We start from the raw sequence: 57671 nt of genomic DNA, 5'->3' as shown, positions 1-57671 counted from the left end.
CAATAGTTCATTCATGGTAGAAGGTGCTTCCACCACATAGTTGGATACTTCTGCATCAAAAAAGCTCTGATTTTGTCCGCAAAGCCGGAAATGCCCTGCATGACCGAGTTCATGTGCCAGAGTAAATACATCACTCATGCGCTCATTCCATGAAAGCAGGATAAACGATCCCTTTTGATACGGCGATGCACAAAATCCACCGGTTGACTTTCCTTCATTTTGTGCAAAGTCCACCCAGCGTTTTTCATATGCTTCCTTGAGCATTTTGCCATAATCTTCACCCAGAACGGAAAGTCCCTCAAGAATATATTCCTTGGACTGTTCGATGGTAACATGCGGATCGTATTCCGGATCCAGTGCAATCTTTAAATCTGCATAGGTCATCTTGTCCAAATGGTTGGTTCTCTGCAGCAATTTCGCATATTTGCGCATATGCACAGACAGTTTCTCCATAATCAGATCAATCTGACGGTCATACATTTCACGTGTTACTTTTTGTGAAAACAGCAGATAATCAAATACATTATCAAAATGGCGCAAATCCGCCATATGCTTTTCCTGCTTTACGCACATCTGATACTCAGCAGCCGTCGTATACATATAATCACGCAATTTTGCCGAAAATGCAGAAAATGCAGCGCGACGTACCGCGGTGTCCTTTTCGTATTCATAATTATCCTCAAACAGAGAATAGCCGAGCGGATACTTCTTGCCATCCACTTCAAAATCCGGGAATTTCATGTCAGCAAGCTTGGTCTGCTCATATAAACCATAGCTTGCATTCAAAGTATCATCCAGTGTCGACAATACAAATTCTGTCTCCGGGCTCAGGCGATGTGGCTGTGCACGCAGAATATCACGCAGATAATTCTTTGCGATTGCAGTCTTCTCAATTGCCTCTTCAATGACTTTCGCATCGGCCTCTCCAATCTCGCCTTCGATGAAAGACAGCTTGCTGATTGCCTTGCGATATTCATTGCTGACCTTTTCATCCCTCTTCAGAGCTTTTGCATCGGTATAATCCACCGATACCGCAAGCATCGTATACTCCCCAATCCATGATACCGTGCAATGAAATTCTGCCAGCTGATCCATACATTTACAGATTGCATCTGCCGTGTTCAGGTGTCCCTTAAACTCCTGCTCAATCTCATCGGCCATCTTTACGACCTTTTCAAGATCACGGTACATCGCATCATCATTCTCATAAATCAAAGAAAGATCCCACTTCAGGTTCTCCGGAATCTCACTTCTTTTTTTCAAAGTTTCTGCCATAATCCTCACCATCCTATTTTTATTCAGGTTTCATAAAACCATTCCCTATTATACAAAATTTTTTTGCAATCGAAAAGCTGTTTTTCAGGTACAAGAAAGCATGTTGCTTGCAACATGCTCGCGCCGAGTGCGGTTGCTGAAGGCAACATATTCCTATCGCACGAGTGCGCATCCATAGCGGAGCGCTTTTTATGATATAGGAATTTCGGAGAAATTTCCTGTATCATAAAAAACCTCTCGCATAAAGCGAGAGGTTTTTGAATTCATGTTTCTTATGCCTGTGGAATGATTTCTTTCTTGTTGTATGATCCACAGTTCTTGCAAACACGATGAGGCATCATAAGCTCACCACACTTGCTGCACTTAACTAAAGTAGGAGCGCTCATCTTCCAGTTTGCTCTTCTCTTATCTCTTCTTCCCTTAGAAGACTTATTCTTTGGACAAATAGACATCTGTTTACACCTCCTTAAAATTTTTAAATATATCCTGGATTGCTGCCATTCTTGGATCTGGAACAAAAGTGTCACATTTGCAGGTGCCTGCGTTTAAGTTCATTCCGCATACTTTGCAAATTCCTTTGCAATCATCCTTGCACAGAACTTTCATCGGCCAGTTCACCAAGATTTCGGCGTAGATCAATTTGTCTACATCCATTTCAAACCCAATCAGGTAGTCTGTTTCTTCCATTTCCTCATCGATTGCCTCACCGTCAACCAGCTTCAGCTTTTTGTCGATTTGAAATGAAAAATCGGTAGGAACCGGTTCCAAACAGCGATCGCATGGAATCTCCATTGTCAATTCAACCGTACCGGATACGAGCAATGCCGCATCTTCCTGGTTCTCAACAGTGAGATTCACAGGTGCTTTTTTCGTGATTGGGAAATCTCCCAAACGCGAGCTGAATGTCTCCAATTCAATCGGAGCTTCGTATGTTTTTTTCTTATTGATTGTCTTTATAACATCAGTAATATCAAAAATCATGGTCTACTCCTACCCACACTCGAACTATTATAGCGAGATGTTTGCAATTTGTCAATATCTTTTTTATTTCACAAGTGCGACTGTCTCACGGCAGATAGCAAGTTCTTCATTGGTTGGAACAACCCATGCCTGAACCTTTGAATCTGCGGTGGAAATCATTGCATCATCGCCATGTGTCTTCTTGTTTACTTCTTCGTTCAGTCCGATTCCGAGATATCCGAGATATCCCATAATCTTAGAACGAACATTGTCATCATTCTCTCCGATTCCCGCTGTGAATGCAATCACGTCCACACCGTTCATTGCTGCTGCATATGCACCGACATATTTTGCAACGCGATAGCAGAATGATTCAATTGCAAGTGCTGCCTTTTCATTGCCTGATTCAGCAGCTGCTGTCAGATCACGGAAGTCGGAAGACACCCCGGAAATTCCTTCCACACCTGACTTTTTGTTTAATACAGTCAGCATTTCGGATACTGTCAGATTCTCTTTCTGGCAGATGAATTCAAGAATGGATGGATCGAGATCTCCGGAACGGGTTCCCATCAAAAGTCCCTCGAGCGGAGTCAATCCCATGGAAGTATCTACACACTTTCCATTCTTGACTGCGGATACGGATGCACCGTTTCCGAGATGACATACAATAATCTTTAAGTCTTCGTAATTCTTTCCTACAAGCTCAGCCACTCTCTTTGATACAAAACTGTGGCTGGTTCCGTGGAATCCGTAACGACGAACTTTGTATTTCTCATAATATTCATATGGCAGACCATAGATATAAGCGGTTGCCGGCATGGTCTGATGGAAAGCGGTATCAAATACACCAACCATCGGTACATTTGGCATCAGTTCCTGACATGCACGCACACCGATTAAGTTTGCCGGGTTGTGAAGCGGTGCAAGATCATTGCACTCCTCTACGCCCTTTATGACTTCGTCGTTGATGACGCAGCTGCTTGAGAATTTCTCGCCGCCGTGTACCAGACGATGTCCGACTGCATCGATCTCTGATAATGATTTGATTGCACCGGTCTTTTCATTTACCAACGCATCCAAAACCATCTGAATCGCCTGCTTGTGTGTCGGCATCGGTGCCTCGGTGAATTCCTTGTCAAGGCCGGCTTTCTGATATACCAGACGGCCATCGATTCCGATACGCTCGCAAAGGCCCTTCGCCAATACGGATTCTGTGTCTGAATTGATCAGCTGATACTTTAATGAAGAGCTTCCACAATTTACTACTAATACATTCATTTTTCTCGTCTCCTTATGTCTATTTTAAAGTTTTTATAATAAACACTATTTACTATTATAGAACTTTCTCGCAAATCAGACAATCGAGTTTTTGGTTTTAGTCACGAACAATCATGGCTTCTCTGTCTGCACCTGTTCCGATGAATTTCACAGGAATTCCAATATAATCTTCAATAAAACGGATATAATCCTGTGCATTCTTTGGCAGATCTTCAAATTTTGTAATGCCCTCGATGTCACCGAAATTGCCATCGAGTTCCTGATATACAGGTTTCGCATGATTCAATACATTAAGATTGGTGGTAAAGTCTTCGGTGATGGTGCCGTTTACATCATATGCCGTACAAACTTTAATCTTGTCGAATTTACCGATGGTATCAAGATGGTTGACAGACAATGCGGTCAAGCCGTTGAGGCGCTTTGCATACTTCAGTGTCACCAGATCGAGCCATCCGCATCTTCTCGGGCGACCGGTGGTCGTACCATATTCATGTCCGAGTTCACGGATGCGGTCTCCTGTCTCATCGAGCAGTTCGGTTACATACGGGCCTTCTCCGACGCGGCTTGAATATGCCTTGATGATACCATATACATTTCCAATATCGGATGCACTCAGTCCGGAACCGGTCAGCGCACCTCCGATGGTCGGGTTCGAAGAAGTTACAAACGGATAAGAGCCAAAGTCGATATCCAGAAGTGTTGCCTGCGCACCCTCTACAACCACTTTCTTGTCTGCTTCAAGCGCTTTGTGAATCAATGTGAAGGTATCGCACACATAAGGTTTGAGCTGCTTCGCATATTCCACATATTCCTGATGTACTTTTTCAAAGTCGAGCAGTTTGTCATAATCTTCCTGCGGATCGTAGAATTTTAACAGAGCCAGTCTCGATTCAAACTGTTCCTGCAGCTTTTCTCTGAAATCTTCTGCATACAGATCTTCCATACGAATGCCGCAACGCTCAAATTTATCGCAATAAGATGGTCCGATTCCTTTACCTGTGGTACCGATTTTGGATTTTCTTGCCTTTTCCAAAGCCGCATCCAACAGTCTGTGATATGGGAAAATGACATGTGCTTTTTCGCTGATTTTCAAATATCGGTCGACATCAAATCCATGGTCTTTCAAATTATGGATTTCATCGAGCAATACCTGCGGATTTAAAACCACACCATTGCCAATGATACCAACGGTATGTCCGGAAAGCAGTCCGGATGGGATCAAATGCATTGCATATTTCACACCATTCACTTTGATGGTATGTCCGGCATTATCACCACCTGTTGCACGGATTGCCACATCTGCAGTGGTTCCGAGATAATCAATGACCTTGCCTTTTCCTTCATCTCCGTAAAAGCAACCAATTACCACATCTACTTTTGACATTTCTCATCCTCTTTTCTAGCGTCAAAATTAATACTTATTTTTGCAAAGAAAAAGCGCGATGTAAAAACATCACGCTTGTCCTGCCGTTTTTACTTATTGATTATAGCGGATTTGCCTGCATAAGTAAACGAAATATCTCACAAAAATTATAATACCTGAATCTTTTTTGAGCACGCAATTGCCAAAGCGCCCGGTCCGATATGACAGGATACGGACAGTGACAATGGATTCAATACGACATCTTCATCCTTGAAATTCGGGAAGGAAGCCAGCATTTCCTGCTTAAATTGTTCTGCTGCTTCACGGTCATAGGTATATGCAATCTCAAGATGCATATTTTTTCCTTCCGGATCTTTGAAACGCTCATCAAAATCATGATGCATTGTCTTAATCATGATATCTTTTGCCTGCTTGACGGTTCTTGCTTTTGCAAATGCATCAAGCTTCTCTCCCTGAATCTGCAATACCGGCTTTAATTTCAGCAATGTGCCGAGCGCTGCGGCTGCCGGTGTGATGCGTCCACCTTTTTTCAAATAATATAAGGTGTCAAGCATAATATAAATGGATGATTCAAACTTCTCATTCTCGAGAATATCTTTGATTTCTTCTGCAGATTTTCCGGCTGCAGCCAATTCTTTTGCATCCAGCACGGATTGTCTCTGGGTCACGGAGATGCGCTGGTTGTTGACCACCTGAACTCTTCCGTCATATCCCTGCGCCAGCATATATGCGGTCTCACAGGAACTGCTCAGGCCGGATGACATTGGAATATATACGATTTCATCATATTCACGGAGAATCTTGTCCCATTTATCTGTCACATTTCCCACCAGCGGCATCGAAGTCTTGATTTCGCAATCGCTTTGCAGTCTCTCATAAAACTGCTCCTGCGTAAAATCGATATCTTCGTAAAACATTTCTCCGTCAATATAAAAAGGCATCGGCATTACCACAACCCCTAATTCTTTTGCTTCTTTTTGTGTAATTCCACTATTACTGTCTGTAATTACGCAAACGTTCTTCATAATTTTGGTTTTCTCCTTAGTCGATTCCATCATGTGTTTTTTGAAACCATATCTTAATTTTTTTATTCAACATATCAGATTATACATAATACAAGACGCGTTGTAAATGTAGTGTTAAAAGCCACATTAGGTCGAAATGGTTTCCTTAAAAGTTAGAAATCATGTCCACCTTGAAACAGGCATAAAAAAAGTGCTCTCGATATCGAGAGCACTTTTTGCATCCTTGCTACGCAAGCAATCAAGCGACAGATTTCCGAGTCGCATCCTTGCTTCGCAAGCAAGCGACAGATTTCCGAGTCGCATCCTTGCTTCGCAAGCAAGCGACAGATTACATCATACCGCCCATTCCGGCTCCGGCCGGCATAGCAGGGGTATCTTCTTTGATGACTGCGACTGCAGATTCGGTTGTCAGAAGGGTGGATGCAACAGATGTTGCATTCTGCAATGCACTTCTGGTTACCTTAACCGGATCAAGAATTCCCTTCTCAACCATGTTGCCGTATTCTTCCTTGGCTGCATCAAATCCGACACCTTCTTCGGACTCGCGTACCTTATTGATGATGACTGCGCCTTCTAATCCTGCATTTGCGGAAATGTAGAATAACGGAGCCTCAAGTGCCTTTAAGATGACCTTTGCACCGGTCTTCTCATCGCCTTCAAGTGTCTCAGCAAGCTTTGCAACTTCCTTGGATGCATGGATATAAGCTGATCCGCCACCTGCGATGATTCCTTCTTCTACTGCAGCACGGGTTGCATTCAAAGCATCTTCCATACGAAGCTTTGCTTCCTTCATTTCGGTCTCGGTTGCTGCACCGACACGGATTACTGCAACACCACCGGAAAGCTTTGCAAGTCTTTCCTGTAATTTTTCTTTATCGAATTCAGATGTGGTCTCTTCAATCTGACCCTTAATCTGATTTACACGGCTTTCGATTGCAGCCTTGTCTCCTGCGCCGTCCACGATGACGGTATTCTCCTTGGAAACCTTTACGGACTTTGCACGACCAAGCTGATCCATGGTTGCATCCTTTAATTCAAGACCAAGATCTGATGTGATTACCTGTCCGCCTGTCAGGATTGCAATATCTTCAAGCATAGCCTTTCTTCTGTCACCATATCCCGGTGCCTTGACAGCTACCACATTGAAGGTTCCGCGCAATTTGTTCAAAATCAAGGTTGTCAGGGCTTCGCCTTCGACATCTTCCGCAATGATCAACAGTCTTGCACCTGCCTGTACAACCTGCTCAAGCAATGGGAGGATCTCCTGAATATTGGAAATCTTCTTGTCTGTGATTAATACATATGGATCATCCAAAACAGCTTCCATCTTGTCCATATCGGTGCACATATAAGCAGAGAGATATCCTCTGTCAAACTGCATACCTTCTACAAGGTCAAGTTCTGTCTCCATCGTCTTTGACTCTTCGATGGTGATGACACCGTTGTTCGTTACCTTTTCCATCGCGTCAGCTACCATATTACCGGTCTGCTCGTCTCCTGCGGAGATGGCTGCTACTTTTGCAATCTGATCCTTGCCGTTGACCGGTCTGCTCATCTTTGCAAGTGCTGCAACTGCGCACTCTGTTGCTTTCTTCATACCACGACGAAGCACGATTGGATTTGCACCTGCTTCGAGGTTCTTCATGCCTTCCTGAACCATAGCCTGGGTCAAAACAGTTGCGGTTGTGGTTCCGTCTCCGGCTACATCATTGGTCTTGGTTGCAACTTCTTTTACAAGCTGTGCACCCATGTTCTCGAATGCATCCTCAAGCTCAACTTCCTTTGCAATGGTCACACCGTCGTTGGTGATCAGCGGAGCGCCGTAAGACTTCTCCAATACTACGTTTCTTCCTTTCGGTCCCAATGTGACACGAACGGTATTTGCCAATTTATCAACACCTGCACCGAGTGCCTGTCTTGCTTCTGATCCGTATTTAATATCTTTTGCCATTTTTGTTTCCTTCTTTCCTATTCTACAACTGCCAAAATATCATTCTGACGAACAATAATATATTCTTCTCCGTCCAGTTTTACTTCTGTTCCGGAATACTTCGAATAGATCACCTTCTGACCTACGGTTACCTGCATGGTCACTTCTTTTCCGTCAACCACACCGCCAGGTCCGACGGCTACAACTTCAGCCTGCTGTGGCTTCTCCTGTGCTGCTGCTGCAAGAATGATACCGCTCTTTGTGGTCTCTTCTGCCTCAAGCTGCTTCAAAACAACTCTGTCTGATAATGGTACTAACTTCATTTATGTTGCCTCCTTTATCTGTTTATTAGCACTCTTTTCTTTCGAGTGCTAACCGATAATCCTATATTAGTTTTCCACCCTTCATTTGTCAAGTCACATTGTAAGGTTTTATACTTTTTTTATATTAATCCGTAATATTCCATCGCATGATAAATGCCGCCTTCGTTGATGCGTTTGGTGACATATTCGCAGATTTCTTTGATTGCTTCGACGCCGTTGCCCATTGCGATGCTGTGAGAAACATATTTGAGCATATCCAGATCGTTGACGCTGTCTCCAACCGCATAGATATCATCATGGTTTAAACCAAGATATTTGCGCACCCATTCGATTCCGGTCGCCTTTGATGTCCCCTTCGGAATCATCTCCACGACATGAAAATCACGCTCACTCGAATGCTCGATAAAATCAAACTTCTCTCCGAGTATCTCTTTTGCCTTTGCATATTCGGAATACGGGAAATTGTCAAACGAACATTTTTCAATCAAAAAGTCCTTCTGCGAATTCCGGATCGGATGTGCATTCTCGCCCAAAAGCGCAAACAGATAATCAACATACGGATCCTCTTCAAATCCTTCCGTATCGATCCAGCAGTCATACGGACCCTCCAGCACCGATGGCAGCCTGCAGTCCGCAAGTGTCTTTGCCACCCAGTTTGCGGTTTCGGTCGTCATCACATTGTCATAAATGACTTCTCCGTTCATTTCCACATAATTGCCACATGCCGCAATAATTCCGTCAAAGCCAAGCTCCAAAAGATGCTGCGCCTGAATCGAGGAGCGGCTGCGTCCACTGCACAAAAAGGCCAGATGGCCATTCTCCTTCAATTTACGAATTGCCTCTTTGGTACTCTCCTCAATATGCATCTTCTCATCCCAGAGTGTCCCATCAATATCAAAAAATACCGCTTTTTTCTTCATAAAATCTCCATCACATTCTATTGTATATCGCTTCGTATTATACACTTTTTTCTCCATTTCGCAAACAATCGCCCCTCCTGCCACCCCGCCACCATCTGCCGGTCAGGACATGATAGGCGCGCCTGTCCTATATAGACCGGTACGGAACACTGTCCATTTGCTAAGTAAAACAACGAAGCCGTTTTTGAGCGCTCGATACCGCCTCAGAGCGTCCATCCGGGACGCCATCGGCTCTCGCCGCCGTCCGTGGCGGCTCGTATCGAGCGCTTCGCAAAAGCGGCTTCTGTTTTACTAAGCGCGTTCCCAATGATGTTCCTCCACCGGTCTATATGGCCCAGGAAAGTGATCAGGAATATCGGGTGTTTGCGTGGAAAAGACAGTGCCGGAGAAGTGCAAATAGTTGAAAGAACAACCTCAATCAAAGAAGCGGTGCGCGGCTTTGCGGAGAATCTTGCTTTCGAATGCCGTGTGTCCTGACCGGCAGATGATAGTGGGGCGGTAAGAGGGGCGAACTGTCATTGTGGGAAGAAGATAAAAAGTGTATAATCGAAGCATAGAGAGAGAATGGGAAAGGAATTTTTATGAAAGCAATCGGCATTGTTGCAGAATTTAATCCGTTTCATCAGGGACATGCATATTTGATCAGCTGCGCGAAGGAGCGCACCGGGGCAGATTATGCCATCGTCACAATGAGCGGAGATTTCGTGCAGCGGGGAACGCCTGCATGCATGGACAAGTATACGCGCACACGCATGGCGCTCTCCATGGCCGATGTGGTCATCGAATTGCCGTGTCTGTATGCCACTGCGTCGGCAGAATATTTCGCGCAGTATGCAGTTCGCATGCTCGTCGATACCGGTGTTGTCGATTGCATTTGTTTTGGTACGGAGCATCCGGACTTTCCGTTTGAGACGATTGCGGATATTCTCATGCAAAAAAACGAGCAGATTGAGGAATCCATTCGTTCTGCGGTTGCATCCGGACTGACTTATCCGGCAGCAAGGGCTGCGGCTTTGTCCGATTATTGCCTTTCTCACAAAATTGCAAACGATTTTGCCATTTTGGAAGCATTATCCGAGCCCAATACCATTCTGGGAATCGAATATACCATCGCCGCACTGCGCCATCATTGCACGGTGCTTCCGATTGCGCGTATCGGGCACAGCTATCATGACAATTCCACGGAAGGAGAATATCTGTCTGCCAGTGCCATCCGTACGCAACTGCTTGCAACAGAAAGTCCGGAGCCGACCGAGCGCAAATATGTCAGCGAAACCGATATGAATGCATTGGTATTCCAGGCTTTGCTTGCCGCACAGAAGGCCGGTTACGACCAATATCTCGACTGTGACAAAGACTTGAGCAACCGCATCTGCAAATTACTGCCGCAATATACGGATTTTGTATCTTTTGCGCATTTGCTCAAAAGCAAAAATTATACCTATACCCGCATTTGTCGTGTGCTTTTGCATATCATGCTCAATATCAAAAATGAGGATATGCACTATGCGCCTTATTATCGCGTACTCGGCTTTCGAATGAGCGCACAGGAACTGCTTTCTCAAATCAAAAAAACAAGCTCTGTCCCGCTGATTACCAAACCGGCATCGGCACAAAGCTTGCTTCATGAATCTGCATATTCTGTTTTTGAATTGGATCTGTATGCTGCTGCATTATATGAACAGATGGCTTGTCAGGACTTTGCCCCGCGCATCAATGAAATGCAACAGTCACCGATTATAATTCCATAATGATTTCGCGTGCAACGCTCTCCTCAATCGGGGTGGAATACACATTTGGTCCGAATTCCACGACATCACCGATTCCTTTTTGCAATACAAAACGCAATTTGCCGTCACGTACTTTTTTGTCGGTATATAGTTTGCGCACCAGAGCTTCTCGGTCGATATATTCCGGGATTCGCGTCGGCAAACCCGCTTTTTGGCACAGTGCGATGACGCGATCTGCTTCCTCTTCCGACATATATCCAAGTCTGGCTGCCAGAAGAACTTCCGCTGCAAGTCCGATGGAAACAGCTTCTCCGTGGAGCAGACGGTAATCGCTGACGGTTTCAATTGCCCGTCCTACCGTATGTCCGAGATTTAAGATTTCACGCAAACCACTCTCAAGTTCATCTTTCATTACAACCTGATATTTGATTTGACAATTGTTCTCAGTGATATATTCACATGGGAATTTTTTTAATGCATAAATATCTTCCATGTTTTGTTCCAGAAAGAGGAACATCTCATTGCTGCGAATGCATGCATGCTTGATGGTTTCTGCCATTCCACTGTGCAATTCGCGCTGTGGAAGCGACTTCCATGTTTCGATATCGATATATACCTTGCGTGGCTGATTGAACAGACCAATCAGATTGGTTGCAAGCGGCGTATCAACCGCTGTCTTACCTCCGACCGATGCATCCGCAGCCGACAATAATGTGGTGGAATAATTGATAAACGGAACACCTCTTGCAAAAGTCCCTGCCAGAAATCCTGCCAGATCGGATACAACACCTCCGCCGATTGCAAGGATGGCACAGTCTCTGCGATAACCCTTTTCGAGCATCGCATCCTCAATCTTTGCCTTTGTCTCGCGGGTCTTGGACTTCTCTCCTGCTGCAAATACAAACAGATCGAGAGAATATCCGGCATCTACGATTGCTTCGCAGATTTCTTTTGCATAGAGATCGCGCACATTCGAATCTGTGATGACCGCAATCTTTTTGATATTACCGATCAATCCTTTTTCCAAATCGGATACCAGTTTGTTTTTCAGATCATATCCGATTTCAATTTCATAACTGTCGTCTACCACTTTTTTTAATTCCACATTAAAGGTACTCATTCTCAACTCCTATCCTTATGCCAAATGGAATATTCCAATCAGGAAAAGTCCGCTCAAACTGTAATATGTCACCACCGCAACAAGGTCGTTGATTGTGGTAATCAGCGGTCCGGACGCGACTGCCGGATCCACTTTCAATCTGTTAAACAGCAATGGAATCAACGTTCCGACCGCAGCCGAAATTACCATTGCCACAATCATGGACACCCCGATGCATCCGGATACGGCATAGCCAAATGCAATACCGCGTCTCTTCACCAGTCCGATGTACAGACCGACAAATATAAATGATATAATACCCAGCAACAATCCGTTGAAGAAACCGACACGCATTTCTTTGGTCACCAGACCGAATTTCTGCTTTGCTGTCAGATTTTCATCCATCAAAACACGAATGGTAACCGCAAGCGACTGTGTGCCGACATTACCGGACATGTCGAGAATCAGTGACTGGAATGCCATGATAATGGTCAGCTCCGCAACCACCTTTTCAAAGACGCCGACTACGGTTGATACGCCCAGGCCAAGTGCAAGCAGAATCAGCAGCCATGGCAGTCGCTTCTTCATACTCTGTCCGAGCGGCTCCTGCAAATCTTCCTCCGCGGTCAAACCAGCGAGCTTTGCATAATCGTCACCCATCGCATCATCGACAACCTGGATCATGCTTTGCGAGGTAATTACACCCAAAAGCGTATTGTCATTGTCCAGAACCGGGATGGAATCCTCATTGTAATCACGCAGGCGTTCCAAACAGTCGTCTACGGTCTCATGGCCGTATACATACGGATAAGAAGTCATAATCAACTCATCCATTTTGGTGCCCTGACGCGCGATAATCAAATCCTTTAAGTCGACTGCACCATAAAAGATGCCGTCTTCATCTACCACAAACAGAGTGGAGATATTATCATTCTCTGCTGCCTGATCCACAAGGGAATGCATTGCTTCCTTGATGGAAAGATTCTCACGGATGACCACATAATTCGTGGTCATCTTGCTACCGATCTCATCCTCGTCGAAAGATGCAATCAAAGCAATGTCTTTCTTTGCCTCGTCATTGAGCAAATCAATTAAAATCAGCCTGCGCTCTTTTCTGATTTCACGAAGGACATCCACAGCTGCATCCGGCTCCATCTTGGACAGAATTGCTGCCGCTTTGCGAAGGTCCATTTCGTCGAGATATTTGGAAGCTTCTTCTTCTTCCACGCTCTCAAGAATATCAGACAAAAAGCTCACATCTACGATTCGATATAATTTTTTTCGTTCTTGCTCGGAAATAATAGGCAGAATATCTGCGATATCCGCCTCATGATAATCGGACAATTTATCCGCAATCACTCTCGGTGCCTCATTTCCGCGGAGGATACCGATGATTTCGGTTGCATAGTCCGGTTTTTGAGAAAGAACAAGATCCTCTAATAATTCTTCTTCCATTTTCTCACCTCATAATTCATTTTTGAATGAGGCAGTAGATGGAAGCATATCGTCACTTGTCTTATGCCAAAAAAGGCAGGTAAACAAATGAATATATGTGACCATCCGCTACCTCGTTGGTACCTCGACTATGACTATCACAACTATCCATTCTGCTCACCTGCCTTTCATCAATTCAGTCTATATGTTTAAAATTTGCATGAATATTATAAACAAATTTTGATTCTCACGCAACCGACAAATCAGAATTTTTTATTCAATTTTGACAGTTCTGTTATGCGTCCTCGTTCATGTTTGCGAGTTTCTTTGCCTGATCTGCCGCAATACATGCATCAATGATTTCCTGAATGTCACCATTCATAATCTTATCGAGTTTGTAGAGAGTCAGGTTGATACGATGATCGGTCACACGTCCCTGCGGGAAATTGTAAGTACGAATCTTCTCCGCACGGTCTCCCGTTCCAATCTGGCTTCGTCTCATCTCAGATTCCGCATCCTGCTTTTTCTGCAATTCCAAATCGTATAATTTTGCACGAAGGAGTGCAAATGCTTTGTCCTTGTTCTGCAGCTGTGACTTTTCGGTCTGGCTGTAGATTACAATTCCGGTCGGATAATGTGTCAGACGAACTGCAGAGTCCGTGGTGTTGACACACTGTCCACCATTTCCGGATGCACGCATAACATCAATACGAATGTCTTTTTCGTTAATTTCAATCTCGACATCCTCTGCCTCCGGCATCACTGCGACGGAACAGGTAGAAGTCTGAATACGGCCCTGTGATTCAGTCTCCGGCACACGCTGTACACGATGAACGCCGGACTCATATTTCAATACGGAATATGCACCCTGACCGGTAACCATAAAGTCAACGGATTTCATGCCGCCGATTCCGGTTTCGTCCACTTCGAGTGTCTCAACTTTCCAATTGCGGCTCTCTGCATAATGTACATACATACGATAAATTTCTGCTGCAAAAAGTGCTGCTTCCTCACCGCCGGCACCGGCACGAATTTCAACGATGACATTCTTGTCATCATTCGGATCCTTCGGCAACAGAAGGATTTTTAATTCCTGCTCGAGTTCCTCGAGACGCTTCTTGGAATCATTCAGTTCTTCTTTCGCAAGCTCACGCATTTCTTCATCCGACTCATCTTCGAGCATCTGCAATGAATCATCGATATTCTGCTTGCACTGTTTATATTCTTTGTACGCTTCCACGATTGGGGCAAGGTCAGCCTGCTCCTTCATCAGTTTCTGAAAACGCTTGGTATCGCTTGCCACATCCGGTTCGCTCAAAATATTCATCAATTCCTCATAATGATGGATTAAATCTTCTAATTTATCAAACATGGTAATCTCCTTTATCTCAAATGGTTTTACGGCAACAACTCTTCGCTAGAGATGTCCGCAAACCACACGGTCATTGCCGGCCAGATCTTTTACTACTCTTACTTCTCGATATCCTGCATGAATCATCATATCGGATACCTCCTTTCCCTGATCATGTCCGATTTCAAACAGCAGATAGCCGTTTTCATTCAAATAATCCGACGCTTCCGCTACAATCTTACGATAAAAATCCAATCCGTCGCTTCCGCCATCCAGCGCATTGACCGGCTCAAACTGGGCCACTTCCGTCTGTAAAGTCGGAATCACCGCCGAAGGAATATATGGTGGATTGGACATAATCACATCAAATCGTTCCTCAATTTGTTCAAACAGATTTCCCCATTCAAACATTGCCTGCACATCATTCAGACGCGCATTTTCTTTGGCGACGGCCAGCGCCTGCTTTGAGACATCGCTTCCAAGTCCCATCACATCCCTGGCATGCTTTAATACAGAAATCAAAATACATCCGCTGCCTGTACACATATCCAGAATATGCATTCCCGGACGGACAATTTTCAAAGCTTCTTCCACCAAGGTCTCCGTATCCTGTCTCGGAACCAGCACATTTGAATTGACATGAAAGGTCAGTCCCATAAATTCCTGCTCGCCGGTAATATACTGCAACGGTACACGCTCTGCGCGCTTTTTAATCACAGATTTGTATTCTCTCGCCTGCTCCTCACGCAATTCTTCGTCCACATGCACATAATAAAATGTATGATCAATATGACAAACCATGGCCAGCAACAGCCATGCATCATTTTTTGCATCCTCGATTCCCGCATTGGACAAAACCAATTCTCCCGATTGAAGCGCGTCTCGATAAGTCATATCCTTATTCCCCTTGTTCTTCCTGCCATTTTTTCCAGTCGAAAACCGCCTCAACGGAAGCGATTCCAACCTCAATCATCTCATCATCCGGCTCTTTTGTTGTAATCCGCTGCAGCCACAAACCCGGTTGTGACAGAATGCGAATCAGCAGATTATCATAACGGCCCGCCAGGCGAATGAATTCATAGGAGATTCCTGCGATCACCGGAATCAGCAGCAGACGGAATACCAGTCTGAGCACCCTTGAATCCACGCGAATAAACATAAATACCACAATGCTGATAATCATTACCACAAGCAAAAAGCTGGTTCCGCACCGCTTATGAAAGCGTGTGCTTTTTCTGACATTGTCCACATCCAGTGGCAGACCGGATTCAATGCAATTGATGCATTTATGTTCCGCTCCATGATACATATACACTCTGCGAATGTCTTTTGTCAACGAAATCAATGCCACATATCCGATAAAAATCACCATGCGAAGCACGCCTTCAATGGACGCAATCAGCCATGGATTGAATACCCATCTGCCCACAAAAACCGACAGGTAATATGGCAATGCGAAAAAGATAGCAAATGCTGCAACGATGGAGAAAATAACGGTTCCCGTCATCACAGCTTTTTCCTGTGCCTTTTCTTTCTTCGGGTCGATGTCCTTTTTCTTTTCGCTTTCATCCTCTTCTTCCCAAAAAGAAGCCGAATGCATCAGGGAATGCATTCCCAGATATAACGAATCCACGAAGCTGATTACACCTCGTACAATCGGAACTTTGCGAAATATTTTATATTGTTTTGATGTACCGTAATGTTCAGTGGTCACATCGATTGTCTGATCCGGCTTTCTGACTGCAATGGCATAGATGTCCTTATTTTTCATCATGACACCTTCCATAACCGCCTGTCCGCCGACGCCTGAATAAGCCATATCATAAACCTCAAAAAACAGATTGAATGTCATCAGTTCAAATGAAACTGAAAAAAGAAAAAAGGTTGAGGAAAAATCCTCAACCTTTGTTTTTCCTTGTTTAGTTCATACCATACTTCTTGTTGAACTGTTCGATACGTCCACGTGCCTGAGCAGCCTTCTGCTGTCCGGTGTAGAATGGATGGCACTTTGAACAAATTTCCACATGGATTTCAGGCTTGGTAGAACCGGTTACGAAAGTATTTCCGCAGTTGCAGGTTACAGTTGCCTGATAATAATCTGGATGGATTCCTTCTCTCATGATTTTCACCTCTTTTTTGTCTTATCGTTTATTACTAATGTTACATTCTTTTATACCCGTATGCCCGATCCGCATATGATACTTACTGCAAAGAATGACACGATCGTCCGTTTACATCCCGATAAACAGCTTGTTTATAATAACATAGCTGCCGCAAGAATGCAATACCTATTTACTTAATAAATGTATTTTTCATCAACAAATTGATGGTCTCACGATTGGTTTTGGTACGGGCAAAAATATTCAATGTATTTTCGATTGCTTCTTCCTGATGAATTCCATTAAAGCTGCGATGCATCTTATCCAAAGCCAGAGACTCTTCATTGCTCAAAAGCAGATCATCGCGGCGCGTACCACTCTTAACAATATCAATTGCAGGGAAAATTCTCTTCTCAGACAGCTTGCGATCCAACACAAGCTCCATATTTCCGGTTCCTTTAAATTCTTCAAATACGACATCATCCATCTTGCTTCCCGTATCAACCAGAGCCGTAGCAAGGATGGTCAGACTTCCGCCCTCACGCATATTGCGCGCAGCACCAAAGAAACGCTTTGGCGGGTGCAAAGCCGCAGGATCGAGACCACCGGAAAGGGTTCGACCACTCGGCGTCACTGTTAAATTGTATGCTCTTGCCAAACGGGTAATACTATCGAGCAAAATCACAACATCTTTTTTCTGTTCAACCAGTCTCTTTGCTCGCTCAATCGTCATCTCGGCAACGCGCTTATGGCGCTCCGGTGCCTCATCAAATGTGGAATAAATAACTTCTGTATTGTCACCCTTAATATTGTCCTTAATATCGGTGACTTCTTCCGGTCTTTCATCAATCAAAAGAATAATCAGATGAACCTCCGGATTGTTTGCCTTAATTGATTTTGCAATTTCTTTCAAAAGTGTGGTCTTTCCGGCCTTCGGCTGGGAAACAATCATACCACGCTGTCCTTTTCCAATCGGAGCAACCAGATCGGTCACGCGCATTGCCACTGAACCGCCCGCGCGCTCGAGGCGTAATCTCTCATTTGGGAAAACAGGTGTCAAATCTTCAAACTTCGGTCGATTGATAATATCGGTCGGTGGTCCGCCATTTACGGAAGATATATAAACAAGCGGTGCAAATTTTTCTTTATCACTCTTATGTCTGGCGATTCCGCTGACCACATCGCCCGTCTTCAGACCGAATCGGCGTATCTGCTGATGTCCGACATAAATATCATCATCCGTCGGCAAATAATTGCTGCCTCTGAGGAATCCGTACGGCTGATCCGGTACCAGTTCAAGCAAACCTGTAACAGTTTGTCCGTTTTCCGGAATCATATTCTGCTTTTGCGGTGCCTTGTTGTCCTCCTGCGCTGCACTCTCTCTGACAACGTCTTCCTGAACTTCTTTCGGTGGGTCAACGGGATATGTTTTTTCTTTCTCATCCTCTTTTAACATTGCTTCGACGAGCTCACCCTTTTTTAGCGCCGAAATCCCTTTCAGGCCACGCGCCTTTGCGAGATCCCTCAGCACATTTACCGACAGGCTCTCATACTTTTCTCTCATATTTGCCATTTGATTCTCCTAAACTCACTGGGATATCTGTCCGACACGGACAAAGACTATTTTGGTACATTATAACATAGAATTTCCGGTTGGCAAGATATTGATTCTCAAAAAAATCAATGCTATGATAACATTCGGAATTTTTTAGGCAAGGATTTTCCGGTATAGACAGGAGGAATTATGAATACCAACGAAAAAGCACTTCAAATGCACGAACAATGGAATGGAAAATTAGAGACAATTGCAAAATCCAAAGTCAACACAAGAGAGGATCTGGCAATTGCCTACACACCGGGTGTTGCAGAGCCATGTAAGGTCATCGCCGAGGATAAAGAAAAGGCATATACCTACACCTGGAAATCCAACACCGTTGCAGTGGTTTCCGACGGAAGTGCCGTTCTCGGACTCGGAAATATCGGTCCGTATGCTGCTATGCCGGTTATGGAAGGCAAATGCGTATTATTTAAGGAATTCGGCGATGTCAATGCCGTTCCGATTTGCCTGGATACACAGGACACCGAAGAAATCATCACCGCAGTCAAAAATATCGCTCCGGGATTCGGTGGCATCAACCTCGAAGACATCTCAGCACCACGTTGTTTTGAAATCGAGACCCGTTTAAAAGAAATGCTCGACATTCCGGTTTTTCATGACGACCAGCACGGAACCGCAATTGTCGTTTTGGCAGGCATCATCAATGCGCTTCGCATCACCGGCAAGAAAAAAGAAGAATGCCGTGTCGTTATGAACGGTGCCGGTGCGGCTGGTGTCGCAATTGCAAAGCTTCTTCTTAAATATGGATTTAAGTATGTGACACTTTGTAACCGAAAAGGAATTATCAGCAAAGAATCAGAAGGTTTGAACTGGATGCAAAAAGAAATGGCAGAGATTACCAATCTTGAGCACAAGACCGGAAATCTTGCTGACGCACTTGTCGGTGCCGATATCTTCATCGGTGTTTCCGCACCGAATACCGTCACCGCCGAAATGGTCAAGACAATGAACTCCGATTCCATTTTATTTGCACTTGCAAATCCGGTTCCGGAAATCATGCCTGATATTGCAAAAGCTGCCGGAGCGCGTATTGTCGGAACCGGCCGCAGCGATTTCCCGAATCAGGTCAACAATGTCATCGCATTCCCGGGCATCTTCCGCGGTGCATTGGAAGGTCGCGCTCCACAGATTACCGACGAAATGAAGCTTGCCGCAGCAACCGCCCTCGCAGGTCTTGTGAGCGACAGCGAATTAAATGAAGATTTTATCATCCCTGAGGCATTCGATCCGCGCGTTGCGGATGTGGTTGCCAAGGCAGTAAAGGATCATATTTAAATGGCAAAACCAAACACAATATACAAAACCATTATTTTATATTTGCTGGACCGGTCTGAATGTGCACTGAGCAATCTGCAGATTTCGGATTTCTTTTTGCAGGAAGGATTTGCAAATTATTTTAAAGTGCAGTCCATTCTGGCCGAACTCATCCGGCTTGGGCTCATCAATGAGCAGGTCACGCATGAGAATACGCAATATACGATTTCCGAAAAAGGTCAGGAGACACTCTCCTTTTCCAAGGATAAACTAAATCATGATTTAAAAAATGACATTCGTCTTTTCTTTGAGCAAAACCAGATGTCATTCAAATTGGAAAACTCTGTCTTCTCCGACTATCGTCGCATCGGACCGGAATCGTATCAGGTTGATCTGCATATTCAGGATGACGGTCGCGATCAGCTGGCCTTACAGATTAATGTTCATACCAAAGAGCAGGCGGAAGCCATCTGTAACAACTGGAAAAATTCCAGCGATGAAGTTTTTGCGCTTCTGATGGATACACTTCTAAAATAAAAGATAAAATCAAGCAGACAAAAAACGGCTGTCATCTTACAGGATGACAGCCGTTTTTGATTTGTGATTTTTATGCTTCTGAGACAATCTCAGGATGTTCTTTTATGATTTCCTGAATCAATTCACGCTCATCCATGTGCAATTTCTTGCCACGGATAATCTGATAGTCTTCATGTCCTTTTCCTGCAAGGACAATGATGTCTCCCTCTTTTGCATTTAATAGTGCGTAGGCGATTGCTTCTTTTCGGTCTTCAATGGTCACATATTCTCCATCTGCTTTTTTTATGCCGACCAGAATATCTTCCATGATAGCCTTCGGATCCTCATCCCTTGGATTATCGGAAGTAACAATTGTAAAATCAGCCAGTTTGGAAGAAACCTCTCCCATCTCAAAACGGCGGCTGCGGGAACGGTTGCCACCGCATCCAAACAGACAAACCAGACGCTTCGGCTCATATTCACGCAAAGTGGTAAGAAGGCTTTCCAGAGACATCGCATTATGTGCATAATCGATCATAACAGTATATTTTTTTGATACCGGAACCAGCTCGATTCGCCCCTTTACCGAAACATGCTTCAATGCCTCTTGAATCTGCTCCGTCGGCACGCCAAAATGACGACAGATGGCAATCGCGGTCAGCGAATTGTATACCGAAAACTTTCCCGGTACATTGACTTCCACATCAAAGTTCATCAGCCCCCGCACATGATATTTCACACCCAGTTCTCCATGCCGGTTCTTCAATTCGATTTCTTCCGCACGCAGATCAAGTGTTTCTGCACATCCGAAAGTCTCAACCTCACAGGTATGTCCTTCGAGAATTCCCGAGAAATATTCACTGTCGCCATTGAAGATACCAACCCTGCATTGGCGGAACAACAGACTCTTGCAATGCATATAATCCGCAAAATCCTTATGCTCATTCTCTCCGATATGATCTTCTTCAAGATTGGTAAATACACCGTAATCAAATGTAAAGCCGGAGACTCTGTGTAGCATCATCGCCTGGGAAGATACTTCCATGACAACTGCGTCAAGTCCCGCATCAACCATCTTGCGGAATGTTTCCTGAACCACATAAGATTCCGGTGTCGTATTTTCGGATGGAATATGACAGTCTCCGATAATTGATTCAATGGTCCCAATCAGACCGGTTTTGATTCCGGACAATTCCAGAATTGATTTAACCATATATGTCGTAGTTGTCTTTCCCTTTGTACCGGTGATACCGATGGTTTTAATATGTCTGGCAGGATAGTCGAAATATGCTGCAGACATGCACGCAAGGGCAAGACGGTTGTTGGCCGTTTTGATATAGGTCACACCTTCTTTGCATGGTACATCTTTTTCCACCACGATGGCAGCAGCACCCTTTTCAATCACCTCATCGATAAAATCATGTGCATCTCTGACACTTCCGGAAATGCAAACGAATACCGAGCCTTTCTCTACTTTTCTGGAATCATATACGAGACTTGTAATCTCCACATCCTCTGATCCGGAAAGCAATTCATAATCCAGCTCATGTAACAACTTAGAAAGTTTCATAATTCTAATCTCCATTTAACATTTATTATAATGGGAATTCTCCCTCAAAGACCTCTGTTGCCGGGCCTGTCATAAAGACATGATTACTTTGTCTGTCCCAGCGAATGGTCAAATCGCCTCCGCGCAAATGAATCAGGACTTCATCTTCTGTCAATCCGTTTAAGATGCACGCAACCACACTGGCGCAGGCACCCGTACCGCACGCCCATGTCTCTGCGGAGCCGCGCTCCCAAACACGCATGGAAACCTCCTTGCGGGAATGTACTGCTACGAATTCCGTATTGGTTCGATTCGGGAAGCGTTTATGATGCTCAAACAACGGTCCATAGGTATCCAGATCAAATGTCTTTACATCATCGACAAACAGAACCGCATGCGGATTCCCCATTGAGACACAGGTCATCTTCCAGTCACGTTCCCCAGCTGTAATCGGTTCATCAATCACCGGAGACTTTTCTGCAACAACCGGAATCTTTTCTGCTTCGAGAATCGGTTCGCCCATATCCACACAAACACGGCTGACCAGTCCGTTTTCGACAGTCAAATCCAGCGTTTTGACTCCGGCACCGCTTTCAATCCGGATTGTGGTCTGATTCGTGAGATGATGATCGTATACATATTTGGCTACACAGCGAATTCCATTGCCGCACATTTCCGCTTCCGAACCGTCAGCATTATAAATTCTCATGCGAAAATCTGCTTTGTCGGAAGGTCCGATGGTAATCAGTCCGTCTCCTCCGATTCCGAAATGTCTGTCCGCCACACGAATGGAAAGTGCCGGTGCATCCTCGATTTGTTCCTCAAATAGATTCACATAAACATAATCATTTCCGCATCCGTGCATTTTTGTAAATTTCATGATTTTAAAACCTCCTAAATCATCATTACTGTTCCGCCAAAGCATTCATCAAAGCCGGAATCACCTGTTTCTTTCTCGATACCACATTTTTCAGCATCAGGCCATGCCCGACAACATGCTCGGAAAAGGCCGATTCTGCGAGCAGTTCTGCGCCGTCGCCTGCACAAACCAATTCTGTTGATTCTGATAAGATATCTGTCAGCATAATAAAAATCATATCAAGATGTTTCTCTCCCATCTCTGTCACCAGTTCAGGGTACAGACGCTCTTTTACTTTGTCGAGCTCTGTCCGGCTCATGCTGCTGACCTGTGCCACACCAAAGGCGAGCTTGCCGGAATAGAATGTTTTATAATCCTGATTTAATATCTCTTCATTTGTCTTGCTTGCAAAATTGCTTCCCGCCTCGAACATTTTTGTCGCATGTTCTTCCACATCGATTTCCGCAATTTCCGCAAGCTTCAATGCGATTTCCTTATCCAATATCGTGCATGTCGGTGAGCGGAACATCAATGTATCGGACAAAATGGCGGAGCAAAGCAAACCAGCTATCACCGGCGTCACTTCTACGCCCTTTTCCTGATACATTTGATAAATAATGGTTGCCGTGCAGCCAAGCGGCTGGTTCCGGAAATAAACCGGTGCCATGGTCTCAAGACTTCCGATTCTGTGATGATCGATGATTTCGAGGATCTCTGTCTCTTCAATATTATGAACAGCCTGCGAACGCTCATTATGATCGACCAGAATTATTTTTTTCTTTTGCGCGCCGAGCAAATTACGGCGCGAAAACATTCCGATATAATTTTCGTTCTCGTCCAGAACCGGGAAATCCCTGTGACGAATCTTGGATACTACCTCACGTACTTCATCCAGATAATCATCCATATGGAAATGTACAATATGATCGGTTGTCATAAAATGTTTGATTGGCATACTCTGATTGATCAGTCGCGCCACCGTAAATGTATCAAACGGTGTACGGATGATGACAATCTCGCGTTTGTTTGCCTCTTCGATAATCTCCATTTTGACATTTGGATTGTTGGTCAGGATAATGCAGCTGACATTGGACTGCATGCAAACCGGAATCACATCCTCCCGGTCACTGACAATCACAAGATCCTCCGGATTCAAAATTCCTGTAATACGCTTAATTGAGCCGCTTGCCACAACGGTTTTACCTTTGACAAAATATCCGTGTGCATTGCCGGCAATCACTTCACCGTTTAATGTCTCACAAATATTTTTGTATTGCGTCTTGGCCTTTGATAATACGGTGGTATCATAGACATCCATATAGGATTTTGCAATATCACCGGCCACAATCAGACCCTCGAGCTTGTTCTTCTTATTCACAACCGGCAGCGTCACAACATCCATCTTCTGCATCAGTTCCCATGCATTTTTCATAGAAATATTGCCACTGATTCCGGCAGTCTCGCGAAATGCGATATCCATAATCTGCGTACCCACGTCCGTTACCAGTTCCGGTTCATCCACATGAAAATAGCCAAGTACATATGCCGTCTCCGGATTGATACTGCCGGCTCTCTTCGGCTCATAGGTATGCGTCGGATCAATCTGATTTTTCAGATAGGCATATGCGATTGCTGCGCAGATGGAATCTGTATCAGGATGTCGATGTCCAATTACCCAAACAGAATTATTTGTCATATTTTTGTTCCCTTCAAGATAAATACGCGCCAGATAAATGCCCTTTCATTTATCCGACGCGTCTTTTTTAAAAATGAATCACACCCAATGTCAATAAAGTCGAGAAAACAACTCCTCCGAATGTCAGAATTGCAAAAACCGCAGCAACGACTGCAGGTGCTTTCGCCCGTCCGACATGTCTGTCAACTTTATCAATTTCCTTAACCCGCTCTTCAAGTGACTTGATGGTCTCCTGTGTATTGCGATACACCTGGACCCCTTCTTTGTGTATTGCATCCGGAATCGTTTCCGTAGTAGCCTGCAATTCATCAAGTCTGGTTGAAAAATCATCCAAAGACTGGGTCATATCTTTGAATTGATTGAAATGGCGATCACTCGCCTGCTGAACAATATCATTCAGTTTTCCCTGCAATTGAGATAATTCAGTTGTAAGCTGATCCGAGACTGTTATCATCTCGCTGTGAATCGTTCTCTTGATGACATCCGCCTGTTTCTCGCGTTCCTCAATCAATTGCTCGAGTTCATCCGCCTTTTCCTGGCGTTCCGCCACTACCAGCTCAAGCTGTTCTGCCTTCTCTTCTCTGGCATTCAAAGCGGTCTGTAAATGTTCCGCTCTCTGTCTGAATTCGTCTATTTGCGATAAAAGATCCTTTTCATCGGATACAATATTCATAAATCCATAGCTCCTTTACACAATTTCAATTCTATCATTTCACCTTTTTCTTGTAAAGAAATTATCTATGATTCTGAAAGATACAATTTTTCAAATTCCATAATCGGAACCGGTTTGCTCAATACAAATCCCTGTCCGCGATTGTATCCGCAATCCATCAAAAATGCCTCCTGCTCATCCTCTTCAATGCCTTCGAAAACGGATTCTTTTCCTGCGACATTGATTAGGCGACAGAATTCCGACAAAAGATCTTTGCGATGATCATTGAGTTCGACATCGATGAAGCTCTTATCCATTTTTACCACATCCGCCGGTATTTCGAACAGAGTTGAAAGGGATGAATATCCGCTTCCGAAATCATCAATCGATACGCGGAAGCCCAGCTCCCTCAGGCTTTGCATACATTCAAACACAACTGCCTTCTCTTTGATCAGAACCCCTTCTGTGATCTCAAGTTCAATATAATTCGGATTCACAGGATATTTGGCCAGGAGTGTCCGGATTCTGTTCATAAAATCCTTTCCTCCGTTTTCAAAATGTCTGCCGGAGAAGTTTGTGGAATAAATCAATGCAGGCTTACCCTGTTTGGACCATCTGGTCAGATTGCGCAATAATTCCTCAAACATATAAAAATCAAGTTCCGTAATATAGCCGATGCGTTCGAGCGGCTCGATGAATTCTCCCGGAGGAATGATTTCACCTGTCGGCTTGCGCCATCTTGCCAGGATTTCCGCTCCGTATACTTTTCGTGTGCCAAGCTCAAATTTCGGCTGCAGATAAGGCTGGAAGTCGTCTCTGTAAAGTGCTTCATAGAATTCACCGAGAATCTGCTGTTCGCGATTGCGCGCTTTGCGCAGATCCGAAGTGAAGATATGCATCTCATTTTTGCGCTCTTTTTTGGATTGTTTCCATGCAAGAATCGCATTTTCAAAAGCCACTTCCATATCCGGGGATTCGCGGTCAACCACATAGATACCGCTGCTGATTCCCATGCCGCTGCTAGGATACTGGAAATTATGCATATTGGTAAAACGACGATGCTGTGCACGAATATCCGCAAGCAGCGATTCCACCGTCTCACCCACATACAAAATCAGGAAGAAATCGGAATAGATTCGGCATCCGGAAACAAAATACGGCTGATTCTTCAAATCTTCCGCCAGTCCCTTTAATACCGTATCCCCGACTTTATATCCATAGTTTTCATTGATATATCCAAAATTGTTAATATCAAGATATTCAAGCGCAAATACATTATTTTCGGTAGCGCTCTCAATATGTGCCACCGCTTTTACCTTGAACGGTTCAAAATTATATAAACCGGTCAACTGATCACGGCGCTGGATATGACGAATCTCAGCTTTGCTCTCATCCACGCGAAAACGGAGTGATACGAAAATCGAGATGATACGCATCAGTTCCACCAACAGACTGCAAAGCGATTCCGTCCACTCAAAGTTTTCATTTTCACTCATAAAGAACACAAAGCCGTCACGGTCGCCGATATGTTCATATTTTGCCACACCGATAGAGAGATTCTTTGGCATCTCCAAATCATTCTCCTCGTACAGTTCCTGGAAGAGAATGCAATTCTGTGCCTCATCCCCGGCAATAATCTGCAAATCATTGACGCGTTCTCCGCCCTGAATCAGTGAATCTTTTTTAAAAGTCGATTTTTCATGGAATGTCAGCTGCTCACTCTGGTAATTCGACAATATCATATAATTCTGATTCATAACATTTTCGAACAAGAGAATATGATCAAAATTAAATTGTGATGTAATTCTCTTTAAGAGCATGTTGAGAGAGCCGTCGATATTTCTGGCATGAATCATCAGATTGACCGCAAAAATCATAAACTGCTGACCTTCTTTGTCCAGATTCACTCGGGAATCGGCAGTCTCTTTTACGCGCATCTCCAGCTTCTTATGATCGCGCTTATTGGCCACCTGATAATTGCTCTTGCCCTTTTGCTTCACGCGATACATCGCGCCGTCAGCCATCTCGAACATCTCTTCATAATTGTCACCATGTCTGCCATATTCTGCCAATCCAATGCTGGCCGAAATATGTCTGACCACACCGGCTCCGGTATAGTCCTTGGCAATGGCAGCACAAAGTTCCTGTGCTCTTGCACCCGCACGCTCGATGGTACAATCCAGAAGCAGTGCCACGAATTCATCGCCTCCGACTCTTCCGAGCAATGCATTGGAAGGAAGGACCGAGCGGATGGTATTGGCATTGTCGCTGATTACACTGTCGCCGAATGTATGGCCAAAGGTATCATTGATGCTCTTGAAATTGTCAATATCAATCACCATCATCACATATGACATTTCCGGATTGCTTTCAATCTGGTGATTGATTGCTTTGATAATTTCGCCTTTGGTGAAGAAATTGGTCAGATAGTCTCTCCGTGCCGCTTCTCTGTTTAATTTATCCTCATCCACATTATAGCTGCGGCCGATGACACGCACCATCTTGCCGTCTTCATTGCAAATGCTGCGATAATACATGCGGAACCATTGAAAATTGGCCTTTTCTCCGGGCAATGCAATATTGATGCGGCTTTCAAGCATGCCTGTAACGACCTTTGATGCAGCTTCCTTCATCAAACGTCTGTATTCATCGCGATCCATCGGATGAACCATGGACAGGCTCTCCTCAAACGGAATATAATAGTCTTCTCCGGTGAATTGATGTGCTTCATCGCGCACACTATTAAACCCATTTGACACAAGCACGGTCCAGTTGGACAGATCGAGATCAAAAGGGATTTCACCTGTTGTCTGACTAATCAAATCATACTTATGTTGCAAAAGGATTGCTGCCGCCTCTGCTTCTTTTTGTTTTGTAATAGGGATATAAGTTGCGATAAACAGCGTTTGATCATCCCGCTGTTCAAAAACACGGACACATCCATGCACCCAACATTCTGTGCCATTCCTGTGCCGACAACGGATATCACTCTCCATAATCTTGCCTTGCATCGCCTGCTCCATGTCCCCATTCAGAAATTCACGGTTATTGCGATCGTAGATGATATCATCTACTGGCATTTTCAGAAATTCCTCACGCGTATACCCCAAAAGTGATACAAATTGCTCGTTTACATCGACATACTTCCAAAACTGATCCCGTAAAATGATCGCAGAAGCTATCGGTAAACACATCTTTTCCAATACATTTAGTTCCATTTCCGGTCTCCATAACAAAATCTGTAACGATTATACCACTCTTTTCGTCAACTTGCCACTTGCAAATCGCAAAATTTATTGTAAAATAGAGGTCGATTGCTAAAATTTCAGAAACATTCAGAAACGATAGAAAGGGTAACCAAATGATTAGTGCAAATAACATCACATTGCGCCTTGGCAAAAAAGCGCTGTTTGAAGATGTAAACATTAAATTTACCGAAGGAAACTGCTATGGATTAATCGGAGCAAACGGAGCCGGAAAATCTACCTTTTTAAAAATTTTGTCCGGCCAGCTGGAGCCTACCAGCGGTGATATCGTCATCACTCCGGGACAGCGTCTGAGTTTCCTGCAGCAGGATCATTTTAAATATGACCAGTTCACTGTTCTTGATACTGTTATCATGGGAAATCAGAAATTGTATGACATCATGAAAGAAAAAGATGCCATCTACATGAAAGAAGATTTCACCGAGGAAGATGGAATCCGTGCCAGCGAACTTGAGGCTGAATTTGCAGAGATGGACGGATGGAACGCAGAAAGCGATGCTGCTACTCTCTTAAACGGACTTGGCATCCCAACCGAAGAGCATTACAACATGATGGCAGATATGCCGGGTGCTTCCAAAGTCAAGGTACTCCTTGCTCAGGCACTTTTCGGTAACCCTGACATCCTGCTTCTCGACGAGCCGACCAACCACCTTGATCTCGATGCAATTGCATGGCTTGAGGAATTTTTGATCAACTTTGAGAATACCGTCATCGTGGTTTCCCACGACCGTTATTTCTTAAATAAAGTCTGCACCAACATCGCAGATATGGATTATGGCAAGATTCAACTTTATGCCGGAAACTATGATTTCTGGTATGAATCATCCCAGCTGATTGTTCGTCAGATGAAGGAAGCCAACAAAAAGAAGGAAGAAAAAATCAAAGAGTTGCAGGATTTCATCTCTCGCTTCTCTGCAAATGCTTCCAAATCAAAGCAGGCAACTTCTCGTAAACGTGCATTGGAAAAGATTCAGCTTGATGAGATTAAGCCGTCCAGCCGTAAATATCCATATATCGATTTCCGTCCAGAACGTGAAATCGGAAATGATGTATTGTTTGTGGAAGGAATTTCCAAGACCATCGATGGTGTAAAAGTACTTGATAATATCACCTTTACCGTTAATCATGATGATAAGATCGCATTTGTCGGTGGAAATGAATTGGCAAAGACCACACTCTTTAAGATTCTGACCGGGGAAATGGAACCGGACGAGGGCTCTTACAAATGGGGTGTTACCACCAGCCAGTCTTATTTTCCAAAGGACAATACCGCAATTTTTGCAACCAATGATTTGATTGTAGACTGGCTCACCCAGTACTCTGAAATCAAAGATGCGACTTATGTCCGCGGCTTCCTCGGCAGAATGCTCTTTGCCGGCGAAGACGGTGTCAAGAAAATGAGCGTTCTCTCCGGAGGGGAAAAAGTGCGTGTATTGCTTTCCCGTATGATGATTATGGGCAGCAATGTTCTCATCTTTGATGAGCCGACTGACCACCTGGATATGGAAAGTATCACCGCATTAAACAACGGAATGATCAAATTCCCGGGCGTCATTCTCTTCTCCTGCCGTGACCACCAGGTTGTACAGACCACTGCAAATCGTATCATCGAATTCCTTCCGGATGGAAGCATGATTGACAAGATTACTTCCTATGACGAATATCTTGAAAGCGATGCAATGGCAAGAAAGCGCCAGGTATATACTGCTGACAATACAGACGATGAGGATTAATTGCCAAAATTAATTTTTGAATTAATTCTTCAATAATCAAAATAAGCAAAACAAAAAGAGGTGTTTCCACACCTCTTTTTTTCTGTTCAGCATTAAGTAATCGAATCATAGATTGATCCGTTCGCATGTGTTGCGCCAAAAGAACCACCTTTGGTATATGTATTGGCTTTTGATGCTTCAAGCTGCGCATAATTCTGAATCATGGAAGCCTGTGCTCCCATTTGATATGCATAGCTTCCTGTTCCGGAAAAGAGCGATTTAATCTTGCCGATATCAGCCTTCTTAAATGTCTCTTCCGAAATGCTCAGCTTATAATTGGACGAATCCATACTGATTCCAATCTTGTCAAGCAACGAGGAATTGGAACGGTTGGCATTGACCAAAGCAGCTGCCGCATGTGCAATCCCGGTCACTTCAGAAGATGCGCTCTCCTTGATGGTCTGATTATAATCGTCGATAAATGCGGAAACAGCCTGATAGATTTTATCACGGTTGTAATTGCCCTCATCATCTTTTTTCCACAGCGAATTGCTCTTGTACAAAGCCTTGGAAGACTCGATCAGCTCAGTTGCAGCTTTCTCCTGTTCCGCCAACTCCTTTGTACTGCTTTTGGAGGTAGATGTATTCTCCTTTTTGACAGTCTTTTTGTCCGTCTTTTCACTCGTCTGTTCGTTCTCTTTTGCATAATAAGAACGAGCCAGTTTATAATATGATCCACTCTTTACACTGGCAAGTTCATTTAGATTTTGATACATATTTGCCATTGCTGAAGTGTTGCCCCTCTGACTGCCGGGCAGACTCGAAAGCAAGGTACCGATTGAATCGGAATTAAATGATCCAATATTCATCGAATTCACTCCTTTGAAAACGGTGTCGGTTAAAAAGTGCCTATTGTTATTTTCAATATACACCCTAAAGTACTATTTTTCAAGATACCATTTTTATTTTCTGTACATTTTGCACAAATTGATTGTTAGAATATATTCATTTTCGACAAATCGTACATATTTTGTTGATTTATTTTGAACAAAGTGTTAATATATTTCTTAGGTTAATAAGTATTTTACTTGTTAGTTTTTTCATAATTTGCCCTGTTCTCTACGGATTGCAGGGCTCTCCTCTTTTTTAGGAGATTGGGGTATCGGGGTTAAAAAAAGACACTTTATCAAGTGTCTTTTTTGCTGTCTGTCTTTATTTTTCATTTAATTATGCCTATGATTCAATCTGCCAGTCGATTTCTTTGATTCCGTGCTGCTTTAAAAATGCATTGGCCTTGCTGAAGTGATGGCAACCGAAAAATCCACGATATGCCGAAAGTGGGCTCGGATGTGGTGCTGTCAGGATCAGATGATTCGGATTATTCAGCATTGCGGCTTTCTTTTGCGCCGGTCCGCCCCAAAGCAGATATACCACAGGTTCCGGCTTTTGATTCACAGCCTCAAGAATTGCATCCGTAAACTGTTCCCAACCTTTCCCTTTATGAGAATTTGCCTGATGTGCACGCACCGTCAATACGGTATTGAGCATCAATACGCCCTGCTCCGCCCATTTCTTCAAATAACCTGTCGTCGGAATGGTACATCCCAGATCATCGGCCAACTCTTTGTAAATATTTTGCAGCGATGGCGGAATCACCGGCTGTGATGGCAATACCGAAAAAGAAAGGCCATGTGCCTGATTCACATTATGATATGGATCCTGACCCAAAATCACCACTTTCACTTCTGAAAGTGGTGTCAAATGCAATGCCGTAAAAATGTCATCCGCAGGTGGAAATATTGTCTGCGTCTCATATTCATGTTTTACAAACTGATATAATTTTTTATAGTAATCTTTATGGAATTCCGGCTCCAAAGCGTCCTTCCAGTCATTCTCAATTGCACTCATATTGCTTTTATCCTTATCGTCTCACAGACACGCCTCTCTCATGCAAATACTGCTTCAAATCGCTGATTTCGAGCTCCTTATAGTGGAACAGGGATGCTGCAAGTACCGCATCTGCCTTTCCCTCTGTCAGCGCGTCATAAAAATGTTCTTTCGTACCGGCACCACCTGATGCAATAACCGGAATCGAAACAGTCTCCGCAATCTGTCTGGTCAGTTCGATATCGTATCCTGCTTTTGTACCATCGCAATCCATGCTGGTCAGCAGAATTTCCCCGGCGCCCAGCTGATTCACTTTGGCTGCCCATTCAATCGCATCCAGACCGGTATCAATCCGGCCGCCGTTTTTGTATACATTCCAGCCGCTGCCATCCGCTCTTTTCTTTGCATCAATGGCAACCACGACACATTGGCTTCCGAATTTGTCAGCCGCATTGCCAATCAATTCAGGCGTATTGATTGCTGAGGAATTAATGGAAATCTTGTCCGCACCTTCCCGCAAAAGCACCTTAAAATCTTCAACCGTGCGGATACCACCGCCGACTGTAAACGGGATAAAGACGCGCTCAGCCACTCTGCGCACCATATCTACAACCGTGCCTCTCTGGTCTGACGAAGCCGTAATATCAAGAAAAACCACTTCATCAGCACCCGCGCGATCATATGCTGCCGCAATTTCAACCGGATCTCCGGCATCTCTTAAATTCACAAAATTAACGCCCTTCACAACGCGACCGTTGTTCACATCCAGGCATGGGATAATTCTCTTCGTAAACATCTTTGTATTCCTATTGATTTGTTATTTCAGTAAAGTTACGCAAAATCTGCAATCCGATCGCACCGCTCTTTTCCGGATGGAATTGACAGGCAAAAATCTGATTCTTTTCCACCGAAGCATGTATGGTCACACCATATTCTGCTGTTGCTTTTACAATTTGCGGCTCTTTTGCCTTCAAATAATAGGAATGGACAAAATAGACATATGGCTCATCCTGCATTCCCGCAAATAAGCGTCCGTTATTTTGCAAATGCAAAGAGTTCCAGCCAATATGTGGAATCTTCAAACCCGGCTCAGCCGGAATCCGGACCACCTCGCCCTTTAACAGTCCAAGGCCTTCCACGCCTTCCGATTCGTCACTGCCTTCAAAAAGGAGCTGCAGGCCAAGGCAGATTCCGAGGAACGGGTTCCCTGTCTGTGCATATTCACGAATCACCTTATCCAAATCATATTGTTTCAAATGATTCATCGCATCGCCAAATGCTCCGACGCCCGGCAAAATCACATGGTCAGCCTGTAGAATCTCTTTTTCATTTCGGGTAATCACGCATTCTTTGCCGATTGCAAGCAGTGCCTTTTCCACACTTTTTAAATTGCCGGCCCCATAATCAATTATTGCTATCATTATTGTACAGTCCCAGTTCCTTTAACTTCTTATAAATCAAAATTGTATATTGCTTTCTGGTGCGTGCCTTATAGATTTCAATCGCCTCATCCATAGACATCTTGTAATCTGCCTGCAAAGCCTCTTCGATTTTGCCTCCGAGTTCTGCAAGCTGTGCCTGACATTGATACTCCTGTGCATCCTCGAGATGGGTATTGTATCGTCCTGCCGCACATACAAGTGCATCCAGTGTTTCCACTCTCATGGCATCAGACATTTTTTCGTCTGTTGTCTTTTTGAAAATCAGATAGTGACGATATTCCATCTCTACCTCTGCCAAAATCAATGCTCTCTGATAAAATGCTTCGTCATCCTCTTTGATTTTCATGCCCTCAATCTTGGAGAATGCCTCTACGAATTCTTCTTTGTCATACAGATTCTTGGCCTGAGACATCGGAACAGAATAGCCGGCGAGATTCGTTGCAATCATAATCATTGCACCAATGGAAATGCCCAGCAGGCAAAGGAACATCACCGGTTTCTTTGGAAGCGGCTTGCCTTTTTCTCTTGGTTCTTTCGGCTTCTTCGGTTTCTTTTCCTTTTTCGGTTTTTCCTTCTTTTCTTTCTTCGGCTTTTCTTTCTTTTCTTTTTTCTTCTTTTCCTTTTTGTCTTCTTCCTCCGGCTTGTCCTGTGCATCCGCACCCTCAAGTTCCCGAAGAAGGGCCATATTTTCTTCCGATAATTCTTCCACGCCCGGACCATCGATCGGCGTCATATCAAGTGCCTCATCATCCGGCAGATCTTCATCGGATTCAAAAAGCTTATTCAATAAGCGTTTAAAAAATCCCGGTTGCGCTTCTTTTGCTTCTTTTTTCTTTTTCTTCTTTTTCTTTTTGGGAGTGTCTGCTTCCTCTTCTTCCGCTTCGATGCCCTTTCCGTCAGCATCATCTTCGCCATTCATCTGTCGCTCTGCAAATTCACCGATTGCATCATTGGTATCAACCGCTGTGCCATCCTCATCTTTGGAAAGCAGATCGCCGATCCCTTCCATTCCTTCCGTCTCGGAAAGCATATTAAGCAGGTCATCGCTGTCGATTCCTGCCAGGTCAGGCTCTCCCGCATCCGTAATCGGCAACTCCACATTCGAAGCAGACAAATCCACTTCAGCGGCCAAATCAGGCTCTTCCTGCGGTATGTCCGTCTGCGGTGCCGGAGTTTCTTCAATCACGGTGTCCGTCTGCGGTTCCGGAGTCTCTTCAAGTACGGTGTCAGCCTCTGCCGGTGGATTGTCTGCCGGTGCAGCCTGCACGGAATCGAGATCAATCATATCACTGATATTTGGCAATCCATCATCAAATTGCAAAGCGGCCGGTGTTTCCTCTTTTTCCGGTTTGTCATCGAGTTCTGCAAGGAAATCGTCAAGCTCGTCAAAATCGGCATCCGACAGATCCTCGAGATCATCAAACAAATCCAAATCGTCATCTTTGCTTCCCATGTTGCGCGATCCGCCATCAAAGGTAATCCCCAAATCGTCTTCAAATCCGGACAAAAAATCATCTGAAGAAGAGATCCCCAGGTCTTCCTCGAATTCTTTCAGAAAATCTTCATCGCTGACCGGATTTTCCTGCGCATCAAAAACAGGCTCAGTCCCCTTTGATTCTTCGGATTCTTCCGGAACCGGGTCTGCGCCTTTTCCATTCAACGAATATAATAATTCATCTAAATAGTTTTCGGATGATTTGTTGCTCATAGAATACTCCAAAAGAGGATGTGCGTACACACATCCTCTTCTTATTAGTCTCGTTATTTGTTTGCAGCGTTTTCAATCAAATGATCAATTGCATCAACCAACTGTCCAATTTCAGGCTTGGTCAGCTGAGCATCTGCTCCAAGCTGTTCGCCTTTGCGCCGCATTTCCTCGTTTACCAAAGATGAGAAGATAATGAGTGGGATATTCTTCAAGTCGTCGTCTGTCTTTACCAACTTGGTCAAACGATGTCCGTCCATGCGAGGCATCTCAATATCGGTAATAATGCACTGAATCTTGTCAAATGCATTGCCTGCAGCCTTGTATTCGCAAAGCTTGTCCCATGCCTCTTGTCCATCATTGTTAATAACAAGTTTATCATATCCGGCTTTTCTTAAGCAGTCTGTAATCAACTTGCTCAGCAGCGGAGAATCCTCCGCAATCAAAATGGTGGAATCGCTTCTCTCACGCTCTACCATATTATCTACATCAGATGTTCTCAATCCTGTTTCAGGACTGATTCCGGATACGATGGACTCGAAGTCAAGAATGACTACCAATTTGTTTTCCATCTTGATTACACCGGTGGAAATACTTCCGTCCTGGCTGTTGATTGTCGAATCCGGCTTAATAATCTCTTCCCATGATACACGATGAATTCCGATTACCTGGTCTACATGGAAAGCAATATCAAGTTTATTGAAGTTGGTAATGATGAAAAGACCTTCTTCATCCGCCTCCGGAAGACCAAGACATTTTCTTAAATTGATTACGGTAATCATCGTATCACGCGGCATGAAGATTCCTTCTACGCTCGGATGCGTATTCGGAACCGGAGTAACCGGCTGATATTGCAAAATCTCACGAATTTTTGCAACATTGATTCCATAATGATTGTCTGCGAGTGTAAACTCTAAAATTTCCAGTTCGTTTGTTCCGGATTCAAGAAGAATATTTGTATCCATATTCACCCTCCACTATTCGCTCTAAGTATTATTTATTATATCATATTGACTATGTATTGTGCCTATTTTTTTGCAAATTACTTTAATTTTATTGAGCTGGTCTTGTCATTTGCAGTCACTTGCAATGAAAAATCTTTCACAGCTGCGGCATCTTCCTTGGACATTTCAAACAGAAGAACCACTGTTTTCGGCTTTTTTGCCTCAACCGCACCGATGTAAGTCGCCAGATCCGAAGTCAAAAGAGATGACTTTTGCTGTACTTCTTTTCCGTTTGCGCTTAGTTTGAACTTTGGTGCCATCGTAAACAAATCAATTTCAGTATCCGCGGTTGCTTTCAATTCAAATGATAAAATCACAAAAGTATTTCCTTCATTTGCAGTCAAAGCTCCGGCGGTTTCACTGTAATGGTCGTCCACCTTCATGCCACGATAGGTATAAGAAATCGTATCCGGCAATCCCAGCGCTTCCTGTACCGTCACATCCTGCTGTGTCACAGAAGGATCCTGATTTTCGCCGCCTTCGCCCGGACGGATTGTGGTATTTTTATCATCCTGCGTATCTTGCGTTTCCGTCTCCGGCTCCGGTTTCTTTTCCTCCAAATAAGATTCCAGTTCTTTTTTGGAGAGAGAAATCACGCCATCATTCTGATAAATATTGAATTTTGCTACCGATTCCGCTGCATATGCTATAACCAGCTCATACTCATCTTCCGACATCGTATAAAGCGGGGTTCCGCACGCAGAAAGCGACAAGATCGTTGCCATAATCAGGAACAATCCTGCTATTTTTCTCTTCTTCATGTGCTCTTTATTTTGTCCCCATTATTTCTGATACTTTATTCCTATATAATTGTATGTTATCATATTTCATTTTTGATATCAACACCTTATTTCTTTGGTGTACAATCATTTTTGCCCAGCATACAATCAAATTCTGCCCAAAATTCCACTCCGTCCTCATGATTTATGATTCCACACTTTTGATTATGCGAATCCATAATTGCCTTGACGATGGAAAGACCGATGCCACTTCCGCCGTATTCACGCGTGCGCGCCTTATCCACTTTGTAGAATTTTTCCCAGATGCGGTCAATGGCATCCTCCGGAATCTGTTTTCCGGTATTGAATACCGATACGCGCAACAGCTCATCATGCAGCAGATAACTGATGCGGACAATCTTCTCACCCTCACAATGATGAATGGCATTGGTCAGGAAATTGGTCAGCACCTGCTCTGCGAGGAATTCATCCGCCCAGACGCATGCCGGATCCAATGTCTCATCAAAAACGATTTTTGCACCTGCCTGCTCTGCCAAAATGGCATTTGCAGAAAGAATGCCTCTGACCAGTTCCGTCATGTTAAATCGTCCCATTTCCACCATGTCGCGTCCGAATTCAATCTCATTCAGATTCAGAAGCTGTTTTACCATGCGGTTCATTTTTTCCGCTTCATCCATAATGACATCACAATAAAAATTACGACTTTCTTCATCATCATTGATATTTTCTTTCAATCCCTCCGCGTAGCCTGAAATCAGTGCAAGCGGCGTCTTTAACTCATGTGAGACATTCGAAAGAAATTCCTTGCGCATTTCATCAATCTGTTCCTTGCGCTGGATGTCTTTTTGCAATTCATTATTGACGGATTTTAAATCCGAAATGGCAACCTCGAGATTTTCCGACATCTCATTCATAGAATTGCCGAGCGTATCAATCTCTCTGCTTGAAAAACTGCTGCTCTCATAGCGCGCATCAAAATCCAGATTGGACATTCTCAGCGACAATTCCGTCAAATGATGAATCGGGTTCGCCACTTTGCGGGAGACAATCAAAATAATGACAATGCTGATCAGCAATGCCACAAATGCAATTAGGAAAAAGAACCGGAGAGAAATCTTGGTACTCTCGCGAATACTCTCAAGAGCTGTCCGGATCAAAATCGGACTGCCGTCTTCGAGTGTTCCCCACAGCATCAGATATTCCGATTGCATACGCAAATCATTTCGACGCTCGATGCGGTACAAATCCGAACGCAGCAATACCCGTTCATTGTCCTCCTGCTGCTCATAATATAATTCATTCATCTGCATTGTTGCAAAATCCGTACTGCTGTTGGAGCGCAAAACGCCTTCCCCTTTTCCCAGCACCAGGATATTCAGATTGTCTCTTGCGCACAGTTTCTCAAAGGTGACATCAAATGCATCACTGGCCAGATTTCCCTGCATCTCGGCTTTGTCGATGACATCGTAGGCATCTTTTAGCGTCTCTACTTTTTCACGAACATAATACCGTTCCAACTGTGTATAATTGATAATTCCACATGCAACAATCACAAACGTAACCAAAACGGTCATTGTGATGGACAATTGTAAAAATAAGGGCTTTCTCTTCATTTATTCTCCTGCCGTATATTTGTATCCCACACCCCAAACGGTCTTAATCAGGTCTCCCTTTTCTCCGATTTTGCTGCGCAGTTTTTTGACATGCGTATCAATGGTTCTCGCATCCCCGTAATAATCATAATTCCAGACGCTGTCCAGAATGCGTTCACGGGTCAGTGCAATCCCTACATTTTCCATAAAATACTCCAGCAATTCAAATTCTTTGAAACTCAGATCGATATTCTTTCCGTCGACCTTGACAATACGCGCGGTCTTGTTCAATTCTATGCCGCCGGAGGAAAGAATTTGTGCATCTTCCGTGATTGCATTACTGCGTCTCAAAAGTGCTTCTGCACGGGCCACCAGAATTTTCGGAGAAAACGGCTTGGTAATATATTCATCCGCTCCTAGATCAAATCCGTTTAATTCATCGTCCTCCGCACTTTTTGCGGTCAGCATGATAATCGGCACCTTGGAAGTCTGTCGGATTTCCTTACACACATCCCATCCGTTGACCTTCGGCATCATCACGTCCAGAATAAACAATGCAATATCTTTTTCTTTATAAAAATAGCTCAATGCCTCTTCCCCGTCCGAAGCCTCAAGGACAATAAAATCGCGCTTCACGAGAAAGTCTTTGACAAGTTTGCGCATGCGGCTCTCATCATCCGCAACCAGCACTTTAATTTTGTCCATTTTCCAATTCCTCCAGTCTGTTCTGCCATTCCATCAATTGTGATTCCTTTTCATTCAACTCCTGCTCCCATACGGAATAGCGGTCGACCAGTTCATTTTCATAATCAATGACTTCATCTGCGCCCGTTGTAATCATGATTACATACATTCCAATCACAGATGCAGCAAGAACAATACTCGTAAATAATGTAATAAAAAAAGGAATGCGAAAGCTGCGCGTACGGCGCTTGTCCTTTGCGCGAATTTTCTTTTCCAACTGCTTCTTACGCAAGTCCTCCATCTGTGCTTTCGCATTATTGCGGGCGGGAATCGGTTTGATATCCTCACTTTTGATATAAGGGATGGTCACCAAAAATTCCTGTAATTCAAACAAAAACTTGAGGCCGACTTCCGTTTTAAACAGTTGTTTTTTTAACAGATTATTATATAATTTCAAAACCATATCCGGATCGTCCATTTTGGTCCGCTCACGAATATATCGAACCGCATCGGCCTCTGACCGCGCCTGCGCCGCCTCTTCTTCTGTTTCAAATATCAGGCCTTCCGCCTCGTACATAGCACCACCTCTAATAAACAATATAATTGCTGCTCTCCAATTCCGGAAGCGCACCTTCCTGATATGCCGAGATTAGATCACGCAAATCGCGGATTCGCTCCTTCATGCGCTTTCCGACATCCGTATCCCCTACGAGAATACGACGGTCCACCAGTTCCACGGCTTCACGGCGTGATACAATATCCACTCCGTCCTTTACCGCGGTCTCTGCCGACTCAAACGGATCATGCGCAGTCAGCGTCAGTCCATAGGAGTTAAAAATCAAAGTATATCCCGCAATCCCTGTACGTTTGCGATAAGTGCGTGAGAATCCGCCATCAATGATAATCACTTTTCCGTCACATTTTACCGGGCTTTCGCCTTTTAAACGATGAACCGGCACATGGCCGTTGATGATATGTATATTTTTGCCGTACAAGCCAAATTCATGCAAAATCATCTCTGCAATCTGCGGCTGATTAATCAATTCATAATAGCAGTTCTTCGGTTCCACCCAGGTGTCCGGACAGTCAATATAATAGCGCTCAAATGTCGCCATCTTCTTGCGTCCGTACAACGGAGAATACGGAGCTGTCCAGATGTACCACATCAGATCTGCACCCTTTTCCTTTTCCTTCATATCGGTAGAGAAAAAGGCTTTGCGCACATATGATTCCAGCACATCAAACAATTCACGGCCCCAGTATTCGGTTCCGTAAATATTGACCTTGCGGAACGTGCCATCCTCATTCAGCGGCACACTTCCGTGATAAAGCAAATTGCCGTTATAAACCTTATACATATTTCCTTTTTTGAGCATCAGGCGCATATGTTTCTGTAATTTGTCGCAATGCAAAAAAGAGGAACGAAAACGCATCATAACTGCAAGTTCTTCTTCTGTCAGCTGATAAGGATTTTCCGGATCCACGGTCGGGAAATTGCAATCGCGCAAAGGATAAACCTCTCCGTCAAGTTCAATGGTTCCATGCTCATAATCAATTTTTTCGAGCAAAAGCCGATCCTGCATGCCATATTCCGGCCATTTTTTAATCAGCTGCCCTTCCAGCTTGAAACGGATAATCGAGATTGCTTTATGCATTTTGCGAATCAGAGAAGATTCGCTGACGGTACGCGTCGCATCTCCAAGCTGTTTGAAAACAAAAATATCGCATGGATCATCCGCATAGGTCGACATTGCAAAAGTTGCAAGCGGAAGCATATTGATTCCATAGCCTTCCTCGATCATATCCAGATTATCATAGCGAATACTGTTGCGAATGACGGTCGCGATACAGGCAAGTTGCCCTACTGCAGCCCCCATCCAGATAATATCATGATTGCCCCACTGTATATCCAGCGAATGATATTTCATCAGGCGGTCCATAATCAGGTGAGCGCCCGGGCCACGGTCATAAATATCTCCGATAATATGCAAGTGATCCACTGCCAGATGCTGAATCAGAGTGGCCAGTTCCAGAATAAATTCCTCCGTCTGTCCGAGGTTGACAATGGTATCTACGATTGCATCATAATAAGCCTCTTTGTTTAACACCTCCGGCTTTTCGGTGATCAATTCCTCTATAATATAAGCAAAGTCAGGCGGAAGCATTTTTCGCACCTTGGAGCGGGTATATTTGGATGAAACCGTTTTGCATACCTCAATCAGTCGGTACAAAGTCACCTTGTACCAGCTGTCCATATCTTCCTCTGTCTTTTTTACAAGTTCTATTTTTTCACGCGGATAATATATAATCGTTGCAAGTACAGCCTTATCCGCTTCGCTCAGACTCCGTCCGAATACATCATCGATTTTCTTGCGCACAGCGCCGGAGCCGTTTTTCAGCACATGAGAAAATGCCTCATATTCTCCGTGAATATCCGACAGGAAGTGTTCTGTGCCTTTTGGCAAATTCAGAATTGCCTGCAGGTTGATAATCTCCGCAGACGCCTTGCTGATGGTCGGATATTGTTCCGACAATTGTTCCAAATAATGCAAATGATTCTTTTCCACCTAAGAATCCCCCTTTAATTTCTAGATTCTTTTCCCCAGACTTCACGGACCACGGAATCACAATATTCCTTCGAAAAATTCGGATCACTCTCCACAATCCAGTTTCGCTTTGCCAATTCCTTTGTGTAGTCCTCCAAGAAATATACCGTATACGAAGTTCCTTCATCTTCATGGCATACAACAGGCAAAATCGAATAGGACAAAATACCAACCGTACCGTCCGGTTCATAGCCGATGGTCACATCCGCCATTCCACCAATCATTCGTACACCAATCCCCTTCTTTTTGCTCTCTGTTCCGTTGACGAAATTGCCCAACGAATAATAGACGAGCATTCTGCTGCCATCTTTGCGCGTGTACATTTCCACGGGCTCAATGACATGCGGATGGGTCCCGATCACCAAATCGACGCCCCAATCCAAAAACTTTTCACACCATCTCTTTTGTGATGCATCTGCAGTCAGCTGATATTCAGTTCCCCAATGCGGGCAGACCACCACAAAATCAGACAACTCCTTTGCCTTCTCCACATCCTTGCGAACTCTTTCTTCCTCGAGATAATCCACGCAATATTCCATGCCATCCGGCATCTCGATTCCGTTTGTCCCATATGTGTAATTCAATACAGCAATCCGGATTCCCTCTTTGGTATAGACATAAATATCCTTCTGGTCATCCCAGCTGTCATGAATTCCAAGCACCGCAATATCCGGATATTTTTCATTCCAGAATTGCATACAATTGTTGATTCCACGCGCATGCTTATCCAGCGCATGATTCGTGCCATGCAGTATGACATCAAAACCGGCGCGCACTTCAGCATCTCCGAGCTCATAAGGCGAATTAAAGCATGGATAAGAGGACAATCCAAGTTCAGTACCACCGAGGATTGTCTCCTGATTCACAATTGCCAGATCGGCCTGCTCCACCTTATCTTTGACCTGACGAAACAAATGATCGTAGCTGTATGCTCCGTCTTGCGCCTTTCCGGAATCGAGGACGCGTGTATGCATCAGCATGTCGCCGATCATGACAAGTTCTACCTGTGGCAATTCTGCGACAGGCTCCTCCTGCTCGGTCTGCTTTTGTGACTCTTCCTTCCGCACAGCCCCGGCCGCACCCGGAAGCGGTTCCTGGCGAATCACTCTTGTGTTTGTTTTGCCTTGCTTTTCCTGCACTGCCACAAAAACCAGCAGCATGCATAGTACCACACAGGAAACGCACAAAGAAATCATTGCTTTCTTCATAACACTTTACCATTCAAATGTGATCAAACTATGTTGCTACTCCCATATTCATATTTTACCACAAAGCCCCGCACTTTTGTGCGGGGCTTGCAGAATTATTTGTATAATTCAACTAATTTTTCTAAGTGAGCAAAACGCTCGTTTGCAACTTCTTCGGACTTCTTGAAGAGTCTCTCAGCACGCTCCGGGAACGGCTTGATCAGACGTGTATAACGGGCTTCGTTATTTAAGAAGTCTTGGTAAGAACCATCTCCTGCCTTAGAGGTAAGAGTGAATGGATTCTTGCCTTCTGCCTTGAGTGCAGGATTGAATGAGAAGAGGTTCCAGTAACCTGCTGCAACTGCTTTCTTCATTTCATCCTGGCAGTGGTTCATACCACCCTTGGCAATTCCGTGAAGTTCACATGGAGCATATCCGATGATCAGTGATGGTCCCGGATAAGCTTCTGCTTCAGCGATAACCTTAACAGCCTGTGCCATATTTGCACCAAGTGCAATCTGAGCAACATATACATATCCGTAGCTCATAGCGATTTCAGATAAGGACTTCTTGCCGATTTCCTTACCGGCTGCTGCGAACTGACATACTTCACCGATATTGGAAGCCTTGGAAGCCTGTCCACCGGTATTAGAATACATCTCAGTATCGAATACCATGACATTTACATTCTCACCGGAAGCAAGGACATGATCCAATCCGCCGAATCCGATATCATATGCCCATCCGTCACCACCGAAGATCCATACAGACTTCTTGCCGAGGTAATCTTTCTTCTCGAGTACTTCCGGAGCGATTGGGCATCCTGCTGCTGCAGCCTTCTCCAATTCTTCGATGAGTACCTTGGTAGGCTCAACATTTGCTTTGGTATCTTCCTTGGTCTCAAGGAACTTATCAACTGCTGCCTTGAATTCTGCAGTAGCCTTATCTCCTGCTGCCATCTCTTTAATCTTTTCGATTGCAGCTTCACGAACATATTTCTGTCCTACATACATACCAAGACCGTGCTCAGCATTATCCTCAAATAATGAGTTAGACCATGCCGGACCCTTCTTAGAGTCGATGTTTACGGTATATGGTGAGGTTGCAGCCGGGTTACCCCAGATAGAAGAACATCCTGTTGCATTGGAGATGAACATCTGCTCACCAAACAGCTGGGTGATCAATCTTGCATAAGAAGTCTCTGCACAACCTGCACATGAGCCAGAGAACTCAAGCAATGGCTGGTTGAACTGTGATCCCTTAGGGGTCAAGTCGTTCATGCCTGCATCGGTCTTCTTTGATACATTTGCAACCAGGTAATCAAATACAGGCTGCTCTGCAGACTGAGATTCCTGTGGCTTCATTTCGATTGCGCCAACCGGACATACGGTGATACACTCGCCGCATCCCATACAGTCAAGCGGAGATACGCTCATGGTGTACTTGTATGCGCCTGCCTTCGGCTTCATATCTGCAAGCTTGATGTTTGCAGGAGCAGCCTTTACTTCGTCGTCTGATAACAGGAACGGACGAATGGTAGCATGTGAACATACAAATGCACAGTTGTTACACTGGATACATTTCTCAGCATTCCATTCAGGAACAGATACAGCAGTTCCTCTCTTCTCATAAGCAGAAGCTCCTGTTACGAACTGACCGTCTGCGCAATCCTTGAATGCAGATACCGGAAGGGAATCTCCATCCATCTTTGAAATCGGAGTTAAGAGATCCTTAACAAGTTTCACAGTTTCAGGACGACCTGTCAATTCCTTAGCAGGTGCATCAGCTTCCGGATTTGCCCATGAAGCAGGTACTTCTACTTTGTGTACAGCATCTACACCGGCATCGATTGCCTTGTAGTTCATCTCTACGACAGCATCACCCTTCTTAGAGTAAGACTTCTTTGCAGCAGCCTTCATATATTCAACAGCCTGATCGATTGGCATTACATCTGCAAGTTTGAAGAAAGCAGACTGCAAAATGGTATTGGTTCTCTTGCCCATACCGATTTCGATTGCCTTGTCGATCGCATTGATGGTATAAAGCTGAATGTTGTTGTCAGCGATATATTTCTTAGCTTCAGCATTTAAATGCTGCTCTAATTCTTCGTCAGACCACTGGCAGTTGATCATGAATACTCCGCCCGGCTTAACATCCTGAACCATCTTCATTCCCTGGATTACATATGCAGGGTTGTGGCAAGCCACGAAGTCAGCCTGGTTGATGTAATATGGGCTCTTGATTGGGTTGTCACCGAATCTCAGATGAGAAATGGTTACACCACCGGTCTTCTTTGAGTCATACTGGAAGTATGCCTGAATATATTTGTCGGTGTGGTCACCGATAATCTTGGTAGAGTTCTTGTTGGCACCTACAGTACCGTCACCACCGAGACCCCAGAATTTGCACTCTTTTGTACCAGGTGCGGAAGTGATTGGAGCCGGCTTCACCTCAGGCAGTGAAAGATTGGTTACATCATCCACAATACCGATGGTAAAGCGGTTCTTCGGTGCATCCTTCTCCAGTTCCTTGTATACTGCAAATACAGATGAAGGAGGAGTATCCTTTGATCCAAGACCATAACGGCCGCCAACCAATACGATATCATTGAGACCAGCCTCACGAAGAGTGGTACATACATCAAGATATAACGGCTCACCGAGTGATCCAGGCTCTTTTGTTCTGTCTAATACGGCAATCTTCTTAACAGTCTTAGGAAGAACCTTAAGGAGTGCTTCTGAAGACCAAGGACGATATAAGCGAACCTTAACAAGTCCGACTTTCTCTCCCTTTGCGGTCAGGTAATCAATTACTTCTTCAGCCACGTCGTTGATTGAGCCCATAGCTACAATTACGCGCTCTGCATCAGCAGCTCCATAGTAGTTGAAAAGCTTATAGTCTGTACCGAGCTTTTCGTTTACCTTGTTCATGTACTTCTCTACGACTGCAGGAAGTGCATCATAGAAGCTGTTGCAAGCCTCGCGGTGCTGGAAGAATACATCACCGTTCTCATGAGAACCACGAGCGGTTGGATGGTTTGGATTTAAAGCATGTGCGCGGAACTCCTTAACGGCATCCATTGGGCACATTTCTTTCAAATCTTCATAATCCCACTTCTCGATCTTCTGAATCTCGTGAGAAGTACGGAATCCGTCGAAGAAATTGATGAAAGGAACCTTTCCTTCCAAAGCTGCCAGATGTGCAACCGGAGAAAGATCCATAACTTCCTGAGGATTGGTCTCACATAACATTGCGAAACCGGTCTGACGACAAGCATATACATCACTGTGATCGCCAAAGATGTTCAGTGCATGAGATGATACAGTACGTGCAGATACATCAAATACACATGGCAGGTTCTCACCTGCGATTTTATACATGTTAGGAATCATGAGTAATAATCCCTGTGAAGCAGTAAATGTGGTGGTCAATGCACCGGTAGCCAGTGAACCGTGTACGGTTCCGGCAGCACCTGCTTCCGACTCCATCTCTACTACTTTAACTGTTGTACCAAAAATGTTCTTCAGTCCTGCTGCAGACCACTGATCAACAGAATCTGCCATCGGTGAAGATGGTGTGATTGGATAAATACCAGCTACTTCGGTGTATGCATACGCAACATGTGCAGCGGCTGTATTACCATCCATAGATTGTTTTGCTCTAGGCATAAAATTCAACCTCCTTTTGTAAACAGGGCCTCTCTCTTCATTACTTTAGCCCATATATAGTTTATGCTAGCACATCATTTTTCCTTTGTAAACGAAAGCAAGTGTACTAAATCAAATACATTATTTCTTTTCATTTTTGTACTAATTTGACAACACTTTTTCACTTGTTGTTGTTTTTGTTTATTCTTTTCCTCCTAGCCGAATGAAGTCTTTTCATATATAATAGAACACATAAACATATTTTAGGAGGAAGAAAATATGGCAACACCACATAACGGCGCCCAAAAGGGTGATTTCGCGAAGACCGTCCTCATGCCGGGCGATCCTCTCAGAGCAAAATTTATCGCAGAAACATTTCTTGATGATGTAAAGCTTGTTACTTCCGTGCGCAACGTATACGGATATACAGGCACTTACAAAGATGTTCCGGTATCAGTAATGGCATCCGGAATGGGCATGCCTTCCATCGGAATTTATTCCTATGAGTTATATACACAATACGATGTCGAAAATATCATCCGCATCGGTTCAGCCGGCAGCTATGTGCCTGATCTGCATGTTTACGATGTTGTTCTTGCAAACAGTGCATACAGCGGTTCTTCTTTTGCACGCGTACAGAACGGCACCACAGATGATGTCATGTATCCGTCTGTCAAAATCAACGATACGATTCTGAAAACTGCAAAAATTCTTGATATTCCGGTTAAGGTTGAGCGCATTCACTCTTCCGATGTCTTCTACGAAGAAGCCACCAACGGAAGCTTCGAGCGATATGTCACCGACCATGGTGCAAAAGCAGTCGAAATGGAAAGCTTTGCATTATTCCACAATGCAAACGTGCTGGGCAAAGGCGCAGCATGTCTTCTGACCATCTCCGATTCTTTCGTACTCGATGAGGATACCACTGCAGAAGAACGCCAGAACAGCTTCACCACCATGATGAAGCTTGCTCTCGAGGCAGCCATCCAGTTATAATCACTTTTCATGAAATTCAAAAGTCCCGACAGATGTCGGGACTTTTTATCATTTATTTTTTCGTTTCATACTTATCAGCAGCAGCCATGCAACTGCCATCGGCAAAAACAGTCCAAACGGCTTAACATCTCCGGTATCCGGTACAAACCGGACATTGTGCGCACGATTGATTACCTCCGCCACGACAATTTTACAGCTTGCTGTTTTACCGCCATCCCTTGTCGTTGCTGTAATCATACACTCTCCCGTGCCGACTGCCACCACAGTTCCATCCTCTGTCACCTGCGCCACTTTCGCATTGCTGGTCGTCCAGATGACACCTTTCTCCATCGCAGATTGCGGCAAAACAGTCGCAATCAGTTTTTCTTCGCCCTTAGTCCGGTCGAATCGAATTTCTTTTTTGTTTAACTCGATGGATACGACTGCATCCGTCCATGCAATCATAACCGGAGACAGGCTCGTTGCGGTGACCACAAGACCCTCTTCGGTCTCCTGTACCTCAGGCAGCTCGGTTTCTCCCGGTTCATGCATGCCCATTTCTTCTGCAAACATATGTGAAACAGCAAAATTATGGTCTTTTGCATTGGTCCCTTTTGGATAAGGCAATGAAAACGAAATACCGTCTGCCGGGAAATGCTCCCTTGTTGCCCGCTCCCAGGTCTGACCGCCATCATAGGTAATCTGCATGATCACAGAATACATTTTCTGTTTAACGGTGATGCCCGCCGGTGCATTCCACTTCGGCTCATCTCGCATCAACTGTCGCATCATTTCGTCCTGCAATCGCTGTTCATTCGTATAACCAAGATTTCTGATTGTTTCTTCAATCTCATTATCGCCAATGTGATACCGAATCAGGACACGGGACTCAAATTTTCTGCCGTCCGAATCCCGGTTATCATTCTTTAAATGATTATAGACATAAACCGTATCCGTATAGGTTTTTCCGTTTTTCGTAACAGATGCGACATATGTCTTTGCAGAATCATCTCCTGTCACCGTAATCTCACAAGGTTCATCAAGAACATGGCTGCTGTTGTAATCGCAGATAAAACGCGCCATACATTCTGTCAGTTCTTCATTCCAGGTAAAGGTCGGAGGATTCGAATACACATGATCCGTAATCGTCAAAGTACCATCCACAAACTGCAGACTGTAATTTGGATTGGCGCCATTCTCTTCGCCGGCTGTAACCGCATAAGAGCCAACCTCTTCTCCCGGTTCACGCGTCATATGAATTCCAAAAATCGTATCACCCGGGATAATTCCGGATGCATAAAATGTATAAGTCGGTTCTTCTTCATCCGCATGCTTTTGCACATCATCCACCACAATGGTGACTTCTTTTGGATGAATCACATATCCATGCGTATTCTCACCGTTAAAACAATAATTTGATCCGGCCTGTATCGTTGCAACAGCCTCATAGCTTCCCGCATTTTTTGCATCTCCGGTCACAATCACATCACAGGAATCGCCCGGCAAAACACCGTCTGCGCGAACGGTCGGCTTATGATAATTGCGATCATATGAAAATTCAAAGTCTGACCACACAAGCTCAATTTCTCTCGGCAGGATTTTGAAGGTTCCAAGCCTCGTCTCCTCCACATCCGAATAATTCGGTTCTCCGATGATTTTGTAATAAACCTCATAATCGCCGGCATCCGTCGCACCCGGGCGCGATGTCTTCCACTCACCATCTGTTCCGATTCTAAAATAGATTGAGCCGCCTGTAATCTCCGAATGGGTTTCCATCCAATGCTCATCCTTGTCATATTCCACATCCGGATTCAGTTGAATCTCATATTCCGGTGTTTTCGGGGTTACGGTAACCGTCGCCACGCCGTACACATCTTCATAATTTTGGGCAGTCACACGATAATAAATGGTCTTGCTGCCGACATCCGTCTGGGTCGGTGCTTCTGTCATATCATAGGTGCCTTCTTCATAACCATAGGTAATCTCATAGGCAACCGGATTCACGACACGAATGGAAATCGTATGAGGATCCCCGTCATAGACCACATTGACATCCTTGTCCCTCACATATAAAACATCCGGAATAATTGCAAATCCGGCCGAAGCCGATGCTTTGACAGTCGCATCCTCGATGACACTAACCTTCATCCAGTAATCGCCAATCTCTGTCGGTGCTCCGCCTTCTGTTGTCGCACCATTTACCGATGTTGTCGGATTGTTTAAATCCTCATCCGTATAATAACTAATCTCCAGCGTTGCCTTCGTCACGCCTGTAATCCGATCATCGATATGATAATTTTCATATGGTGCCATATTATAAAGCAAGTCATTTGCCTCAAGCGACAATACCAGCTTGTTGTCACGATGATAATCGCAGGTATGTTCCTGCGTGCAATATGCATAAATCTTGTTGGCGTCTTCGCCTTCCCCGCTCTCGTAATTCCAGCTATGTGAAAATTCCTCAATCTGTTCCACACTTCGTGTCAAAAGATTATGGCACAATCTCACATTGTTGCGGTCCCGATCAAAAATATTCGTATCCGCAAAAACCGTCAAATAGCCATTTCGCACCTTCAAATCCGCTGCAATCACATATTCCTGATCTGTCGTTGCCGTTGCCACAATCTGTGCATTTTCCGGCAATCCCACCAATACGCCGGATGCCGCAATGTTCACATGCCCGCTCGTAATTCCGTTTGCAAGCTCGGAGTCCATATTCAGGTCGCCGTAATACAATCCGCCATACGCTCCGTTCTTAATCTCCAAGTCCGGTGAAATTTCAAAATCAGTTCCCATCGCCTGCGCCAGCTCCGTCAAAATCAAATTGGTAGCACGATTCGGGCCCCCGAATTCTCCGCACAGGACGACACATCCTCCTGCATTTGCATAGTTGGACAAATTATCTGCATAGGATACCAGACTTGTATCCGGCATCATAATAAAAATCAATGAATACTCGCTCAAAGATCCCCCCAACATGCTAAAACTCGAAGATTGTGTCACAGTAACCGGGCTGTCAAGTGTCGAAGCAGCCTCCATAATTGAGTGTAAATCACTCGCAGCTGCCGCGCGCGCCAAAAGAAGTACCTTTCGTTCCTTCCCTTCTGCACGCAAAAAAGAAGCGCCAAATGTCGCTCCAAGCAACATTGCCACTGCAGACAAAACTAGAATAAAATTCTTTCCAATCAAATGTTTTTTCATGTCATTCTACTCCTACCTTATATTTTATCATAAGCCCCCATACATTCCTAGTACTTTTTCTCCACCGCCGTTGCCATTCACAGCATGTATTGCCTGACATCCTCAGCCCATAAACCCGGTACCCCCTTCACAATTTTGCGAATATTTAAGGTTTTCAATATGCAAAAGGCGAGCATCACACATGTGTCTTTTGATGAATGAACCATTTTGAAAAAGGTTTATGAAGTGGCGGACACCTAGTTTGTTGATATTATGTACTTCTCAGTCTAAGGGATACCCGGGTTCAGACTCCGTTTGCCAAGTGAAATGACAAAATGAGTTTTGTGTTTATAGGCACCATGCATTACGCAACGTCGTGTTGCAATCGCATTTGCGCCGCCTTCCGTGGCGGCGCATACCTATAAACATCAAAACTCATTTTTATTTCACTAGGGCTCACTCCAATTCACCCGGGTATCCTTTAGATGAGAAGTCCATATACAATCGCTTTGTGTGTCCGCCAACGATAAACTTTTTTTCAAAATTGTACAGGCATTCAAAAGACACATGAAAATCAGGATGCGAGCTTTTGCATATATGAAAACCAAAATATTCTTGCAAAGTGAAGGGGTTACCGGGTTTATGGGCTGAGGATATTAGGTAATGCGCGCAATTCAAGTCTCGCTCGCGAGACTTGGCGCGAGATTTGCGTCAGCGTAGCTGACATATTTCATATGCAAATCTCTGCGCATCCTCGCGGAGCGTTTATCTCAGTCGGAGATTGTAACCCCGACTGAGATAAATACCCCCGGCGCATCGAACAAAAAGGCTCGATGGCCGGGGGTTGCATGTTAAGTAACAGGTTTTTTCGGGCGCATCATGATTTCATCAGGTAGATGACTCATAATGGCATATTCTAGTTCACGAGAATCGATTGGTTTGACGAGGTATCCGTTGTATCCGAGGCTGCGGTAATAAGCGTCACCGTCTGCAATCATGTCTCCGGTCAATGCATAGACAGGCAGGTCCGGATGGCGCCTGCGGATTTTTTCGATGATAGGGATGCCATCATTTCCGGAAACCATGGTATCGAGAAAGACGACATCAAAGGTGCCGTATTTGATTTTCTGCAAACATTCGGCAGCATTTCCGGCAGTCGTCACAAACACGCGCGTCTCCGTCAAAAGATTTCGGATGACCATCAGATTCTTTGGATTGTTGTCAACTACGAGGACTTCCGCATCCGGTGCGATGAATTTCGGCACATACGGCTGCACTTCCTTTGATTGACTCTGTTCGCTGAAACTGCCGATTTCTGTATGATCGCGAATCAGCTGTTCGACAGAAAGAATGAATTCCGTTCCCTCCCCGTAAGTACTCTCACACATAAGATCGCCACCGAGCATCTGTGCGAACTGTTTGGAGATACTTAATCCAAGTCCGATATCATCGGTATCTTCTCCCGATTGTTCATCCAGCATTTCATAGGCAAGGAACACTTTCTCCACCTGTTCCGGCGTCATGCCGACACCGGTATCCTTGACGCAGATGCGCAGGCGACAGATTTCACTTGTCTTTTCCACCACAATGACATGTAAGGTAATGGTTCCCATCGGTGTATATTTGATGGAATTATTCAGCAGCGTCATAATAATCTGGCTGATTTTGCCATCATCTCCGTATAATTTCACCGGCAAAGTCGGATCCAGTTCCAATTGAAAATCAAGATTATGCTCCTCGCATCTCAATCGTACCGAGGCAACGATTTTTTGCATCAGTGCCTGCGTATCATAATCACGCTTGTTTAAATGTGCCTTGCCGGATTCGATGATGGAGATGTCAAACAAATCATTGACCAGTCCCAGCAAAACTTCTGATGCACTATGAATTTCAGTTGCGTGGGATTTGACCATGGCGCCATACTCATTGGCCGATTCCGGCGCGACCGCACGCAAAAGCATCTCATCCAATCCGAGGATGGTATTGATCGGCGTTCTGATTTCGCGTGACATATTTGCCAGGAAGTGGGACTTGGCTGCATTGGCCTGTTCCACTGCCGCCTTGGCCGATTGCACTTCATTATATTGCTTGCGAATAATGGTACCGGTCAGGATACGCCAGATAAAGAATCCAATCAGACCTACGCAGACCGCGATTGCAAGAATCCGAACCACCAAGAGTTCTACCAGTTTCGGGCGTTTCATCACGGCAAATGTCTGATCCTGATAGATGGTTTGACCGGTTGCATCCACAATCTGAATATGCAATGTATAATTGCCATACGGAATTCCCGTATATTCCAGATAGTTCAGGCGATGAACCGATGCCGTAATTCCCTTGTCATCCATGCCTTCCAGATACATATGGACGGTCGGATTAGACATGGAATAATCAAGGATTGCCGGATTTACCTGCACACGATGTGCGGTTTTCGGCAATATATAGGTGCCATTCGCATCCGGTTGGATGATTTTTCCGTCGCAATAGATTTCCTGAACGCCTATACGAATGTGGGAAGACAGTTCCCTGTAATTGTTGATATTGACACTGCATACACCGGTTCGTCCGGCCAAATACAGATTGCCATTCTCATCGATATCGCTAAAGGCGTTTCCTGTCGGGATACTGCTCAATCCGTTTTCCATATTGTACAGGCGATATTCATGGATGTTGTTGGCCAGCATATCGCTTATTTTGACACGATACAGTCCATATGATGAGGCCACCCAGATATGTTCCTGATTGTCAAAGAATATTGCATAATTGTTGTTATACGGAAAGCTGTCAATATTGGTAATCAGGTCATGATGCATGAATTCGATGGAATTGGATGTCACAATCCACATCCCGTCATTGGTCGCATCATATTTCAATCGGAGAATGACATCGCTTGTCAGTCCGTCATCCCTCGTAATCTTGCGAACCTTGCCATGCTCATAGACATAAATACCGTCTCCGTCCGTACCGAAATACAGTTCTTCACCTTTTCCTTCCTCGACCGTCAGCAACACGGTATTGTCAAGTCCCTGTTCTTTCCCGACGGTGCTTACAAGCCGTCCCTTCCGGAATACACAAAGTCCCATGTTGGTTCCCACGAGAACCCTGCCGTCATGCGCCAGACATGCACATCTTGCCTCATTGCATGGCATCCCGTCCTCTGTTGTAAACTGAAGGATTTCGTGTTTTTGTGTATAACAAATAACGCCCATATCATTGGAATATGTGCAAATCCAGATATTTCCGTCCGCATCCTGAATGATACAGCGGATTCGTACGCCATCAAGTTTTTGTGTCAGTTCATTGGTAACCGGTTTCATTTGGTCTATGATCTGCAGGCCATGATCGGTTCCGACATACAGTGCATTTTCAAATACGCAGGTTGCATTGACCACATCCTCTGTCATTCCGGAGATTGCAGTCACATTGCGAAAGTTCGAGGAAACCACCTTCATCAGACCCTGCTTGGATGATGCAATCCACAGATTGCCCTGATAATCGCTGGTAAGCATCTCAATAGAAGCATTCATCGGCACTTCCGTAAGCGGATGATATTCTTTCTTCAAATCCAGATAGCCAACCGTTGTTTTGGAGCAGATCCAGATGCGATTGCACTCTGACGAAATCCATACAATTTCATCCGGCATTTCCGTCTGAATCATCTGATAAGATTTCAAGTCACTTTGCAGCTTGCCAAAATAAACATGACGGTCGTCTGCACCCAGATATACATATCCCGGATTATCCGGATCCGGATATATGGTAGAAAATGCGCCAACACCCATTTTCTCGCCACTGATAATTGCCGAAACCTTGCCATGTGCAATGCAAAATGCGTCTCCGTTTCGCGTCGTGCCATATATTTTTCCTTCTGTATCCGCGACCAGGCGAATGATATACTGATCCGCCAAATCGGCATCTTCAAAAGGATGTACCTGATAATCATCCGACACAAAAACGATTCCATTGGTTGTTCCAACCCAGACATTGCCTTCTTCATCCTGCGCAAATCCATGGATGGAAGAAGCCGGAAGACCTTCCTTGTAGGTAATATGTGTACATTCCCTCCCGTCAACTACCACAACACCATTGTCATTCGTGCCTACCCAGATGCGATTTTTGTCATCCTGAAACAGTACGCGTCCACTGGTCAGTCCCTTTGACGCGTCCATTCGCTCAAAATTCTCACCGCCGTAGCGGAATACACCGCTGTATCCTGCAGTCCATAAATAACCGTCATTCGCAGCCAGAACACAGTTGACATCAGAAGTCGGCAAGCCGTTGGAAGCATCATACAGTTTGGCGAGGTAGCCTCCATCTGTCTGACCGCTGGCCGTAAAGCCGCCACCTGTCGTGTTCTCTGTCTCATCAGCTCCCGTCGGCATAAATCCGCCGGTAAATACGAACAGAACTGCCACTGCCACGGCACATTTTTTTATCCACCTTTTGTTCTTCATATTCGCCCTACCTTCCGCGTGTTTATGCTTCTTGATATTTTTGCAAAATCACTTTAACTTCTGTCAGGGAATCCATGAATACTTCAACACATTTCGGATCAAACTGCGTGCCCGCACCTTCCTGAATGATTTCCAAAGCTTTTTCAATTGGGAAAGCAGGTTTGTACACGCGCGGCGAAGTCAGTGCATCAAACACATCCGCAACAGCCATGACGCGAGCAGACAACGGAATCACCTCTCCGACCAGTCCTTCCGGATAGCCCTTTCCATCCCAGCGCTCATGGTGATAAGCAGCCATATTGCGTGCTTCTTTGAGATAGTTTTCTCCTTTGACCGTACTGATTGCCTGCTCCATAATCTTTTTTCCGGCCGTTGTATGCGTCTTCATAATTGCAAATTCTTCATCGGTCAGTTTGCCCGGCTTATTCAAAACTGCATCCGGAATATTGATTTTGCCTACATCATGAAGTGGTGCCGACATGACAACATCTTCGATATATTTCGGAGTCAGTTTCGAACTGTAATATCCTTTTTCGGCTAAACCATTTAATATAATTCTGACATATGCCGCTGTTTTTTGGATATGAGCACCGGTATCAGAGTCACGATTTTCGACCATGTCCGCCATGGTAATAATCAAACCGTTTTGCATGTCAGCCGTTGCCTGCGCATAATGACGAATATCGCGCATCTGCTCTGCCATGGCATATGCCATCTTGTAAATGGCATTATACAGATGCTCAACTTCATCTCCCGTACGAATGTCGAGTTCACGCAGCTTTTTGACATTCGCCTCAAGGGTTTCCTGTGTCATATCATCATCGCGGAAATTAGTAATCACAGCATCCATGCTGCTAATCGGATAAACCAGATAATTTCCGGAAGTCCACAGGCCATACCCCATGATTAGAATGAAAAATCCGGAAAATACCAGTATCACCTTGATCATATATTCATAGATATAGGCAGAGAGATTTTCCATCGCCACATCCGCACCGGCATAGCACACCGTCACACCGGCCGAATTGCGTACAGGACAATAATCGGTCAAAACCCATCCGCTCTTATCATTTGATTCGATTGGCTCAATCTGTTTACCGGCAAGCAAATCCTCCAGATACGGTTCAAAAGCCTCCTCGAATTCCGCTTTTTCTCCCGGCTGATAACTCTCCATATCTCCGGAATCCAAATCCATAATAAAATAGCATCCGTCCTTTTTGATTTTTACCAGATACAGATATTTCACGCCGTCTGAATTGTCCCGGATTTTGTATAACATATCTTTGGTTTGCTGATAGCCTTCCGCAGATTCTCCGTATTCCAGATAATCGTCCACCCGATCCGGGTCAACCATACTTGCAGCAAACCGGGCGGCATAATGCGCATTTTGCGTATATCGCTCACGCTCATTTTTGAAATGCAAATCCATACTGATCCAGATAATGATGGTTGCAAGGCCAAGCGCTACAATCACAAGCATGGTTGTCACCCGCTTTCGGACGGTATACTTTTTGCCGTTGCTCTTGGCATTCATGCGACGGATTTCAGGAAGCATCAACGGTTTTTGCTGCCAGCTGCAATTCCACAAATCCTGTACCATCTGCTTTGGCATCAGCCGGATTGCCAACAGCGCAATCAAAGTCGTAATCGTCTTATCCACAAAATTCAGTCCGATATTGATGCATAAAGCCCCCACAAAATATCCTGCACCATTGGATGTAAACAATGCTTTTGCGGTTTCCTGCACATCTGCAAATTGCGGTCCGTCCAGCAGCAGCCATTGGAACATAATTCCAATGCCGCCGCTGATAATTGCCAGAATCAGGATCAGCAACAGTGCCATGCGCTTTTTCTTATATTTTTTGAGTCTCGAAAACCACCCCACGCAGATTGCGATACATACATTGATAATAACAAAATAAGGTGAAACACCATTGAACAGGCCTGCGACCACATTTGAAATCGATGCGGTGACAATTCCCGGAAATGCACCGCACAATGCCGCAGTAAACACCGTTCCTGTGGTATCCAGATATAATGGCACTTTCAGCTTCCAGACCAGATATGCCGGAAGCACATTCAGCAATACGCCAATGATCATCATGCATAGACACCACATCTTTGGACGATTCACATTTTTAAAATACTCCTTCACCTTTACCCCTCCAATCACGACATATTATCAGATAATTCATCGCACTTACTTCTTTATTTTATCACATTGCATCATACTTTCAAACTATTTATCGCTCTGCCCCCGTATTGTCTGACATATTTTTTAGTTACCATTCACAGCATGTATTACAGTAGCATCCTCGCCCCATGGCCCCAGTACGCCCTTCACATTTTGCGAATATTTTTTGGCTCATTCGTATGCTTTTGCCGCGCTGGGATGCATACGAACTCTAGGTTTTTTGGCACATTCGTATGCTTTTGCCGCGCTGGGATGCATACGAACTCTAGGTTTTTTGGCTCGTTCGTATGCTTTTGCTGGGCTGGGATGCATACGAACCCTAAGTTTTTCGGCTCGTTCGTATGCTTTTGCCGCGCTGGGGTGCATACGAACCCTAGGTTTTTTGGCTCGTTCGTATGCTTTTGCCGCGCTGGGATGCATACGAACTCTAGGTTTTTTGGCTCG

General features: G+C 44.6%; 43 protein-coding genes (1 of these 43 running past the window's edge). 5 read left to right on the top strand and 38 right to left on the bottom strand.

Features of this window, described 5'->3' with window-relative positions; all coding sequences use genetic code 11:
• From pepF to CSX02_RS10555, 9 genes are all read right to left on the bottom strand, one after another.
• Positions 1 to 1275, bottom strand: partial view of an oligoendopeptidase F gene (gene pepF / locus CSX02_RS10600; RefSeq protein WP_099386654.1) — the 5' portion only. 534 nt of this gene lie to the left of the window's left edge; the window shows 1275 of its 1809 coding nt (coding positions 1-1275); it begins with the start codon at positions 1273 to 1275; the stop codon falls past the left edge of the window.
• Between the two features lie 272 nt (positions 1276 to 1547).
• Positions 1548 to 1727 carry a 50S ribosomal protein L32 gene (gene rpmF / locus CSX02_RS10590; RefSeq protein WP_031543476.1) on the bottom strand — a complete coding sequence of 60 codons (180 nt, stop codon included), beginning with the start codon at positions 1725 to 1727 and terminating at the stop codon, positions 1548 to 1550.
• Between the two features lie 4 nt (positions 1728 to 1731).
• Positions 1732 to 2256 carry a YceD family protein gene (locus CSX02_RS10585; protein ID WP_189281519.1) on the bottom strand — a complete coding sequence of 175 codons (525 nt, stop codon included), beginning with the start codon at positions 2254 to 2256 and terminating at the stop codon, positions 1732 to 1734.
• A 63-nt stretch (positions 2257 to 2319) separates the two neighbouring features.
• Positions 2320 to 3513: an acetate kinase gene (locus CSX02_RS10580; RefSeq protein ID WP_031543478.1), complete on the bottom strand. Its 1194-nt coding sequence runs from the start codon at positions 3511 to 3513 to the stop codon at positions 2320 to 2322.
• A 97-nt stretch (positions 3514 to 3610) separates the two neighbouring features.
• Entirely contained in the window at positions 3611 to 4897 is a 1287-nt protein-coding gene (locus CSX02_RS10575; RefSeq protein ID WP_099386652.1) for an adenylosuccinate synthase, read from the bottom strand.
• A gap of 146 nt (positions 4898 to 5043) precedes the next feature.
• Positions 5044 to 5922, bottom strand: coding sequence for a DegV family protein (locus CSX02_RS10570; RefSeq protein ID WP_099386651.1), 879 nt, complete (start codon positions 5920 to 5922; stop codon positions 5044 to 5046).
• A 328-nt stretch (positions 5923 to 6250) separates the two neighbouring features.
• Positions 6251 to 7873: a chaperonin GroEL gene (groL, locus tag CSX02_RS10565; protein ID WP_099386650.1), complete on the bottom strand. Its 1623-nt coding sequence runs from the start codon at positions 7871 to 7873 to the stop codon at positions 6251 to 6253.
• Between the two features lie 17 nt (positions 7874 to 7890).
• Complete coding sequence (locus CSX02_RS10560; RefSeq protein ID WP_099386649.1) at positions 7891 to 8175, bottom strand: co-chaperone GroES; 285 nt, start codon at positions 8173 to 8175, stop codon at positions 7891 to 7893.
• 119 nt (positions 8176 to 8294) lie between these two features.
• Positions 8295 to 9095, bottom strand: a complete 801-nt coding sequence (locus CSX02_RS10555; RefSeq protein WP_031543483.1) for a Cof-type HAD-IIB family hydrolase — start codon at positions 9093 to 9095, stop codon at positions 8295 to 8297.
• Between the two features lie 581 nt (positions 9096 to 9676).
• Between CSX02_RS10555 and CSX02_RS10550 the strand changes: the two genes are divergently transcribed.
• Positions 9677 to 10846 carry a tRNA(Met) cytidine acetate ligase gene (locus tag CSX02_RS10550; RefSeq protein ID WP_031543485.1) on the top strand — a complete coding sequence of 390 codons (1170 nt, stop codon included), beginning with the start codon at positions 9677 to 9679 and terminating at the stop codon, positions 10844 to 10846.
• On the opposite strand, the gene aroB is transcribed toward CSX02_RS10550, so the two are convergent.
• From aroB to rho, 7 genes are all read right to left on the bottom strand, one after another.
• Positions 10833 to 11945, bottom strand: coding sequence for a 3-dehydroquinate synthase (gene aroB, locus CSX02_RS10545; RefSeq protein WP_031543486.1), 1113 nt, complete (start codon positions 11943 to 11945; stop codon positions 10833 to 10835). The two genes, CSX02_RS10550 and aroB, sit on opposite strands and share 14 nt — an antisense overlap.
• Positions 11946 to 11960: 15 nt before the next feature.
• On the bottom strand, positions 11961 to 13379 hold the full coding sequence (gene mgtE / locus CSX02_RS10540; RefSeq protein WP_034219187.1) for a magnesium transporter: 1419 nt from the start codon (positions 13377 to 13379) through the stop codon (positions 11961 to 11963).
• A gap of 274 nt (positions 13380 to 13653) precedes the next feature.
• Positions 13654 to 14730 (bottom strand): peptide chain release factor 1, encoded by a 1077-nt coding sequence (gene prfA, locus CSX02_RS10535; protein ID WP_031543488.1) that lies wholly within the window; start codon positions 14728 to 14730, stop codon positions 13654 to 13656.
• Positions 14731 to 14775: 45 nt separating this feature from the next.
• Positions 14776 to 15603 carry a peptide chain release factor N(5)-glutamine methyltransferase gene (prmC, locus tag CSX02_RS10530; RefSeq protein ID WP_099386648.1) on the bottom strand — a complete coding sequence of 276 codons (828 nt, stop codon included), beginning with the start codon at positions 15601 to 15603 and terminating at the stop codon, positions 14776 to 14778.
• Between the two features lie 4 nt (positions 15604 to 15607).
• Positions 15608 to 16528: a DUF1385 domain-containing protein gene (locus tag CSX02_RS10525; protein ID WP_099386647.1), complete on the bottom strand. Its 921-nt coding sequence runs from the start codon at positions 16526 to 16528 to the stop codon at positions 15608 to 15610.
• Between the two features lie 100 nt (positions 16529 to 16628).
• Positions 16629 to 16829 carry a 50S ribosomal protein L31 gene (gene rpmE, locus CSX02_RS10520; RefSeq protein WP_031543491.1) on the bottom strand — a complete coding sequence of 67 codons (201 nt, stop codon included), beginning with the start codon at positions 16827 to 16829 and terminating at the stop codon, positions 16629 to 16631.
• Positions 16830 to 17001: 172 nt separating this feature from the next.
• On the bottom strand, positions 17002 to 18372 hold the full coding sequence (rho, locus tag CSX02_RS10515) for a transcription termination factor Rho (RefSeq protein ID WP_099386680.1): 1371 nt from the start codon (positions 18370 to 18372) through the stop codon (positions 17002 to 17004).
• A gap of 180 nt (positions 18373 to 18552) precedes the next feature.
• On the opposite strand from rho, the gene CSX02_RS10510 reads away from it, so the two are divergent.
• Together CSX02_RS10510 and CSX02_RS10505 are read left to right on the top strand one after the other, a co-directional pair.
• Complete coding sequence (locus tag CSX02_RS10510; RefSeq protein ID WP_031543494.1) at positions 18553 to 19701, top strand: NAD(P)-dependent malic enzyme; 1149 nt, start codon at positions 18553 to 18555, stop codon at positions 19699 to 19701.
• Positions 19702 to 20217: a DUF4364 family protein gene (locus CSX02_RS10505; RefSeq protein ID WP_099386646.1), complete on the top strand. Its 516-nt coding sequence runs from the start codon at positions 19702 to 19704 to the stop codon at positions 20215 to 20217.
• A 70-nt stretch (positions 20218 to 20287) separates the two neighbouring features.
• Here the strand turns inward: CSX02_RS10505 and CSX02_RS10500 are convergent, their stop codons facing one another.
• The 5 genes from CSX02_RS10500 to CSX02_RS10480 all read right to left on the bottom strand — a co-directional run bounded on the left by CSX02_RS10500 (position 20288) and on the right by CSX02_RS10480 (position 28170).
• The gene (locus CSX02_RS10500; RefSeq protein ID WP_099386645.1) at positions 20288 to 21766 is read right to left on the bottom strand and encodes a UDP-N-acetylmuramoyl-L-alanyl-D-glutamate--2,6-diaminopimelate ligase; all 1479 of its coding nucleotides are present in this window, start codon (positions 21764 to 21766) and stop codon (positions 20288 to 20290) included.
• 25 nt (positions 21767 to 21791) lie between these two features.
• Complete coding sequence (gene dapF / locus CSX02_RS10495) at positions 21792 to 22625, bottom strand: diaminopimelate epimerase (RefSeq protein ID WP_099386644.1); 834 nt, start codon at positions 22623 to 22625, stop codon at positions 21792 to 21794.
• A gap of 25 nt (positions 22626 to 22650) precedes the next feature.
• A complete protein-coding gene (locus tag CSX02_RS10490; RefSeq protein ID WP_099386643.1) occupies positions 22651 to 24300 on the bottom strand; it encodes a putative manganese-dependent inorganic diphosphatase in 1650 nt (549 codons plus the stop codon).
• Positions 24301 to 24367: 67 nt separating this feature from the next.
• The gene (locus CSX02_RS10485) at positions 24368 to 24973 is read right to left on the bottom strand and encodes a hypothetical protein (protein ID WP_031543500.1); all 606 of its coding nucleotides are present in this window, start codon (positions 24971 to 24973) and stop codon (positions 24368 to 24370) included.
• Between the two features lie 65 nt (positions 24974 to 25038).
• On the bottom strand, positions 25039 to 28170 hold the full coding sequence (locus CSX02_RS10480) for an EAL domain-containing protein (RefSeq protein WP_099386642.1): 3132 nt from the start codon (positions 28168 to 28170) through the stop codon (positions 25039 to 25041).
• A gap of 143 nt (positions 28171 to 28313) precedes the next feature.
• Here CSX02_RS10480 and CSX02_RS10475 point away from each other — a divergent pair, with 143 nt between their 5' ends.
• A complete protein-coding gene (locus CSX02_RS10475) occupies positions 28314 to 29951 on the top strand; it encodes an ABC-F family ATP-binding cassette domain-containing protein (RefSeq protein ID WP_031543501.1) in 1638 nt (545 codons plus the stop codon).
• Positions 29952 to 30043: 92 nt separating this feature from the next.
• On the opposite strand, the gene CSX02_RS10470 is transcribed toward CSX02_RS10475, so the two are convergent.
• The 13 genes from CSX02_RS10470 to nifJ all read right to left on the bottom strand — a co-directional run bounded on the left by CSX02_RS10470 (position 30044) and on the right by nifJ (position 46445).
• A complete protein-coding gene (locus CSX02_RS10470) occupies positions 30044 to 30799 on the bottom strand; it encodes a hypothetical protein (protein WP_099386641.1) in 756 nt (251 codons plus the stop codon).
• Positions 30800 to 31163: 364 nt separating this feature from the next.
• Positions 31164 to 31838: a uracil-DNA glycosylase gene (locus CSX02_RS10465; RefSeq protein WP_031543503.1), complete on the bottom strand. Its 675-nt coding sequence runs from the start codon at positions 31836 to 31838 to the stop codon at positions 31164 to 31166.
• 13 nt (positions 31839 to 31851) lie between these two features.
• Positions 31852 to 32613 (bottom strand): imidazole glycerol phosphate synthase subunit HisF, encoded by a 762-nt coding sequence (hisF, locus tag CSX02_RS10460; protein WP_099386640.1) that lies wholly within the window; start codon positions 32611 to 32613, stop codon positions 31852 to 31854.
• Between the two features lie 10 nt (positions 32614 to 32623).
• Positions 32624 to 33238, bottom strand: coding sequence for an imidazole glycerol phosphate synthase subunit HisH (gene hisH, locus CSX02_RS10455; protein ID WP_099386639.1), 615 nt, complete (start codon positions 33236 to 33238; stop codon positions 32624 to 32626).
• On the bottom strand, positions 33222 to 34967 hold the full coding sequence (locus tag CSX02_RS10450) for a hypothetical protein (protein WP_099386638.1): 1746 nt from the start codon (positions 34965 to 34967) through the stop codon (positions 33222 to 33224). Before CSX02_RS10450 ends, hisH begins: the two co-directional genes overlap by 17 nt.
• A gap of 53 nt (positions 34968 to 35020) precedes the next feature.
• Complete coding sequence (locus CSX02_RS10445) at positions 35021 to 35929, bottom strand: chemotaxis protein (RefSeq protein ID WP_099386637.1); 909 nt, start codon at positions 35927 to 35929, stop codon at positions 35021 to 35023.
• A gap of 77 nt (positions 35930 to 36006) precedes the next feature.
• Positions 36007 to 36729, bottom strand: a complete 723-nt coding sequence (locus tag CSX02_RS10440) for a hypothetical protein (protein ID WP_099386636.1) — start codon at positions 36727 to 36729, stop codon at positions 36007 to 36009.
• An 86-nt stretch (positions 36730 to 36815) separates the two neighbouring features.
• Positions 36816 to 38321 (bottom strand): sensor histidine kinase, encoded by a 1506-nt coding sequence (locus tag CSX02_RS10435; protein WP_099386635.1) that lies wholly within the window; start codon positions 38319 to 38321, stop codon positions 36816 to 36818.
• Entirely contained in the window at positions 38322 to 39005 is a 684-nt protein-coding gene (locus tag CSX02_RS10430; protein ID WP_099386634.1) for a response regulator transcription factor, read from the bottom strand.
• Positions 38992 to 39561 (bottom strand): hypothetical protein, encoded by a 570-nt coding sequence (locus tag CSX02_RS10425; protein WP_099386633.1) that lies wholly within the window; start codon positions 39559 to 39561, stop codon positions 38992 to 38994. Before CSX02_RS10425 ends, CSX02_RS10430 begins: the two co-directional genes overlap by 14 nt.
• Before the next feature lie 10 nt (positions 39562 to 39571).
• Positions 39572 to 41551 (bottom strand): fructose-1,6-bisphosphatase, encoded by a 1980-nt coding sequence (locus CSX02_RS10420; RefSeq protein ID WP_099386632.1) that lies wholly within the window; start codon positions 41549 to 41551, stop codon positions 39572 to 39574.
• A 14-nt stretch (positions 41552 to 41565) separates the two neighbouring features.
• Positions 41566 to 42798 carry a CapA family protein gene (locus CSX02_RS10415; protein ID WP_099386631.1) on the bottom strand — a complete coding sequence of 411 codons (1233 nt, stop codon included), beginning with the start codon at positions 42796 to 42798 and terminating at the stop codon, positions 41566 to 41568.
• Positions 42799 to 42893: 95 nt separating this feature from the next.
• Complete coding sequence (gene nifJ, locus CSX02_RS10410) at positions 42894 to 46445, bottom strand: pyruvate:ferredoxin (flavodoxin) oxidoreductase (RefSeq protein WP_099386630.1); 3552 nt, start codon at positions 46443 to 46445, stop codon at positions 42894 to 42896.
• A gap of 258 nt (positions 46446 to 46703) precedes the next feature.
• Between nifJ and deoD the strand changes: the two genes are divergently transcribed.
• Positions 46704 to 47420 carry a purine-nucleoside phosphorylase gene (deoD, locus tag CSX02_RS10405; protein WP_099386629.1) on the top strand — a complete coding sequence of 239 codons (717 nt, stop codon included), beginning with the start codon at positions 46704 to 46706 and terminating at the stop codon, positions 47418 to 47420.
• Positions 47421 to 47468: 48 nt separating this feature from the next.
• On the opposite strand, the gene CSX02_RS10400 is transcribed toward deoD, so the two are convergent.
• From CSX02_RS10400 to CSX02_RS13790, 4 genes are all read right to left on the bottom strand, one after another.
• Positions 47469 to 50600: an MBG domain-containing protein gene (locus CSX02_RS10400; protein WP_099386628.1), complete on the bottom strand. Its 3132-nt coding sequence runs from the start codon at positions 50598 to 50600 to the stop codon at positions 47469 to 47471.
• 830 nt (positions 50601 to 51430) lie between these two features.
• Positions 51431 to 55000, bottom strand: a complete 3570-nt coding sequence (locus CSX02_RS10395; RefSeq protein WP_189281517.1) for a hybrid sensor histidine kinase/response regulator — start codon at positions 54998 to 55000, stop codon at positions 51431 to 51433.
• 55 nt (positions 55001 to 55055) lie between these two features.
• Positions 55056 to 57188 (bottom strand): HD-GYP domain-containing protein, encoded by a 2133-nt coding sequence (locus tag CSX02_RS10390; protein WP_242970473.1) that lies wholly within the window; start codon positions 57186 to 57188, stop codon positions 55056 to 55058.
• Between the two features lie 210 nt (positions 57189 to 57398).
• The coding region (locus CSX02_RS13790; RefSeq protein WP_099386626.1) for a histone H1 at positions 57399 to 57671 on the bottom strand (273 nt) is incomplete at its 5' end.

Origin of the sequence: Agathobacter ruminis (genome assembly GCF_002735305.1) — a bacterium.
GTDB lineage: Bacteria > Bacillota > Clostridia > Lachnospirales > Lachnospiraceae > Roseburia > Roseburia ruminis.
Note: the sequence above shows the minus strand (reverse complement) of the source record. Positions and strands in the feature narration are given on the sequence as shown.

What these genes read in the sequence shown, in the direction of transcription:
- nifJ (WP_099386630.1), bottom strand. Translation starts at nt 46,445, where the DNA reads ATGCCTAGAGCAAAACAATCTATGGATGGTAATACAGCCGCTGCACAT.
- CSX02_RS10525 (WP_099386647.1), bottom strand. Translation starts at nt 16,528, where the DNA reads ATGGCTTATTCAGGCGTCGGCGGACAGGCGGTTATGGAAGGTGTCATG.
- CSX02_RS10475 (WP_031543501.1), top strand. Translation starts at nt 28,314, where the DNA reads ATGATTAGTGCAAATAACATCACATTGCGCCTTGGCAAAAAAGCGCTG.
- CSX02_RS10560 (WP_099386649.1), bottom strand. Translation starts at nt 8,175, where the DNA reads ATGAAGTTAGTACCATTATCAGACAGAGTTGTTTTGAAGCAGCTTGAG.
- CSX02_RS10505 (WP_099386646.1), top strand. Translation starts at nt 19,702, where the DNA reads ATGGCAAAACCAAACACAATATACAAAACCATTATTTTATATTTGCTG.
- hisH (WP_099386639.1), bottom strand. Translation starts at nt 33,238, where the DNA reads ATGATAGCAATAATTGATTATGGGGCCGGCAATTTAAAAAGTGTGGAA.
- CSX02_RS10470 (WP_099386641.1), bottom strand. Translation starts at nt 30,799, where the DNA reads ATGAATATTGGATCATTTAATTCCGATTCAATCGGTACCTTGCTTTCG.
- CSX02_RS10440 (WP_099386636.1), bottom strand. Translation starts at nt 36,729, where the DNA reads ATGAAGAAGAGAAAAATAGCAGGATTGTTCCTGATTATGGCAACGATC.
- CSX02_RS10580 (WP_031543478.1), bottom strand. Translation starts at nt 3,513, where the DNA reads ATGAATGTATTAGTAGTAAATTGTGGAAGCTCTTCATTAAAGTATCAG.
- CSX02_RS10490 (WP_099386643.1), bottom strand. Translation starts at nt 24,300, where the DNA reads ATGACAAATAATTCTGTTTGGGTAATTGGACATCGACATCCTGATACA.
- CSX02_RS10450 (WP_099386638.1), bottom strand. Translation starts at nt 34,967, where the DNA reads ATGAGCAACAAATCATCCGAAAACTATTTAGATGAATTATTATATTCG.
- CSX02_RS10485 (WP_031543500.1), bottom strand. Translation starts at nt 24,973, where the DNA reads ATGAATATTGTATCCGATGAAAAGGATCTTTTATCGCAAATAGACGAA.
- hisF (WP_099386640.1), bottom strand. Translation starts at nt 32,613, where the DNA reads ATGTTTACGAAGAGAATTATCCCATGCCTGGATGTGAACAACGGTCGC.
- prmC (WP_099386648.1), bottom strand. Translation starts at nt 15,603, where the DNA reads ATGACTTATCGAGACGCGCTTCAATCGGGAGAATTGGTTTTGTCCAAT.
- CSX02_RS10465 (WP_031543503.1), bottom strand. Translation starts at nt 31,838, where the DNA reads ATGAGTGCAATTGAGAATGACTGGAAGGACGCTTTGGAGCCGGAATTC.
- CSX02_RS10425 (WP_099386633.1), bottom strand. Translation starts at nt 39,561, where the DNA reads ATGTACGAGGCGGAAGGCCTGATATTTGAAACAGAAGAAGAGGCGGCG.
- prfA (WP_031543488.1), bottom strand. Translation starts at nt 14,730, where the DNA reads ATGTTTGATAAATTAGAAGATTTAATCCATCATTATGAGGAATTGATG.
- CSX02_RS10585 (WP_189281519.1), bottom strand. Translation starts at nt 2,256, where the DNA reads ATGATTTTTGATATTACTGATGTTATAAAGACAATCAATAAGAAAAAA.
- CSX02_RS10510 (WP_031543494.1), top strand. Translation starts at nt 18,553, where the DNA reads ATGAATACCAACGAAAAAGCACTTCAAATGCACGAACAATGGAATGGA.
- mgtE (WP_034219187.1), bottom strand. Translation starts at nt 13,379, where the DNA reads ATGGAAGAAGAATTATTAGAGGATCTTGTTCTTTCTCAAAAACCGGAC.
- CSX02_RS10435 (WP_099386635.1), bottom strand. Translation starts at nt 38,321, where the DNA reads ATGAAGAGAAAGCCCTTATTTTTACAATTGTCCATCACAATGACCGTT.
- CSX02_RS10430 (WP_099386634.1), bottom strand. Translation starts at nt 39,005, where the DNA reads ATGGACAAAATTAAAGTGCTGGTTGCGGATGATGAGAGCCGCATGCGC.
- aroB (WP_031543486.1), bottom strand. Translation starts at nt 11,945, where the DNA reads ATGAGTACCTTTAATGTGGAATTAAAAAAAGTGGTAGACGACAGTTAT.
- CSX02_RS10400 (WP_099386628.1), bottom strand. Translation starts at nt 50,600, where the DNA reads ATGAAAAAACATTTGATTGGAAAGAATTTTATTCTAGTTTTGTCTGCA.
- rpmE (WP_031543491.1), bottom strand. Translation starts at nt 16,829, where the DNA reads ATGAGAGAAGGAATCCATCCAGATTATTATCAGGCAACTGTAACCTGC.
- CSX02_RS10445 (WP_099386637.1), bottom strand. Translation starts at nt 35,929, where the DNA reads ATGGATACAAATATTCTTCTTGAATCCGGAACAAACGAACTGGAAATT.
- deoD (WP_099386629.1), top strand. Translation starts at nt 46,704, where the DNA reads ATGGCAACACCACATAACGGCGCCCAAAAGGGTGATTTCGCGAAGACC.
- CSX02_RS10500 (WP_099386645.1), bottom strand. Translation starts at nt 21,766, where the DNA reads ATGAAACTTTCTAAGTTGTTACATGAGCTGGATTATGAATTGCTTTCC.
- CSX02_RS10575 (WP_099386652.1), bottom strand. Translation starts at nt 4,897, where the DNA reads ATGTCAAAAGTAGATGTGGTAATTGGTTGCTTTTACGGAGATGAAGGA.
- CSX02_RS10415 (WP_099386631.1), bottom strand. Translation starts at nt 42,798, where the DNA reads ATGAAGAAAGCAATGATTTCTTTGTGCGTTTCCTGTGTGGTACTATGC.
- CSX02_RS10555 (WP_031543483.1), bottom strand. Translation starts at nt 9,095, where the DNA reads ATGAAGAAAAAAGCGGTATTTTTTGATATTGATGGGACACTCTGGGAT.
- groL (WP_099386650.1), bottom strand. Translation starts at nt 7,873, where the DNA reads ATGGCAAAAGATATTAAATACGGATCAGAAGCAAGACAGGCACTCGGT.
- CSX02_RS10550 (WP_031543485.1), top strand. Translation starts at nt 9,677, where the DNA reads ATGAAAGCAATCGGCATTGTTGCAGAATTTAATCCGTTTCATCAGGGA.
- rpmF (WP_031543476.1), bottom strand. Translation starts at nt 1,727, where the DNA reads ATGTCTATTTGTCCAAAGAATAAGTCTTCTAAGGGAAGAAGAGATAAG.
- CSX02_RS10480 (WP_099386642.1), bottom strand. Translation starts at nt 28,170, where the DNA reads ATGGAACTAAATGTATTGGAAAAGATGTGTTTACCGATAGCTTCTGCG.
- CSX02_RS10570 (WP_099386651.1), bottom strand. Translation starts at nt 5,922, where the DNA reads ATGAAGAACGTTTGCGTAATTACAGACAGTAATAGTGGAATTACACAA.
- dapF (WP_099386644.1), bottom strand. Translation starts at nt 22,625, where the DNA reads ATGAAATTTACAAAAATGCACGGATGCGGAAATGATTATGTTTATGTG.
- rho (WP_099386680.1), bottom strand. Translation starts at nt 18,372, where the DNA reads ATGAGAGAAAAGTATGAGAGCCTGTCGGTAAATGTGCTGAGGGATCTC.